Origin of the sequence: Lentzea sp. HUAS TT2 (genome assembly GCF_051853195.1) — a bacterium.
In the GTDB taxonomy this organism is placed as follows: domain Bacteria; phylum Actinomycetota; class Actinomycetes; order Mycobacteriales; family Pseudonocardiaceae; genus Lentzea.
In genome coordinates this window covers 2,023,439-2,081,109 of record NZ_CP196667.1, presented here as the reverse complement: position 1 = coordinate 2,081,109, position 57,671 = coordinate 2,023,439, and the positions used below count along the sequence as shown (strand labels likewise).

Annotated in this window: 49 protein-coding genes and 4 tRNA genes (1 of these 53 cut by a window edge); 24 read left to right on the top strand and 29 right to left on the bottom strand. The window is 69.1% G+C overall.

Annotated elements, in window-relative coordinates:
• Nucleotides 1-530, top strand: the end of a protein-coding gene (gene guaA / locus ACSHWB_RS10220; protein WP_439661840.1) for a glutamine-hydrolyzing GMP synthase. It extends 1,030 nt beyond the left edge of the window; the window shows 530 of its 1,560 coding nt (coding positions 1,031-1,560); its start codon lies off the left edge, out of view; it ends in the stop codon at nt 528-530.
• 36 nt (nt 531-566) lie between these two features.
• On the opposite strand, the gene ACSHWB_RS10215 is transcribed toward guaA, so the two are convergent.
• Both ACSHWB_RS10215 and ACSHWB_RS10210 read right to left on the bottom strand, forming a co-directional pair.
• On the bottom strand, nt 567-761 hold the full coding sequence (locus ACSHWB_RS10215) for a hypothetical protein (protein ID WP_439661839.1): 195 nt from the start codon (nt 759-761) through the stop codon (nt 567-569).
• Complete coding sequence (locus ACSHWB_RS10210) at nt 754-1,932, bottom strand: PspC domain-containing protein (RefSeq protein WP_439661838.1); 1,179 nt, start codon at nt 1,930-1,932, stop codon at nt 754-756. The genes ACSHWB_RS10215 and ACSHWB_RS10210 overlap by 8 nt, the downstream gene beginning before the upstream one ends.
• A 132-nt stretch (nt 1,933-2,064) precedes the next feature.
• Here ACSHWB_RS10210 and ACSHWB_RS10205 point away from each other — a divergent pair, with 132 nt between their 5' ends.
• Genes ACSHWB_RS10205 through ACSHWB_RS10195 form a run of 3 tightly spaced genes read left to right on the top strand, consistent with a single transcriptional unit; the run spans nt 2,065 to nt 4,479 of the window.
• Nucleotides 2,065-3,234, top strand: a complete 1,170-nt coding sequence (locus ACSHWB_RS10205) for an ATP-binding protein (RefSeq protein WP_439661837.1) — start codon at nt 2,065-2,067, stop codon at nt 3,232-3,234.
• A complete protein-coding gene (locus tag ACSHWB_RS10200) occupies nt 3,231-3,881 on the top strand; it encodes a response regulator (RefSeq protein ID WP_439661836.1) in 651 nt (216 codons plus the stop codon). Before ACSHWB_RS10205 ends, ACSHWB_RS10200 begins: the two co-directional genes overlap by 4 nt.
• 7 nt (nt 3,882-3,888) lie before the next feature.
• On the top strand, nt 3,889-4,479 hold the full coding sequence (locus ACSHWB_RS10195) for a hypothetical protein (RefSeq protein ID WP_439661835.1): 591 nt from the start codon (nt 3,889-3,891) through the stop codon (nt 4,477-4,479).
• Here the strand turns inward: ACSHWB_RS10195 and ACSHWB_RS10190 are convergent.
• From ACSHWB_RS10190 to ACSHWB_RS10180, 3 genes are all read right to left on the bottom strand, one after another.
• Complete coding sequence (locus ACSHWB_RS10190) at nt 4,463-5,755, bottom strand: serine/threonine-protein kinase (RefSeq protein ID WP_439661834.1); 1,293 nt, start codon at nt 5,753-5,755, stop codon at nt 4,463-4,465. The two genes, ACSHWB_RS10195 and ACSHWB_RS10190, sit on opposite strands and share 17 nt — an antisense overlap.
• A gap of 307 nt (nt 5,756-6,062) precedes the next feature.
• A complete protein-coding gene (locus tag ACSHWB_RS10185; protein WP_093591358.1) occupies nt 6,063-6,482 on the bottom strand; it encodes an SsgA family sporulation/cell division regulator in 420 nt (139 codons plus the stop codon).
• Between the two features lie 121 nt (nt 6,483-6,603).
• The gene (locus tag ACSHWB_RS10180; protein WP_439661833.1) at nt 6,604-7,530 is read right to left on the bottom strand and encodes a DMT family transporter; all 927 of its coding nucleotides are present in this window, start codon (nt 7,528-7,530) and stop codon (nt 6,604-6,606) included.
• Between the two features lie 81 nt (nt 7,531-7,611).
• Between ACSHWB_RS10180 and ACSHWB_RS10175 the strand changes: the two genes are divergently transcribed.
• Nucleotides 7,612-8,514 carry a LysR family transcriptional regulator gene (locus ACSHWB_RS10175; RefSeq protein ID WP_439661832.1) on the top strand — a complete coding sequence of 301 codons (903 nt, stop codon included), beginning with the start codon at nt 7,612-7,614 and terminating at the stop codon, nt 8,512-8,514.
• Between the two features lie 18 nt (nt 8,515-8,532).
• Here the strand turns inward: ACSHWB_RS10175 and ACSHWB_RS10170 are convergent, their stop codons facing one another.
• From ACSHWB_RS10170 to ACSHWB_RS10140, 7 genes are all read right to left on the bottom strand, one after another.
• Nucleotides 8,533-8,874, bottom strand: coding sequence for a hypothetical protein (locus tag ACSHWB_RS10170; RefSeq protein ID WP_439661831.1), 342 nt, complete (start codon nt 8,872-8,874; stop codon nt 8,533-8,535).
• Between the two features lie 158 nt (nt 8,875-9,032).
• Complete coding sequence (locus tag ACSHWB_RS10165; protein WP_439661830.1) at nt 9,033-10,667, bottom strand: protein kinase domain-containing protein; 1,635 nt, start codon at nt 10,665-10,667, stop codon at nt 9,033-9,035.
• Between the two features lie 124 nt (nt 10,668-10,791).
• The gene (locus ACSHWB_RS10160) at nt 10,792-12,111 is read right to left on the bottom strand and encodes a serine/threonine-protein kinase (RefSeq protein ID WP_439661829.1); all 1,320 of its coding nucleotides are present in this window, start codon (nt 12,109-12,111) and stop codon (nt 10,792-10,794) included.
• A 147-nt stretch (nt 12,112-12,258) separates the two neighbouring features.
• The gene (locus ACSHWB_RS10155) at nt 12,259-13,128 is read right to left on the bottom strand and encodes a hypothetical protein (RefSeq protein WP_439661828.1); all 870 of its coding nucleotides are present in this window, start codon (nt 13,126-13,128) and stop codon (nt 12,259-12,261) included.
• A gap of 178 nt (nt 13,129-13,306) precedes the next feature.
• A complete protein-coding gene (locus ACSHWB_RS10150; RefSeq protein ID WP_439661827.1) occupies nt 13,307-14,140 on the bottom strand; it encodes a hypothetical protein in 834 nt (277 codons plus the stop codon).
• A 172-nt stretch (nt 14,141-14,312) separates the two neighbouring features.
• On the bottom strand, nt 14,313-15,173 hold the full coding sequence (locus tag ACSHWB_RS10145; protein WP_439661826.1) for a hypothetical protein: 861 nt from the start codon (nt 15,171-15,173) through the stop codon (nt 14,313-14,315).
• Between the two features lie 104 nt (nt 15,174-15,277).
• Nucleotides 15,278-15,604, bottom strand: a complete 327-nt coding sequence (locus ACSHWB_RS10140; RefSeq protein ID WP_439661825.1) for a hypothetical protein — start codon at nt 15,602-15,604, stop codon at nt 15,278-15,280.
• Nucleotides 15,605-15,674: 70 nt separating this feature from the next.
• On the opposite strand from ACSHWB_RS10140, the gene ACSHWB_RS10135 reads away from it, so the two are divergent.
• Nucleotides 15,675-16,727: a histone deacetylase gene (locus ACSHWB_RS10135; protein WP_439664562.1), complete on the top strand. Its 1,053-nt coding sequence runs from the start codon at nt 15,675-15,677 to the stop codon at nt 16,725-16,727.
• Between the two features lie 21 nt (nt 16,728-16,748).
• Here ACSHWB_RS10135 and ACSHWB_RS10130 read toward each other — a convergent pair whose 3' ends face one another.
• Nucleotides 16,749-17,096 carry a chorismate mutase gene (locus ACSHWB_RS10130; RefSeq protein ID WP_439664561.1) on the bottom strand — a complete coding sequence of 116 codons (348 nt, stop codon included), beginning with the start codon at nt 17,094-17,096 and terminating at the stop codon, nt 16,749-16,751.
• 248 nt (nt 17,097-17,344) lie between these two features.
• Here ACSHWB_RS10130 and ACSHWB_RS10125 point away from each other — a divergent pair, with 248 nt between their 5' ends.
• A complete protein-coding gene (locus ACSHWB_RS10125; RefSeq protein WP_439661824.1) occupies nt 17,345-17,821 on the top strand; it encodes a hypothetical protein in 477 nt (158 codons plus the stop codon).
• Nucleotides 17,822-17,894: 73 nt separating this feature from the next.
• Nucleotides 17,895-20,207 carry a DNA helicase PcrA gene (pcrA, locus tag ACSHWB_RS10120; RefSeq protein ID WP_439661823.1) on the top strand — a complete coding sequence of 771 codons (2,313 nt, stop codon included), beginning with the start codon at nt 17,895-17,897 and terminating at the stop codon, nt 20,205-20,207.
• A gap of 1,626 nt (nt 20,208-21,833) precedes the next feature.
• Here pcrA and ACSHWB_RS10115 read toward each other — a convergent pair.
• Complete coding sequence (locus ACSHWB_RS10115) at nt 21,834-22,622, bottom strand: M23 family metallopeptidase (RefSeq protein ID WP_439661822.1); 789 nt, start codon at nt 22,620-22,622, stop codon at nt 21,834-21,836.
• Between the two features lie 209 nt (nt 22,623-22,831).
• A complete protein-coding gene (locus tag ACSHWB_RS10110) occupies nt 22,832-23,812 on the bottom strand; it encodes an esterase/lipase family protein (RefSeq protein ID WP_439661821.1) in 981 nt (326 codons plus the stop codon).
• Between the two features lie 134 nt (nt 23,813-23,946).
• Between ACSHWB_RS10110 and ACSHWB_RS10105 the strand changes: the two genes are divergently transcribed.
• From ACSHWB_RS10105 to purH, 7 genes are all read left to right on the top strand, one after another.
• Nucleotides 23,947-25,629 carry a hypothetical protein gene (locus ACSHWB_RS10105; RefSeq protein ID WP_439661820.1) on the top strand — a complete coding sequence of 561 codons (1,683 nt, stop codon included), beginning with the start codon at nt 23,947-23,949 and terminating at the stop codon, nt 25,627-25,629.
• A 239-nt stretch (nt 25,630-25,868) separates the two neighbouring features.
• Nucleotides 25,869-27,035 (top strand): ADP-forming succinate--CoA ligase subunit beta, encoded by a 1,167-nt coding sequence (sucC, locus tag ACSHWB_RS10100; protein ID WP_439661819.1) that lies wholly within the window; start codon nt 25,869-25,871, stop codon nt 27,033-27,035.
• Nucleotides 27,036-27,040: 5 nt separating this feature from the next.
• Nucleotides 27,041-27,928 (top strand): succinate--CoA ligase subunit alpha, encoded by an 888-nt coding sequence (sucD, locus tag ACSHWB_RS10095; protein WP_439661818.1) that lies wholly within the window; start codon nt 27,041-27,043, stop codon nt 27,926-27,928.
• A gap of 256 nt (nt 27,929-28,184) precedes the next feature.
• Nucleotides 28,185-28,901, top strand: coding sequence for a DUF5336 domain-containing protein (locus ACSHWB_RS10090; protein WP_439661817.1), 717 nt, complete (start codon nt 28,185-28,187; stop codon nt 28,899-28,901).
• A gap of 119 nt (nt 28,902-29,020) precedes the next feature.
• Complete coding sequence (locus ACSHWB_RS10085) at nt 29,021-30,520, top strand: cell division protein PerM (protein WP_439661816.1); 1,500 nt, start codon at nt 29,021-29,023, stop codon at nt 30,518-30,520.
• Nucleotides 30,521-30,565: 45 nt separating this feature from the next.
• Complete coding sequence (purN, locus tag ACSHWB_RS10080) at nt 30,566-31,183, top strand: phosphoribosylglycinamide formyltransferase (protein ID WP_439664560.1); 618 nt, start codon at nt 30,566-30,568, stop codon at nt 31,181-31,183.
• The gene (gene purH / locus ACSHWB_RS10075) at nt 31,180-32,751 is read left to right on the top strand and encodes a bifunctional phosphoribosylaminoimidazolecarboxamide formyltransferase/IMP cyclohydrolase (RefSeq protein WP_439661815.1); all 1,572 of its coding nucleotides are present in this window, start codon (nt 31,180-31,182) and stop codon (nt 32,749-32,751) included. Before purN ends, purH begins: the two co-directional genes overlap by 4 nt.
• 52 nt (nt 32,752-32,803) lie before the next feature.
• Here the strand turns inward: purH and ACSHWB_RS10070 are convergent, their stop codons facing one another.
• A complete protein-coding gene (locus ACSHWB_RS10070) occupies nt 32,804-33,520 on the bottom strand; it encodes a hypothetical protein (protein ID WP_439661814.1) in 717 nt (238 codons plus the stop codon).
• 224 nt (nt 33,521-33,744) lie between these two features.
• Between ACSHWB_RS10070 and ACSHWB_RS10065 the strand changes: the two genes are divergently transcribed.
• From ACSHWB_RS10065 to ACSHWB_RS10055, 3 genes are read left to right on the top strand one after another with little or no spacing between them, the layout of a single operon-like run.
• Nucleotides 33,745-34,515: a hypothetical protein gene (locus ACSHWB_RS10065; RefSeq protein WP_439661813.1), complete on the top strand. Its 771-nt coding sequence runs from the start codon at nt 33,745-33,747 to the stop codon at nt 34,513-34,515.
• Nucleotides 34,512-36,014 (top strand): DNA polymerase Y family protein, encoded by a 1,503-nt coding sequence (locus ACSHWB_RS10060; RefSeq protein ID WP_439661812.1) that lies wholly within the window; start codon nt 34,512-34,514, stop codon nt 36,012-36,014. Before ACSHWB_RS10065 ends, ACSHWB_RS10060 begins: the two co-directional genes overlap by 4 nt.
• Before the next feature lie 60 nt (nt 36,015-36,074).
• Nucleotides 36,075-39,362 carry an error-prone DNA polymerase gene (locus ACSHWB_RS10055; RefSeq protein WP_439661811.1) on the top strand — a complete coding sequence of 1,096 codons (3,288 nt, stop codon included), beginning with the start codon at nt 36,075-36,077 and terminating at the stop codon, nt 39,360-39,362.
• On the opposite strand, the gene ACSHWB_RS10050 is transcribed toward ACSHWB_RS10055, so the two are convergent.
• The 3 genes from ACSHWB_RS10050 to ACSHWB_RS10040 form a co-directional block, all read right to left on the bottom strand.
• Nucleotides 39,363-39,875, bottom strand: coding sequence for a hypothetical protein (locus ACSHWB_RS10050; protein WP_439661810.1), 513 nt, complete (start codon nt 39,873-39,875; stop codon nt 39,363-39,365).
• Nucleotides 39,876-39,944: 69 nt separating this feature from the next.
• Nucleotides 39,945-44,279 carry a hypothetical protein gene (locus ACSHWB_RS10045; protein WP_439661809.1) on the bottom strand — a complete coding sequence of 1,445 codons (4,335 nt, stop codon included), beginning with the start codon at nt 44,277-44,279 and terminating at the stop codon, nt 39,945-39,947.
• Between the two features lie 4 nt (nt 44,280-44,283).
• Entirely contained in the window at nt 44,284-45,345 is a 1,062-nt protein-coding gene (locus tag ACSHWB_RS10040) for a hypothetical protein (RefSeq protein WP_439661808.1), read from the bottom strand.
• Between the two features lie 283 nt (nt 45,346-45,628).
• Here ACSHWB_RS10040 and ACSHWB_RS10035 point away from each other — a divergent pair, with 283 nt between their 5' ends.
• A complete protein-coding gene (locus ACSHWB_RS10035; protein WP_439661807.1) occupies nt 45,629-47,629 on the top strand; it encodes an RICIN domain-containing protein in 2,001 nt (666 codons plus the stop codon).
• Between the two features lie 56 nt (nt 47,630-47,685).
• Here ACSHWB_RS10035 and ACSHWB_RS10030 read toward each other — a convergent pair.
• The 5 genes from ACSHWB_RS10030 to ACSHWB_RS10010 form a co-directional block, all read right to left on the bottom strand.
• A tRNA-Asn gene (locus ACSHWB_RS10030) sits at nt 47,686-47,757 on the bottom strand.
• Nucleotides 47,758-47,767: 10 nt separating this feature from the next.
• Nucleotides 47,768-47,856 (bottom strand) — tRNA-Ser (locus tag ACSHWB_RS10025).
• 12 nt (nt 47,857-47,868) lie between these two features.
• A tRNA-Phe gene (locus tag ACSHWB_RS10020) sits at nt 47,869-47,940 on the bottom strand.
• Between the two features lie 103 nt (nt 47,941-48,043).
• Nucleotides 48,044-48,115 (bottom strand) — tRNA-Arg (locus ACSHWB_RS10015).
• Nucleotides 48,116-48,382: 267 nt separating this feature from the next.
• Nucleotides 48,383-48,946, bottom strand: a complete 564-nt coding sequence (locus ACSHWB_RS10010; protein WP_439661806.1) for a dihydrofolate reductase family protein — start codon at nt 48,944-48,946, stop codon at nt 48,383-48,385.
• A 76-nt stretch (nt 48,947-49,022) separates the two neighbouring features.
• Here ACSHWB_RS10010 and ACSHWB_RS10005 point away from each other — a divergent pair, with 76 nt between their 5' ends.
• A complete protein-coding gene (locus ACSHWB_RS10005; protein WP_439661805.1) occupies nt 49,023-49,592 on the top strand; it encodes a TetR/AcrR family transcriptional regulator in 570 nt (189 codons plus the stop codon).
• Here the strand turns inward: ACSHWB_RS10005 and ACSHWB_RS10000 are convergent.
• From ACSHWB_RS10000 to ACSHWB_RS09990, 3 genes are read right to left on the bottom strand one after another with little or no spacing between them, the layout of a single operon-like run.
• A complete protein-coding gene (locus ACSHWB_RS10000) occupies nt 49,582-49,875 on the bottom strand; it encodes a DUF3017 domain-containing protein (protein WP_439664559.1) in 294 nt (97 codons plus the stop codon). The two genes, ACSHWB_RS10005 and ACSHWB_RS10000, sit on opposite strands and share 11 nt — an antisense overlap.
• Before the next feature lie 13 nt (nt 49,876-49,888).
• Nucleotides 49,889-50,737, bottom strand: coding sequence for a bifunctional methylenetetrahydrofolate dehydrogenase/methenyltetrahydrofolate cyclohydrolase (locus ACSHWB_RS09995; RefSeq protein ID WP_439661804.1), 849 nt, complete (start codon nt 50,735-50,737; stop codon nt 49,889-49,891).
• Complete coding sequence (locus tag ACSHWB_RS09990; protein WP_439661803.1) at nt 50,734-51,654, bottom strand: DMT family transporter; 921 nt, start codon at nt 51,652-51,654, stop codon at nt 50,734-50,736. The genes ACSHWB_RS09995 and ACSHWB_RS09990 overlap by 4 nt, the downstream gene beginning before the upstream one ends.
• A gap of 138 nt (nt 51,655-51,792) precedes the next feature.
• Here ACSHWB_RS09990 and ACSHWB_RS09985 point away from each other — a divergent pair, with 138 nt between their 5' ends.
• Both ACSHWB_RS09985 and ACSHWB_RS09980 read left to right on the top strand, forming a co-directional pair.
• The gene (locus tag ACSHWB_RS09985; protein ID WP_439661802.1) at nt 51,793-54,504 is read left to right on the top strand and encodes a TNT domain-containing protein; all 2,712 of its coding nucleotides are present in this window, start codon (nt 51,793-51,795) and stop codon (nt 54,502-54,504) included.
• A gap of 81 nt (nt 54,505-54,585) precedes the next feature.
• A complete protein-coding gene (locus ACSHWB_RS09980) occupies nt 54,586-54,891 on the top strand; it encodes a hypothetical protein (RefSeq protein ID WP_439661801.1) in 306 nt (101 codons plus the stop codon).
• Here the strand turns inward: ACSHWB_RS09980 and ACSHWB_RS09975 are convergent.
• On the bottom strand, nt 54,877-55,428 hold the full coding sequence (locus tag ACSHWB_RS09975) for a pentapeptide repeat-containing protein (protein ID WP_439664558.1): 552 nt from the start codon (nt 55,426-55,428) through the stop codon (nt 54,877-54,879). The genes ACSHWB_RS09980 and ACSHWB_RS09975 overlap by 15 nt on opposite strands.
• Before the next feature lie 141 nt (nt 55,429-55,569).
• Here ACSHWB_RS09975 and ACSHWB_RS09970 point away from each other — a divergent pair, with 141 nt between their 5' ends.
• Both ACSHWB_RS09970 and ACSHWB_RS09965 read left to right on the top strand, forming a co-directional pair.
• A complete protein-coding gene (locus ACSHWB_RS09970; protein ID WP_189154450.1) occupies nt 55,570-56,550 on the top strand; it encodes a malate dehydrogenase in 981 nt (326 codons plus the stop codon).
• Between the two features lie 24 nt (nt 56,551-56,574).
• A complete protein-coding gene (locus tag ACSHWB_RS09965) occupies nt 56,575-57,387 on the top strand; it encodes an inositol monophosphatase family protein (protein WP_439661800.1) in 813 nt (270 codons plus the stop codon).
• Here ACSHWB_RS09965 and ACSHWB_RS09960 read toward each other — a convergent pair.
• Complete coding sequence (locus tag ACSHWB_RS09960; RefSeq protein ID WP_439661799.1) at nt 57,384-57,575, bottom strand: DUF1918 domain-containing protein; 192 nt, start codon at nt 57,573-57,575, stop codon at nt 57,384-57,386. The genes ACSHWB_RS09965 and ACSHWB_RS09960 overlap by 4 nt on opposite strands.
• Nucleotides 57,576-57,671: the final 96 nt, after the last annotated feature.

Sequence of the window (57,671 nt, the reverse complement as noted above, 5' to 3'; positions counted from 1 at the left end):
GCACCGCGAACATCAAGTCGCACCACAACGTCGGCGGCCTGCCGGACGACCTGCAGTTCGAGCTGGTCGAACCGCTGCGCGCGCTGTTCAAGGACGAGGTCCGCCGCGTCGGCACCGAGCTCGGCCTGCCCGAGACGATCGTGCAGCGCCAGCCGTTCCCCGGCCCCGGCCTCGGCATCCGGATCATCGGCGAGGTCACCCAGGACCGCCTCGACACGCTGCGCCAGGCCGACGCCATCGCGCGCGAGGAGCTGACGCTGGCCGGTCTCGACCGGCAGATCTGGCAGTGCCCGGTCGTGCTGCTCGCGGACGTCCGCAGCGTCGGCGTGCAGGGCGACGGCCGCACCTACGGGCACCCGATCGTGCTGCGGCCGGTGTCGTCCGAGGACGCGATGACCGCGGACTGGACGCGGCTGCCGTACGAGGTGCTGGAGCGGATCTCGACCCGGATCACCAACGAGGTGGCCGAGGTCAACCGGGTGGTGCTGGACGTGACGTCCAAGCCGCCGGGCACCATCGAGTGGGAATGACATGAAGAAAGGGCCCCCGGAATCGGGGGCCCTTTCTCATTCGCGGGTCTTGCGCCTGATCGAGTTGGTCAGCAGCACCAGCCCGACCACGATGGCCGTTCCTCCCAACGCCCACCGGAAGTCGAACCAGAAAGACCCGTTGCTCAGCACGTAGGCCGCCATCAACCCGCCGCCGATCCCGAAGACCAGCGTCACCGGGTCGATCCGCCTGCGCATTCCCTGCTCAGTCACGGAGCACCTTCACCTCTCCGACGCTGGCCTGCACGTCGAGCTCGATCTTGAGGCCGCCCTCGCCGTTCTCGCCGAGGTCGCGGCCGCTGACGTCCACGCCGGTGCCCTCCGCCCGCTTGCCCAGGCATTCGAGCTCGCCGATGGACGACGCCTCGCACCTGTACGTCACGTCCGCGTTCTTGGGCACGTGCACCCGCACCTCGCCGAGCTCGACCTCGATCGCGGTCTTCACCGAACCGGAGTCGGGCAGGTCGCGCAGATCGAGCTGCACGCTGCCGACGCTCGTCTCGTACCGGTCCCGCACGTCGGACACGGACTTCGGCTTCTCGTTGTAGCTGCTCAGGCTGCTCGGGCTGCCGTCGAAGTCGATCGCCGTCATGCCGAAGCCCACCACGGACAGCGGGATCAGCAGCCAGATCAGGCCGCGGCCACCTCCGGCGAACGACCCGACCAGCAGGCCCGCCGCCAGCACCGCGAGCACCAGGCCGATGACGTGCGGCACGGTGAACCACGACACCCAGGCCCCGGCGATCGCGGAGGCGGCGACGACCAGCGTCGCGACGCCCAGCGTCATCAGGCCGATGCGCGGCCCACGAGGCGGCCTGGGGGCCGGCGGCTGCGGTGCCGCGGCCGGTTCCGGCAGGTCCCACGCGAACGGCGCGGCACCCAGCGGGTCCCAGGCCGGTGCCCCCTGCACCGGGGGCGGCGCCGGGACGGTGTCCGCGAGCGTCGCCGGCTGCAGGTGCCCACGGTTCTTCTGCAGCAGGTAGATGCACGCGACCGCCGCGGCCAGCGTCACCACTACCTGGAACCCGCCGCTCCCGAACGTGAAGGCGAGCGCGGGGAACATCAGGAAGCCCAGCAGGACCGTCTGGGCCTGGGGCATCGAGCTGTGGCCCTTGTTGATCAACGACTCCAGCGGCGAGACCGCGTCGCCCTCCTCCGGCAGCAGCAGCCAGCCCGCCAGGTACAGCGGGATGCCCACACCACCCGACAGGGCGAGTGCCACGAACGCGATCCGGACGATCACCGGGTCGATCTGGTAGCGCAGGGCGATCCCGGTGGCCACACCGCCGGCCTTGCGCCCTGCACGGGGCCGCACCGGACGGTGCGCCCAGAACTCTCTGAGCGTGTCCGCCACGCCCTGCATTGCCTTCTCAGTCCCGCTCACGATGACAAGGTTGCTACGGCAAGCTCCCAGCCACATCAGGGACCAGCCCTGAACAACGGAACCGGGGTCATCCCTGATGAACAACTCGCGAGGACGTGTGACGATCGGATGGTGAGTGCACGCATTGAGCCGATGCGCCGTCGACGCACCGGCCGGGTGGTCGCGGGCGTCGCGAGCGGACTGGCCGACCATCTCGGCGCACCTGTCTTCTGGGTGCGCGCGATCTTCGCCGTGTTCGCCGCGTTCAGCGGGGTCGGGATCATCGCCTACGCGTTGCTCTGGATGTTCGTGCCGCAGTCCGCGGTGGCGGAACCGGAGACCGACAAGGACCGCAAGGAGTGGCAGCAGGCCGTCGGCCTCGCCGCCCTGGGCGTCGGCGTCGCGGTCTTCACCGGCCTGATCGGCGGGACGTGGAGCGGCTGGATCACCGGGCCGATCGCGGTGGCACTCGTGGGCGCCGCGGTCGTGTGGCGCGAGGCGGACGAGGCACAGCGGCGCCGCTGGCGGGACGGGGCGTTCGCGCAGGGGAAGTCGGGGATCGTGCGGACGGTCGCGGGAGGCGCGCTGGTCGTGGCGGGCGTCGCCGCGTTCCTCGTGGTGAACGACACCGTCGCGAACCTCTCGACCGTGATCCTCTCCGTGCTGGCGACGCTGATCGGTGTCGCGGTGCTGACCGTGCCGCTGTGGATGCGGCTGGTGCGCGACCTGGACTCGGAACGCCGTGCGCGCATCCGCACCGAGGAACGCGCCGAGATCGCCGCCCACCTGCACGACTCGGTGCTGCAGACGCTCGCCCTGATCCAGAAGCAGTCCGAGTCGCCGCGCGAGGTCAAGCGCCTGGCCCGCGGCCAGGAACGCGAGCTGCGCAGCTGGCTCTACGGCCGTGAGGTGGGCGAGCAGCCGCACTCGATCAGCATCGCGATCGCCCAGGTGTGCGCGGAGGTGGAGGACGACTTCGCCATCGCCGTCTCCCAGGTCGTGGTCGGGGACTGCGAGCTGGAGGACGGGATGTTCGCGCTGGTCCAGGCGTCGAAGGAGGCGGTGGTCAACGCGGCCAAGCACGCGGGGGTGGCCGAGGTCAGCGTCTACGCCGAGGTCGAGCCGGAGAAGGTGACCGTGTTCGTGCGCGATCGGGGCAAGGGTTTCGACCCCGACGCGGTTCCCGACGACCGGCATGGCCTCGCGGGCAGCATCAGGGGGAGAATGACCAGGCACGGCGGGGAGGTGCGACTGCGCACGGCTCCGGGAGAGGGGACCGAGGTGCAGCTCGAGATGCCGAGGAAGACGGAGGCCAGGACATGAGCGTCAGGGTGTTCCTGGTGGACGACCACGCGTTGTTCCGCGCCGGGGTGCGTGCGGAGCTCGACACCATCACCGAGGAGATCGAGGTCGTCGGCGAGGCCGGCAGCGTCGGCGAGGCGGTGGCGGGGATCGCGCACCACAAGCCGGACGTCGTGCTGCTGGACGTGCACATGCCCGACGGCGGCGGCGCCGAGGTGCTGCGGCAGACCCGCACCAAGATCCCCGAGGTCACGTTCCTCGCCCTGTCGGTCTCCGACGCGGCAGAGGACGTCATCAACGTCATCCGCGCCGGCGCGCGCGGGTACGTCACGAAGACGATCTCCAGCCAGGAGCTGGTCAAGGCCGTCGTGCGGGTGTCGGAGGGCGACGCGGTGTTCTCGCCGCGCCTGGCGGGGTTCGTGCTGGACGCGTTCGCTGACCGGCCCGGTGCCGCGCCGATCAGCGACCCCGAGCTCGACCTGCTGACGCCGCGCGAACGCGACGTTCTGAGGCTGCTGGCCCGCGGTTACGCTTACAAGGAGATCGCGTCCGAGCTGTTCATCAGCGTGAAAACGGTGGAGACGCACGTGTCGAGCGTCCTGCGGAAGACCCAGCTCTCCAACCGGTACGAGCTCTCCCGCTGGGCCACTGATCGCAGACTGGTCTGAGGGGACTTTGATCAAAAAGGTCGCCCGCGGTGCCACCGAGGTGCTGGCGCCGTGGGTCTGGGTGATTCTGCTGCCGTTCGGGGTTGCGGCCGCGACGGAGAGCTTCTGGAAGACGCTGCTGTGGGGGTTCGTGGTCGCCTTGACGGCGTCCGTCATCCCGATGGCCGTCATCGTGCGTGGCGCGCGCAAGGGCAAGTGGGACGGTCACCACGTCACGAACCGCGAGGGCAGGCTCGTTCCGCTGGTCACGGCGGGCGCGTCGCTGGCGGCCGGCACGGTGATCATGGTCCTGGGCGACGCGCCGCGGAACATGCTCGCGCTGGCGGGCAGCATGTTCGCCTCGCTGGTGGTCAGCATGGCCATCACGTTCGGACTGAAGTGGAAGATCTCGCTGCACGCCGCCGTGGCGTGGGCTGCCGTGGTGACGCTGGCGATCGTCTACGGGCCGTGGTGGCTGCTGCTCGCACTGCCCGCCGCACTGGTGGCGTGGTCGCGCGTCGAGCTCGGTGACCACACGACGGCCCAGGTGCTGGCCGGGTCCGTGATGGGCGTGGTCGTCGGTGGCGGCAGCTTCTGGCTGCTCAGCCAATCTCTCTGAGACCGGAGATCTTCATCTGGTTGTCGACCGCGGCGACCGCGACCTCGACGACGATGTTGCGTTGCTTGCCCAGGTCGGTGACGAGGGCGAGGTTCACCGTGACGATCCAGTCGGGCCCGTTCGAGCGGACGGGGATCTGCGAGAAGGTGCACTGAACCGAGGTGTAGCCCTTCCACCGCTGCACGAAATCCGCTTTCGGCTCCCTGATGTTCTCCCGCAGGTCCAGCCAGGCCGCCTCTACGTCGGCGCGCGGCAGCCGGTCGTAGTGCTCCTTGGCGAACGCCATGGCCTGCTCGGCCGTGAAGTAGACCGGTTGCTGCTGGGTGAAGTCCGCCTGGTTGACCGGGGTGTTGCCCTCGCCGGTGCCGTTCCAGTACGCGGCCGCGGCGCCACCGCCGATCGCCAGCACCGCGATGACGGCGAGGATCGTGAGGATCCTGCGGTTCGGCGGCTTGAGCCGGGGTTGCTGCTGCTGGGGGATCTGCAACGGCTGCGACGGCTGCTGCTCGGCGGCCAGCAGATCGGCGGCCTCCTGCGCGGTGGGCCGGTCCTTCTGGTCCTGCGAGAGCAGCCGCATGAGCAACGGCGTGAGCTCGCCCGCGTTCTTGGGATCGCGGAACTGGCCGCTCGCGGCGCGGTAGATGAGGCCGAAGCTGTTGTCGCTGGGCCCGAAGACCGACTCGCCCTCGATGGCCGTGTAGATCGTGGCGCCGAGCGAGAACACGTCGGACGCCGCACCGGGCTGCTCGCCGCGCGCCACCTCGGGTGCGAGGTAGGCGGGGGTGCCCGCGATCATGCCGGTGTCGGTCATCGTGCCGTCGCCGGTCGCCTTGGAGATGCCGAAGTCGGTGATCTTGACCGTGCCGTCGTGGCCGATCAGGACGTTGCCGGGCTTGATGTCGCGGTGGACCAGACCCGCCGCGTGCGCCGCGGCCAGAGCCGAGGCGACCTTGGCCCCGATGCTCGCCGCCTGGGCCGGCTTGAGCGGCCCGCGTTCGGCGATCAGCGCCGACAGACTGTGCGAGGCCAGGTACTCCATGACGATCCACGGCTCTTCGTCGTCGCTGCCCACGACGTCGAACACCGCGATCGCGTGCTGGTGGTGCAACCTCGCGGCGTTGCGCGCCTCCCGCATCGCCCGCTGGTGGTCACCTGTGATGAGCTGCTTGACCGCGACCTCACGGGCCAGCACCTCGTCGCGTGCCCGCCAGACCACCCCCATCGCACCGCTGCCGATGCGCTCGAGCAGCGTGTAGCGGCCCCCGATGGTTGTCACACCCTGAGACTAATCAATCGCGGAGACGAGCATTCGCCGTTCCCCGCCCACGGGGTGGTGCGGATCGCGCCGAACGAGACGGCTGCCGCGCTCGCTGGAGGCTGTCTTCGTGGTGCCGAGCCGGAAGTCACCGGTGGGGACTTGCCTCTGTGACCCGCTCGTCCTGCCCGGACATGCGTTCGCCGCTGCCCACGACGCCGCACATCGCCCTGCGGTGGTCTCCGGTGACGAGCTGGTCGGCCACGCTGCCCCGCGTGCCGGCACCTCGTCCCGCGCCCGTTCGACCACCCGGTGCACCGCCACGGGACTAGTCGATCGTCGAGACCAGCTTCTGCAGCTCACGGTCGAAGTCGATCCACAGGTCCTCCTCGCCCGGCTGCACGACGTCGTAGGAGCTGTCCAGGAACTCCGCCACGTCCTCGGCGACGGCGCTGAGGATGGCGAACCCGGTCGGCGCGTTCAGCTCGACCAGGACGCGCTCCGGGTCGTCGGACGCGGGCCGGACGAGGATGTCGCCCTCACCGGACGGCGTCAGCAGGCCGTCGGCCAGCAGGTCGCGGGCGAACATCCACTCGACGCGGCCGGAGCCCGTGAAGAAGATGACGGCGACCGCGTAGGGGTCCTCGGGGTCGTACACGAGTTCTGCCTCGACCGGCGCCGGCGCGGCTCCGGGTGCGAGGAGCTGAAAAGTCGTCCGGGTGGTGACCTTCAGGTTCTCGTTGTTCATGTCGATGTCCTTCCCAGGCTGGTCTCCATGTCCGCTCACAAAGAGGAGACGGCCAAGCAGCCCGTTAAGGACGCGATTCGTCTCGGAACCATCCTATTGGGGGAGACGTGCGTCTCACCCTTCAGCGTTTGACCAGGTCGCGTGTCTCGTTTGGTGAGACGGTCTGACCTGCCGCGACGGGCTTCCTCCGGGTCAGTGCGACGCCCAGGAGCACCACCAGCATGCCGACGACGACCCTTGCGTTGAGTTGCTCTCCGAGGAAGATCGCTCCAAGGAGTACGGAGACGACGGGCAGAAGGTAACCGACGGTAGTTGCCGTCGTGGCGCCCTCGTCGGCGATGACGCGGTAGTTGAGGATGAACGCGACGCCGGTGCCGAAGACGCCGAGGATCATCACGGCCGCGACGCCGACCCAGTGCAGGTGCAGCGGCTGCAGTCCGCCGAACGGCGTCGCCAGGATCAGCATCCCCATCGCGGTGGTCAGCTGCATGGCGGCGAGCTGCGTCGAGGTGGCGCCCGTGTTGACCAAGTAGCGCCCGGCGTAGGAGTAGCCGATGGCGTAGCTCGCGGCGCCGATCAGGCACAGCACCGCACCCCAGCTCGCGATGCTGTTGGCCGACTGCCACGGCGCGAAGATCACCAGCACGCCCGCGAAACCGAGTCCGAGGCCGAGCATGCGGACGAAGTTGCTGATCTTCTCCGAACCCAGCACGAGGCCGATGGCCAGCGCGAACAGCGGCGTCGTGGAGTTGAGCACCCCGGAGACGCCCGAGTCGACGGTCTGGCCGCCGAACGCGAACAGCGTGAACGGGATGGCGCTGCCGAACAGCGCCACGAAGAGCATGTGACCCCAGATCCGGCGGTCGCGCGGCAGGCTCATCTTCGCCAGCGCGAGCACGACGAACAGCACGGCGGCGCCGAAGAACGTCCGCACGAGCGAGATCTGCAGGGGCGCGAGACTCCCGAGCGCCAGCTTCATCCACAGGAAGCTGGATCCCCACAGCAGGGCGAGCACGCCCATCCTGATCAACGTTCCGCGTTGGTTCACGTGTCAACCATGCGCGCGTGGACACGTAAAAACAATTTAATTGTTGTGCTGAACCTTTAAGCTCCGCTGTAAGGTCGAGGCATGCTGGACGTGCGACGAATGCAGGTGCTCAGGGCCGTCGTGAGCACGGGTTCCATCACCGCGGCCGCGACGAACCTCGGCTACACCCCGTCCGCCATCTCGCAGCAGGTCGCGGGCCTCGAGAAGCAGGCGGGCCTGCCGCTGCTGGAACGCGTCGGCAGGGGCATCCGGCCGACCGCGGCGGGACGTCTGCTCACCGAGCACGCCGCCCGGCTCGCCGAGCAGCTGGCCGAGGCCGAGAGCGCCCTGACGGCGTTGCGCAACGGCTGCGCGGGCACCCTGCGCGTCCGCTACTTCGCCACGGCCGGAGCGGCGCTCGTGCCGCCCGCGGTGGCGACCTTCCGGGCCGAGCGCTCGGGTGTCGAGCTGGACCTGAAGCTCACCGAGCCGACCGACCCGTTCGTCGAACTGGCTGCCGGGCGGGCGGACGTGGCGATCACCGTGCTGGAGGCCGATGCGCCGGCCCCGGAGGGCATGATCGCGCGGCACCTGCTCGCCGACCCGTTCTACGCCGTGCTGCCGCGGGGTCACGCCCTGGCCCGCAAGCGCGTGCTCGACCTCGGCGAGCTCGCCGACGAGCCGTGGATCGACGCGGACTGCGGCGCCGCCGGGCCGTGCGCGGACCTGGTGAGGAACGCGTGCGCGGGCGCGGGATTCGCGCCGAAGGTGGTCGTGGAAAGCGACGACTACGCGACCGCTCAAGGATTTGTGGCGGCCGGACTGGGCGTCACGATCATTCCGCGGCTCGGTCTGGGATATGCGCACCCCGGCGTGGTGCTGCGCAAGGTGCGCAATCCCGAACCGGTGCGGCACATTCACGTCGTCTACCGCGAGGACGCCGCGTGGAATCCGGCCGTGCTGACCTTGGCCGAAGCCCTGGAGAAGGCCGCACGGGCCTCCTGACCAGGGCTTCGAATCAGGTCAATGCCAATTGGTGCATGAGATCGGTTGTCCACTGCCGTTCGAGCCGCATGCTCGATAGGACTTGTTTCGCATGTTCCACGTGTCGGTGCTGCCGTAGCCGCTGCTGTTGGTGTTCCGAACGCCACCCACCATGCCCTGGTAGGGCTCGCGCCGGTCGAGCCAGACCTGGGCGTAGTTCGGCACACCCTCCAGGGTGGCCCAGGCGCACTGGGCGTTCGGGTCGTACCAGAGGGTGATCTTGCTGGCGTTGCTGCTGGTGAACACCTCGTCGATCTTGAAGGAGCCGGCGCCAACGGCGCAGCCCTCCGCTGCCTGCGTAGTGCCGGCCACGATGGGCATGGTGGCGAGCGTTGCCGCGACGGCGGCGATGAGACCCGCAGAACGGCGGGCACGATTGTTCGGCATGCTCGAATTCCCCCAGAGCTAATGTCAGTTGACATCCATAAAAGGGGAACTGGCCGAGCGTGTCAAGAAGTAGGCGGTTATTCCTTTGTGTGCTACGCGCTGCCAAAAGGCTTGTCGTAGCTCAACAGGAAGTTGGGGCTCCGCCATTCGAGTGAGATCTGACGTTGCACCGTGGACTTCGTGCCGTCCTTCTTGGTGAGCTCCACTGAGATCACGAAGTAGAAGTCGTCACGTTCCTCGGCGCTGACGATCTTCGCCTGCTTGTAGCCGCCCCAGAAGCTCTTGAAGCCGCTGAGCCCGCCCGCGTAGGTGCCCTGGAAGTTGCCGTTCCCCATCTGCCAGGCGTCGTCCGGTGCGCTCACGGCCGAGTTGAGGTAGTCCTCGAGCATGGCGCGGCGATCGCTTTCGGACGGGACGTCCGTCCACTTGCCCGCCTTGTCGGCGAGCTTGGGTTTGTTGGAAGCGGGAGGGCCGCCGTCCTGGGTCTGCTGGGTCGACGTGCTGGGCCCCGCGTTGTTGTCCGTGTTCCCGCCGTCGCCGCTGTTCGACAGCATGCTGGCGAACATGATGCCGACGACCGCCGCCGCCACGATGGCGAGCGCGGTGTAGATCGTCGACTTCTTGCTCTTCGCCGACGAGGCGAACGCCGTCTGCTTCGGGCGCTGCGAGTACTGCGGTGCGGCGGCGGGGCGGTGGTTCGACCGCGGCTGCTGCTGCGCGGGCATGGCTCGCGGAGGCGTGCCCATGCCCATGTCGACCCGCGTCGCGTTGGGCGGCGGTGCCTGCTGGTGCCCCTGCTGGGGCGTCAGGGCCCGCGTGGCCGCCTGCTGCTGCGGCACCGGCGCACCGCGCCACGACGGCGGGTGGGTCGGCGCGACGACGGCGGGCGTGAAGGCGGGGGCGGCCTGGCCGTTCGCGACGGCGGCGAGCGCGTCACGGGCCTCGGCCATGGTCGGGCGGTCTTCCGGCTCCGCGCGCAGCAGGCGCATCAGCAGCGCGGTCAGCGGGCCGGCGTTGCGCGGCGGGTTGACCTTGCCGGACGCGACCTTGTGCAGCAGCGCGATGGTGTTCTCGCTCAGACCGAACGGCGGTTCGCCCTCGATCGCGGCGTAGAGCGTGGAGCCCAGGGAGAACACGTCGGACGGCGAGCCGGGGTCGTACCCCTTGGCCACCTCGGGCGCGAGGTAGGCGGGGGTGCCGGCGAGCATGCCCGTCGCGGTGACGGTGACGTCACCGGTCGCGCGGGAGATGCCGAAGTCGGTGATCTTCACCGTGCCGTCGTCGCCGAGCAGGATGTTGCCGGGCTTGATGTCGCGGTGCACGATGCCGGCGTTGTGCGCGGCGGCCAGCGCGGAGGCGACCTGCATGCCGATCGACGCCACGTCGCGCGGCGGCAGCGTGCCTCGTTCGGAGAGCACTCCGGAGAGGCTCTTCGACGGCAGGTACTCCATGATCAGCCAGGGCTGGCTGTCGTCCTCGGCCACGTCGTAGACGGCGACCGCGTGAGGGTGCTGCAGGCGCGCGGCGATGCGGCCCTCGCGCATGGCACGTCTCTTGGCCTCGTCCGTGTCAGCTTCGGCTAGTCCAGGCTGCAGGAGGAGCTGCTTGACCGCGACTGTGCGGTGCAGGCGTTCATCATGTGCCGTCCAGACGACGCCCATGGCGCCGCTGCCGATCCGCTGGCTCAATCGGTAGCGACCAGCGACCAATCGGCCATCGTCGGTCACAGTTGCTCCCCGCTGTGCGGTCACTTGCTCTCTGTTCAACGGCTGATCACACCTTCGGGTTCAGATCACCCATAGGTGCGGGTACCCACCTTACGAGATTTCTACGACGTAATGATGCTTAGCCCTACTGGCCGGGCGGCGGCACCGTTGTCGTTGTCACGACAGGAACCGAGGACGACGGCTTCGGAGTTGTCGTCGTCGTGGTGGTCGTGGTCGTAGTAGTCGTCGTAGTGGTCGTGGTTGTCGTCGTCGTTGTTGTAGACGTCGTTTGCTGCGTCGTCGTTGCCTCGGGCGTGGTTGTGGTCACCTCGGGCAACGAACTCGTCGGCTCCACCGTCTGTGAACTGCTCGCCGGCGGCGCAGACGGGGTCTGCGGCTCCTTGTTGAACACCCCGAGCGCGACCATCAGACCACCGATGACCAGCAACAACGCCAACACGACGGCAGCGATCACCAGCGGCCGGTTGTCCTGCTGACCCCTGGCGGGGGCCATCGGCGGCGCGGTCCGCGGTGGCGAGGTCCGGGGCACCGGCCGGACCACTCGGGTCCGGTCGGGTTCGACGATTGTCGTCGGGTCCGGTCCGGCAGTCACCGCCAGGCCGCTGAACGACGGCGAACGACCGTGCGCTACGGCGTTGAGCACCTCGCGCGCCTGGGCCATGGTCGGCCTGTCGTCCGGCTCGAAGTTCAGCAGGTACAGCAGCGTGTCGGAGAGCGGGTGGTCGACGGTCGGCGGGTTGATCCGCCCGGCCGCGACGGCGTGCAGAACACCGAGAGTGTTCTCGCTCACTCCATAGGGCGGCTCGCCCTCCATCGCGGCGAACAGCGTCGAGCCGAGCGAGTAGACGTCCGAGGCCGGCGTCGGGTCCTGACCCCGCGCGATCTCCGGCGCGAGGTAGGCGGGTGTGCCGGCGATCAGGCCGGTCTTGGTGACCGTGATGTCGTCGGACGCGCGCGAGATGCCGAAGTCGGTGATCTTGACGACGCCGTTCTCGGCGATCAGCACGTTGCCCGGCTTCACGTCGCGGTGCACGATCCCCGCCGCGTGGGCCGCGGCCAGCGCCGCCGCGCACTGGGCGCCGATGCTGGCGACCTCGACCGGGTCCATCGGCCCGCCCTCTGCCAGCGCGTCCGCGAGGCTGTAGGACGGCAGGTACTCCATGACCAGGCACGGGACGCCGTCCTCCTCGACGACGTCGTACACGGCGATGGCGTTCGGGTGGTGCAGCTTGGCGGCGATGCGGCCCTCGCGCATGGCGCGCTGGATGGCCTCGTCCTGCTCGGTCTCGTCGAGGCCGGGAGCCAGGAGCAGCTGCTTGATCGCGACCTCGCGGCCGAGGCGTTCGTCGTGGGCACGCCAGACGATGCCCATCGCGCCGGAGCCGATGCGGTCGAGGAAGCGGTAGCGGTCGGCGATCAGACGGCCGTCCGAGGACGTCGTCACAAGCCCACCTCAGCGGCGCTCGAAGGCGTGACTGCGGCTGTGGCAGCAGATCCCACGCTCGTGCTCCTCGTGCGGTAGTCGGCGGGTCGTCCGGAATGCCCGCACAGGGTACCTGCCGAGGGCCGCCGCTGAGCTACCTGTCGTGCGTCAGTTCACCGGGGCGAAGAAGTCGAATCCGCCGACGACGTCGCCCACGGTGTTCAGCACGGGGTCGAGGAGGCCGAGGTCCACGCTCACGTCGACCGGGTTGGACGGCGGCGGCAGCGGGTTCTCCGAGCTGGGCGGCGGCGTGCTGTTGCTCGGCGGGGTGGTCGTGGACGAGCTCGGCGGCGGAGGCGTCGTCTCGCTCGACGGCGGCGTGCTCGGCGTGCTGGTCTCCGTGGACGTCGACGGCGTGGTCGAGGTCTCGGAGGTGGGCTGCTGCGTCGGCTGCTGGGTCTGGGTCTGCTGCGTCGGACGCTGCGCCTGGGTCTGGACGTACGGGGCGACGCGGGTGGTCGGGTCCGTCTTCGTCGGGTCGGCCTGCTGCGTCTCGCTCGCGTCGGACTGCTGGGTCTTGTTCGACGGCAGCTTCACGACGCCTTCGGTGCCCGCGCTCGCGCCGCGGGCCTGGGCGCGCTCGTCGAACCGCACCTCGGCGAGCGGGCGCTCGTCGGGGGAGGACAGCCAGGAGGAGGCGGCGAACGCCACGGAACCGCAGATGATCACGCCACCGCTGGCGGCCGCGGCCAGCTTGCCGACGGTGAACCCGCCGCGCTGGGTGTCGTCGGCCCTGCCCTCACGGCGCAGCAGCTCCGTGATGTGCAGCTCCTTCATGGGCTGCTTCTTCTTGCTGCCAGGAGCCTTGACCGGCTTGAACTTGATCGTCGGCTCGAACGACTCGGGGGTGATGTCGTCGGTGATCACCGGGATCTCCACGGTTTCCGCCTCGCGGCGGGCGATCAGCTCGGCGACGGACAGCTGGCCTGTTGACTCGGCCGAGCCGTTCAGCCGCCGACGATGGTCCTCAATCGACACCGCTCGTTCACCCTTCCAAGTTCGCGTTCGCGCACTGGCGGGGATATGGATACCGAATCGTGACCGGAGATGTAACCCCTATGGGGGAATTTTCACGACCGAAACCCGGTTTTCGCGACGAACGGTCACCGTTCGACTGCGAACGGCGAATCGGTTGGGTGCGACCTAAGTTCGCGGCCTAGCTGCGCTGCGCCGAAAGGACCTCGGTGCCGATGATGCGCGGCTGGGTCGTGCTGGTGAGCCAGAAGAGCTGCTCGATGCGCAGCCAGCCGCCGTCGGTCTCCTGCATCGAGACGACCGCGAGCACCGATCCGTCCGGCCGCACCGACGTCTGGTCGAGGTTCACCGTCTTGATCTTTCCCCAGGACTGGGCGAACTCCGCCGGGTTCGCGCCGACCAGCTCCGGCGAGAGCAGCTTGGCCGCGGAGCTCGGCTTGGTCGTGAGCAGCTCGTAGAACTTCTTCACCACGTCCACCTGCGGCACGGGGCCGATCGAGACCTCGGGCGTGGACGGTTCCGCGGCCTCGCTGGTGGCCAGCAGGAGCGCGGACGGCTGCGGCATGGGTACGACGGCGGTGGTCTGCGGCTGCGGCTGCGGGCGGTCGTGCGGCAACTGCGCCGACAGGACGTCGGGACGCAGCGCGCTCGACCCGGACAGCGCGACGGGGCGTTCGCTGACGGGGACGCCGACGTTCGCCGGGCGCTTGCCCGCGAGGATCGCCGCGCCCGCGATGGACGAGACGAGCACGATCGCGCCGGTCAGCAGGCCCGCGACCCTGGCGACGCGGCTGGACTTGGTGCGACGGCGGCGGCCGGGGACGACGGGGATCACGGCCGTCGTCGCGGTCATGTTCTCGGTGGGGCCGAGCAGGGAGGTGACGAGAGCGTCGGTGGCGGCTTCCTCGTTCGACAGGATGCGCATCGGGGTCGGCTGCTGCTTGATCAGCTCGGCCACGCTGATCGAGCCGGCGCGGTTGTGCCGCCGTCCGGTCGTCGCCGCGGGACGCTGCACTGCTCTGGTCCTCCGTACTGTCCGTGTTCAGCTGAAGACGTACCGTGGCCGCGCGTGCCGAAGCCAGTGTCCTGGTGAACTTCACTCGTTCGTGGCGGCCAGCGGTACGTGGGATTCGCTCAAAGGTGCCCCCTACTACGTTCGGTAGCTCCGGCCGTGACCTTTAGCCACTTCAGCCACCGAGCTTCAACCGTTCACCGTTGATCAGCGGCAGATCGCCGAGGGTGAAGCTGAGCTCGCGCTTCTCGGTGCTCGTGGAGCCGTCCTTCTTCGTCACCTGCAGCAGGCTGACGGTGAGGCCCTTGCCGGGGTCGACCACGATCTCCTTCACCTCGATCAGCGAGATGTCGGCGAGCCTGCCCTCCAGCAACGCGTCGGCGTTCGAGCGCACCGTGTCCGTGGTCATGGCGAGCGCCGTGTCCGCGTTCGTGGTCATCGCGCGGTAGAAGTGCTCGGTCTGCTCGGCGATCTTGCCGCCGTCGACCACGGGGGCCTGGGTGACCGGCACGGTCGTGATGACAGGCGGGGCCGTCCCTGACGGCTTGGGGCTCGCGGGGGCGGAGGCCTGGCCGCTCGTGCCCGGCACGCCGCTGCGGGAGCCCGTGCCCGGCACGGGGGCGCCCCTGTCGGTGTTCGCGGCGGACGGCGTGGTGCCCGTGGCGGAGGGGGTCGCGCCACCCGTGGGCAGCGCGGAGATCATCGGCACGTCCGATGGGTAACCGGGCAGCCCGACCGTCTCGACCTCGCCACCGCCGCCGACCAGCTTGGCCGCGGCGACGCTCAGCCCGACCAGCACGAGCACCGACGAGACGACGGCGAACCAGGCCGCGCGCTTCCAGGTGCGCGGCGGCGTGACCGAGGCGGGCACCAGCCCGATGTTGAACTTGCGCAGGCCGTCGGTGTCCTGCAGCGGATCGATCTGGCGGCGGCGGGGCAGCGGGATGCGGTCGCCCCCGACGACGGGCCGCGGCTGCGTCTCCGGCGGCAGCGCGACCCCGTCGTCGAGACGATGCTTGCCCGGCAGTTCGTCCATCCCGACACCCCTCTGCGACTTAGTCAGAGTAGGGCCGTACGGAGGTACCGAAACAACCAAAAGGGGGTGTTCAGGACGAGTGACACTCTTTTGTGTGAAGTTTGTCAGCGGGGCGGGAGTTGAGCTTGACCGCTGTTGAGCTGCTTGCGCGTGTTCTGCACCCCGTTCAGCGCGGCCAGGCCGCTGCCACCCGCGATCAGCGCGCCGACCACGTCGGCGCCCAGCGAGTCGCCGTTGGTGATCAGCAGGCCGATCACCGCTCCGGCGGTCGTGATGATCGCGGTCTTCCAGCGGCTGCGGACGAACTGCGAGACCGGCGCGCCGGACAGGCCCTTCTTGTTCGCGGCCGATCCGAGCATGCCCAGGTAAGCGTCGTGCGCCAAGGCGGCGAGCAGGCCGGCGATGGCGATCAGTGCGGCGATGAGGCCCATGTCTCCAGTGTGCCTCCAGTTTTTTTCGATGGACCATCCGTGATCGCCCTGATATCCGATTCGGGTGGACATGTTCTGGCACGACGACTGCCTCGAGCACGACGCCGGTGAGGGCCTGTGGGAGCTGCCGGGCTCCTGGCCGTGGCTGGACGTCGCCGAGCCGCACCCGGAGACGGCGGCACGGCTGCGCACGTTCCGGCACGCGCTGATGCACGGCCCTGTGGCGCCGCACCTGAAGTGGCACGAGGGGCGCCACGCGTCCGTTGAGGAGCTTCTGCGCGTGCACACGGCGGGGTACTTGGACTCGTTGCGCGTGTCGGAGCGTGTGGCGCTGGAGGTGAACACGGTCGTTGGGCCGGAGACGTGGCGTGCGGCCTCCGCGGCGGCGGGGACCGCGTTGGCGGCACTGGAGTCCGGCGCACCCGTGGCGTACGCGCTCGTGCGGCCGCCAGGGCACCACGCGCAGCCGGACATGGCGGACGGCTACTGCTTCGTGAACAACGCCGCTCTGGTGGCGGAGACCGCGCGGCGCCAAGGGTTGCGGGTCGCCGTGCTGGACTGGGACGTGCACCACGGCAACGGCACGCAGGAGGTGTTCTACGACCGCCCGGACGTGCTGACCATCTCGGTGCACATGCGGCACGGCTCGTGGGGCACGAACCACCCGCAGACAGGCGCGCCATCAGAAGTGGGCGCCAACGGCAGGAACGTGAACATCGAGCTGTCACTCGGTGCGGGCGACACGACGTACATGCGCGCGCTCGACGAGATCGCCTTCCCGCTGCTGCGCGACTTCGAACCGGACCTGCTGGTGTGCGCGTCCGGGTTCGACGGCTCGGCGTTCGACCCCAACGGGCGGCACAACCTCACGGCGGACGGGTACCGCGAGATCGGGCGGCGGGTGGCGTCGTTCGGGCCGCGGGTGGTGCTCACCCAGGAGGGCGGCTACCTGCGCGGCTACTCGGCGCTGTGCCTGCACGCGCTGGTGGAGGGCCTGCTGCGGCTGCCGGAGCCGTTGCTCGAGGACCCGCTGGCCTACGTGCCGGACGACTCCCGGCTCGCGGACGCGGACCTCGGGCGCGTGCGTGCCGCCCTGAAGCCTTTTTGGCCCGGCGTGCTGTGACGCCGGGCCCGTGGGGTCCTGCTACCTGCCGAGCGGGCCGCGGCCCATCTTGAGCAGGATCATCGCGAGGTCCTTGCCCTCAGGGCCGAGCGGCCGGTAGCGGTTGAGGACGTCGATCTCGCGGTTGTGCACGATCTTCGTGCCGCCGGCCGCCATGCGGGCCGCGCCGATGATCTTGGATACCTCGACGCGCCGTTGCACGAGGCGGAGGATCTCCGCGTCGAGGTGGTCGATCTCCTCGCGCAGTTCGTTGATGTCGGGCTCGGTGGTGGTGTCCATCGTGGTGACCTCTCGACTCTTCGAGTCCTGGCCCGGAAGCGACGAAGCCCCGGTGTCCGAGGACTCCGGGGCTTCGTGGTGGCTTTTCAGCGCTAGACGACCACGGGAGCCGGAGTCCGGGTCCCGTAGAAAAACTCGAAGTACGTCGCGCGCATGGATTCAGTGTTGCACAGAAGGCCCCGGACCTGCCAAGTCCGCGCGGTGAGAGGGCTCATCAGGTGGGACGTCCGGGCCGCGAGGCTCGTGCAACTGTTCCGGTTCCAGGACCGAGGGCGAGACATAGAGTCGCCGGCGTACCCGTTCCAAGACCTGGGGGTCATGTGAAACACGTACTCGGGATGACGGCTGCCGTGGCGCTGTCGCTCGCGGTCGTCCCGGCCGCTTCCGCGGAGCCGGACTTCGCCACCGTCGCACTCACGAAGGTCTCCGGCTGGTCCGGTCCCGCAGGGGGTACCTGGACCACCAGGGGCGGAACGACCGCGAGGCAGAAGTTCGACCTCGGCGTCACGAACGTCGCGGGCCACGACGAGCAGGGCCTGTCCGTCTTCCTCTCGTTCCCGACCGACCGCCTCGACGTCACGGGCTACACCGGCGACGGCTGGGACTGCTGGGACGTCAACGACGGCCCCGGCGCCGAGGGTCTCAGGTGCACGCAGGACCACCTGATCGTGCACGAGGAGGCGTGGCCGACGCTCACCGTCGAGACCAGGGCCTTCTCGATCTGGACCCAGGACACCCTCGACGTGTACGCCGAGGCAGGCGGCCACGACGAGGTGCACGCCGCGCAGCCGTTCTTGATCGACACCAGCACCTGATAGTCCCTTCTCGTCGAACACATGGTCGGGCGGTACGGGATTTGTCGGTGCCGCCCGGTACCGTGGATGAACGATGAGCGCCTTGTTCGACTTGCCTTCAAGTCCCCCCGTTTCCCGCGCGGGCCACCTGCTCGACGACCTGAACCCCGCGCAGCGCCGTGCCGTCGAGCACGCCGGTTCACCCCTGCTCGTGGTGGCCGGCGCCGGCTCCGGCAAGACGCGTGTCCTCACCAGGCGGATCGCGTACCTGCTCGCGGAACGTGACGTGCATCCGGGCCAGATCATGGCCATCACGTTCACGAACAAGGCCGCCGCCGAGATGAAGGAACGCGTGGCCGACATGGTGGGCGCCCGCGCCCGCTCGATGTGGGTGTCGACGTTCCACTCGATGTGCGTCCGCGTGATGCGCAGGGACGCGAAGACCCTCGGCATGTCGTCGAACTTCTCGATCTACGACAGCGACGACACGCGCCGCCTCATCACCCTCGTCGCCAGAGACCTCGATCTGGACCCGAAGAAGTACGCGGCCCGCACCCTCGCCGTGCACATCTCGAACCTCAAGAACGAGCTCGTCGACCCGGAGACCGCGGAAGCCCAGGCCACGAACGACCTGGAACGCCGCGTGGCCGAGGTCTACACCGTCTACCAGCGCCGCCTGGCCGAGTCGAACTCGCTCGACTTCGACGACCTCATCATGAGGACCGTCGAGCTCCTCCAGCGCTTCCCGGACGTGGCAGAGCACTACCGCCGCCGCTTCCGCCACGTCCTGGTCGACGAGTACCAGGACACGAACCACGCGCAGTACACCCTGGTGCGCGAACTGGTCGGCAAGGCGGGCGGCGAGATCCCCCCGGCGGAGCTCTGCGTGGTGGGCGACGCGGACCAGTCCATCTACGCCTTCCGAGGCGCCACGATCCGCAACATCGTGGAGTTCGAGCGCGACTACCCGGACGCCACCACGATCCTGCTGGAGCAGAACTACCGCTCCACCCAGAACATCCTGACCGCGGCCAACGCGGTGATCTCCCGCAACCCCAACCGCCGCGACAAGTCGCTCTGGTCCGACCTCGGCGAGGGCGAGAAGATCGTCGGCTACGTCGCGGACAACGAACACGACGAAGCGGCCTTCGTGGCCAACGAGATCGACAGCCTGGTCGACAGCGGCGAGGTCAACAACTCCGAGATCGCCGTCTTCTACCGCACCAACAACCAGTCGCGGGTCTTCGAGGAGATCTTCATCCGCCTCGGCCTCCCGTACCGAGTGGTCGGCGGCGTCCGCTTCTACGAGCGCCGAGAAGTCCGAGACGCCCTCGCCTACCTCCGCACTCTCGCGAACCCGGAAGACACGGTCTCGCTCCGCAGGATCCTGAACGTCCCGAAACGAGGCATCGGCGAGCGAGCGGAAGCCTGCGTCTCGGCCTACGCGGAACGCGAACGAATCAGCTTCGCCACAGCCCTCCGCGAAGCGGTGAACGACCGCGTCCCGATGCTGAACCCGCGCTCCCGCAACGCGATCGCCGGTTTCGTCGAAATGATGGACCAGCTCGGCGAGATGGTCGCCCGCGAGGACGACGTGGCCGACATCCTCGAAGCAGTCCTGGACAAGACCGGCTACCGCACCGAGCTGGAAGCCAGCGAGGACCCCCAGGACCACACGAGGATCGAGAACCTCAACGAGCTCGTCACCGTGGCAAGGGAGTTCACCGAGCTAGAGCTCCCAGAGGGCGCGGACCCGGTCCCGTCCCTCCCGGCGTTCCTGGAACGCGTCTCCCTGGTGGCAGACGCGGACTCGATCCCGGACGCGGACTCGGACGGCGTGGTCACCCTGATGACCATCCACACGGCCAAGGGCCTCGAATACCCGGTCGTCTTCAGCACGGGCTGGGAAGACGGCGTCTTCCCGCACATGCGAGCACTGGGCGACCCAGCAGAGCTGGCAGAAGAACGCCGCCTCGCCTACGTGGGCATCACCAGGGCCCAGCGCCGCCTCTACCTCTCCAGGGCCCTGGTCCGCTCAGCCTGGGGCCAGCCCTCGGCAAACCCGGCCTCCCGCTTCCTGGGCGAGATCCCCCAGGACCTCCTGGACTGGCGCCGAGTGGAACCGTCCCGCTCAGGCCCGGCAGCAGCAACGACCTGGAGCCGCTCAGCCTCAGGCGGCATAGCCTCCCGAGGCCTGTCCCGCCCAGCCCCGGGCAAAGCGGGCTGGAAGGACGCCCCAGCGATGAAGCTGGACGTAGGCGACCGGGTAACCCACGACAAGTACGGCCTGGGCCGAGTGGTGGCAGTGGACGGCGCTGGCCTGCGTGCCACGGCGACGATCGACTTCGGCGGCTCAGGCACAGTCCGCCTGATGCTGATCGGCAGCGTCCCCATGACAAAACTCTAGGGACAACAAGCCAAGTCCAAGCGCACCCAGCCCCACCGCAGCCCACCCGCGACGCCGCAGGCGAGCCGTCTCTACCAATGCGGTCTGGGTGGGGTGGCTTCGTCACGAGTCGTGCCGTAGCTCGTGCTGCATGAGGGAAGGGGTGTCAACTCGACACGCTTTTCATCGAGTTGACACCCCTTCCCTCCATGTGGCCCGCTCTTGGCTCGGCTCGTGACGAAACCACCCCACTACCGCGCCCCACTAAGCAACGCCACTGCGCCCAAAGCAACAGGCGTGCCATCTACCTGCGCATGGCGTGAACCCCGGCTTTTGATCAGATTGGCGGGGTCTGGGGCGGAGCTCCAGGAATCAGCCGCCACGGCAGCACGCAAGGCGACCACCTGCGAACTCTCGACCACAGGCCGCCGATGCAACAGGGGGACGAACCACCCAACCGGCGCGCCTCAACCCCCACCCCCGAACCCCACCCCCGTGACCAGCAGCTTCCCCACCCCCGGATGAATTGCACAAAAATCCAAAAATCCGCGCAACGGCAAGCCCCTACGTGCGTCTATGTGGGTGTCGCAAGCAGCACAGCCAGGGAACGTTCGGGGCGGTCCAAGGCACACGAGCAGCCTGCAGACACAAGGGGAGCGAAGGGATGGCGGGGGCCGAACTTCGCGGCGAGGTGCGGCCGGACCGAACGGGAGAGCGGTCCGGCCGCACTGTCTTCCAAGGACAGTCTTCGCCGCTTCGATGGACAGTCTTCAACGGACTCGGCAGGAGTGTCTTCTAGGGACTCTCACTGCCTGCACGGCCCGGGCTAGGTCTCTGCTGGGTCTCTGTTAGATCCAGCCAATGCCTGGCCCAGATCCGGCTCAGACACGGCCAAAGGCCCGACACAGTCTCGGTTTTCTCCCAGGCAGGCCCAGGGACTTCTCCGCGGCGCGGCCCCAGAAACAGCCCTCACGTGCCCACGCAGGTCCACCGGCACGCAGCCCGGCACGCCCCAGGCAAAGCCCAAAACCACCCAGGTCATCGCCCCCGCCAACACCATCGACGCAGCTCACCCCCACCGCGTCCAAAAATTGTCAGACCCCCGGAGCATCATCAACCGCATGAGGCCACAACCCCAGCGGGAGAGCTCGAATTGGATCACGTACTGGCCGGCGCCCTGCACGAACGTGTGTTCGCAATCCTCAACCAGCTGGAATCCCCAGAAACCCTCAGGCTGGTCGAAGCCTGGCGCACTCTGCTGCACCACCACGAACCAACGGAGAGCGGGGCCTGCAAGGCCTGCGGCCCACGCTGGCGCAAACACATGTGCTCGGTCTGGCGCGTAGCGGCGACCTACTTCGCCCGCCCAGACCTGCAACTGAGGCAGCAGCCCGCGTTGTAACGCCCGGCGCCACAACTCCGAAACCCGTGACACGGCCTCGGGGAGCGGCCCGTCCGGCGGGAGGCACAACCACAGAAGTGCGTCACCGCCACAGCGCGACTACAGCGACGCTAGAGGCTCCCGGCCCACAACAGCCCCTGAGTCGTCTCAGACACCCTGACCCACACCACGAGGTGGGCCAGCCGCCGAACACCCGTCAGAAAGCTACTGAGCCGTAGTTCAGCAATCCACGAACCAGCGGTGGATCAGACAGTCACACCGCGAGCGTTCAACCACGTCAGCGGGTTGATCTTCTGACCGTCGGGGTTCCACACCTCGAAGTGCAGGTGGGGTCCGGTGGAAAAGCCGCGGTTGCCCATCCGGGCGATCTGCTGTCCGGCCTTGACCTGCTGGCCTTCGCGGACACCGATCGTGTCCATGTGGCCGTAGACGGTGATGGTGCCGTCGGAGTGCTGCACGCGAACCCAGAGCCCGAACCCGGAAGCGGGCCCTGCCTCGAGGATCACGCCGTCCGCGGCGGAGACGATCGGGGTGCCGATGGGGCCGGCGATGTCGATGCCGAGGTGCATGGTGCCCCAGCGGCCGCCGTAACCGGAGGTGAACTCACCGGCGGCGGGGCGGACGAACTTCGGGCGCTTCTTCTCGGCTTCCGCGACCTCGCGCTCGGTGGTGAGCTGCTGGCTGCGGAGAAGCTTGGCTGCCTCGGCGGAACCTTCCGCGGTGGTCTTGGAGACCGCGAGGATCTGCGGTGCGGAGGCGGTGTCGCCACCCACGCCGGTGAAGGAGGCCGCGCCGTCGGCGTGGTTCGCGAGCTGGACGTCCTTGCTGTCGTCCGCTGCGGCCTGGCCGATCTGACCGGCGCCTGCCGCTGCGAACGCGCCTACTGCGACGGCGGCGACGACGATGCGTCCGCGAAGCGCCGACGGTGGCGGGGGGAGCCTGTGCGAGCTGACCGTGCGCGTGTTGGCGCGGTCGACTGCCTCTTCAAGCGCAGCACTGCGTTCATGGCCGCCGGGGGAGCGGTGGTGACTCAAAGCTTGCCCTTCCGCCTTCGGGGAGCCTGATCGACGGGACTGCCGGGCGGGGGATTCCCGGTGAGTCAGGATTCGGGGTTCTGACTCGGTGTCCTTCTGTGATCAGACCGTGACAACGGACCGGGGGACGATAACGGCGGGAAGCCTCGGAGGGCAAACCCCAGTTCGTTATGTCCTCCCAATGGGCGGCAACCAGCGGGTTTCAACTGTCAACTGTGACTATCGGTCATGCCGGGCGCGCGACACGCCTCTCCGCCAGCGGCGATGGGGTGAGTTGACAAGTCATCCGATCGGGTGATGGCCGTCACAACTACGTGAAGAGTCCTCGTGTCAACCGGCAAAGAAAGGTGACCTGAATCACGTATCTGGTGCTCTTCGACGAGTAACGACGAGTGCTCCAGCCGGGCGTTGCGCTGGGGCACGATGATCTGATCCATCTCCGACCAGACCACGACGAAACGCGTGCGGCACGGCCGGCACGGCTCGGCGAGCTCCTCCAGCAACTCGGAGCCCGGTCGCAGCTGCTTGGTCAGCGGCGTCGGCAGCACGTAGGCGGCGAGCGTGCCGCTGTGCGGGGTTCCGAGTGTCACGAGTGTGCGAACGCGTGAGTCGCCATGTAGCCGTTGTACGTAGTACCTGGCTATGAGCCCACCGAGCGAATGGCCGACCACGTGCACCTGATCGGAACCGGTCTGCTCGCAGATGCGCTCGACGTGGGCGCCCAGCAGGGCGGCCGAACGGCGGACGTCTCCGGTCAACGCCGTCAGCACGCTGTAGTTGATGGCGTGCACTACGCCGAAGCCCCGCCTTCGCAGCGCCCCCGACAGCACCGCGAAGGCGGAACGGTTGTCCCCGATGCCATGCACCAACACGATCGGGGTGCCCGCCGCGTCCATCGCCGAAACCATCAGCCCGCGCTGACGCGGGGGCAGGCCGTCGGTGCGGTAGTGCCGGTACTGGCCGTCCGGGCGCAGCTGTTCGGTGACCGCGCCCCACGGGTAGAGCACCGCGTGGGCCGTCAGCCAGGCCGCTTCCATCGCGACGCCGCGCATCCCGCCGGGCGTGGCCATCGCCCGCAGCGCGACCTTCACCTCTTCCGCGACGTCGCGGGCCGTGTGCACGCCCCAGCCGGCACGGTCGAGCACCGCGTCCGTCAGGCGCGTGATCCACGACCGGCCGCTCTCGCTCATATGAGCGACGGTAAGTGATGAAGTCACGGCCTAGGAGTACCCGGCGGACGTTTTCCACATGCGAACGAATTTCGTCTTAATAGGCACAACGGGCCACACACGGGCACACACCGCTCTTGCTAGGTTCGCCCGCGATGACTCGCACCGAGCTCGAGAACCAGACCCCGGCGGCCGCGAGGCTGCGCACGTCGTGGGCACTCGCCGCGGCAGGCTCCCTCCTACTGGCCGCCGGCCCGCTGCTCGGCGTGGTCGACGGCGCGGAACCCGCCTTCACCTCGTGGCCGCTGCTTGCCCTGCTGGCGCTGTTGCCGCCGGTCGTCGCGGGTGTGCTGCTGATGCGCGGCCGCCCGTTCGTGGCGGCGGGACTGCTCGCCGCGGCCGGTGTCTTCGCGGTCGGACGGTTGCTGAGCGACCTGCAGATCGTCTTCGACGCGATGGAGGTGGCGCGCCCGGAGCTGTTCCGGCCGGCGACGCTCGTCGCGGTCGTCCCGTCGGCGGGCGTCTGGCTGCTGATCGCCGGGCACCTGCTGGTGATCGCGGGTGGCGCGCTCGCGTCCGGACGGGCGGGCATGCCCGCGGACGAGTCGGAGCCCCCGACCCTGGTCGCCCTGCCGGTGTTCATCGCCTCGTGGGCGGCGATCGGGCTGCTGGGCAAGCCGTTCATCTCGACGGACCCGTTCCAGCTCGACCGCGGGCCGTGGGACCTGCCGGTGCTCGGCCTGACCGGCGGTCTGCTGATCGCACTGGCCGCACCGCTCGCGATCGCGCTCGCGGCCAGCTCACCCGACCCGGACACCCGGCAGGGCGGGACGATCGGCGTGACGCTCGCGCTGCTGGCCGTCGTGGTGCCGCCGCTGGTGGCGGGCACCGTCGTGACCGGTCTGAGCATCAGCGCGGGAGCGATGATCACGCTGGTCGCCGCTCTCGTCCTGCCCATCACACCTCTCTACGGCCGGACCGTGCGGCTGCTGCGCGGCAAGCGCGACGAGACGCGCGACCCGGCGTTGCCTTCTATCAAGCGCATGCACCTGGCAGCGGGTGTCTTCGCCGTTCTCTCCGCCGCCGCGATGCTCATCGGTGCCCTGCTGCCGCAGCTCGTCCTCACGACGGGCGGGGTGGCTCCCGACCTGGCGTCCGTGAACCTGCTCTGGGCGGCCGGACTCGCGTTCGCCGGGCTGGGACTCCTCTTGTTGCTGCCGTCCACGGCCGCTGTGGTCCGCCCGGCACTGGTGGGCGGTTATTTCGCCATGCAGCTCGCCGCGGCGGGCGCGACCGAACCGGTGCTGGCGGCGAGCCAGCTGGGCGTCGCGCAGCCGGGTGCGGGCTTCTGGCTCATGACCGTCGAACTGCCGCTCGGCCTGCTGGCACTGACCTGTGCCGGCCTCGCGGGCGCGATCGAGCGGGAGAACACCGAGGACGGCAAGAAGAAGGAACAGGTTCCGGTCACCGAGCTGGGCGCCGTGCTGCTGGCAGGGCTCTTCGCGGCGGGCGCCTTCGCGTTGCCGGTCCTGCGCGGTGACAGGTACACCTCACCGACCCTGGTCCCGGACAACGACCCGACGGTCTCGTGGGCCCTGCTGATCTCCCTCATCGTGCTGATCATGACCCTCGTCCTCGCGCTGCGGTCGAAGCCCGCTCGCGGCGCGGCCACGCTCGTGGGCGGTGCGCTGCTGCTCGGCGTGCGGGCGCTCGAGCTGCCGCTGACGGGCGGTCGCGTCGAAGGTGCGGTGGCGGCGCCCGGTCTGTGGCTGGCGCTGGCGTCGCTTGCGGCGCTGGTGATCGCGGCCGGCTTGATGGCGGCTCGCGCGAACCGCTGAAACGTGTCGTAAAAGACTCGCGGACGACTCGCACGCCTGCTTTCTCCTATATCGCGCGCACGCGCGTGATCGACCTCACCGCTGTCGAGACCGGTTGAGACCGACCTCACCAGTGGTGGCGTGCGAGCGGTACCTGCAGCTCGATAGTGTCTGGGCCCAGCCGCGTCAAGTGGGTTCGCTTGGCCCCTTGAGGACCACCCAGGCGCGGTGTTCCGACACCGACGTCGCAGGAGACCCGAGTGGACCTGTACGAGTACCAGGCGAAGGACCTCTTCGCCGCCCACGGCGTCCCGGTACTGCCGGGCGATGTGGCTACCAACCCCGAGGACGCCAAGGCCATCGCCGCGAAGTTCGGCCAGGCCGTTGTCGTCAAGGCCCAGGTCAAGACCGGCGGCCGCGGCAAGGCCGGTGGTGTGAAGCTCGCTTCCACCCCCGAGGAGACCGAGGAGAAGGCGACCGCCATTCTCGGCCTCGACATCAAGGGGCACATCGTTCACCGCGTGCTGGTGACGCCCGCCTCCGACATCGCGGAGGAGTACTACTTCTCCTTCCTGCTCGACCGTGCCAACCGCACCTTCCTCGCCATGGCGAGCGTCGAGGGCGGCATGGACATCGAGGAGGTCGCCGCGACCAAGCCCGAGGCCCTCGCGAAGATCGCCATCGACGCCATCAAGGGCGTCGACGTGGCCAAGGCGACGGAGATCGCCGACGCCGCGAACTTCCCGGCCGAGGTCAAGGACCAGGTCGTCGACACCATCGTGAAGCTCTGGGAGACCTTCGTCTCGGAGGACGCCACGCTGGTCGAGGTCAACCCGCTGGTCCGCGACCCGCAGGGCAAGATCGTCGCGCTCGACGGCAAGGTCACGCTCGACGAGAACGCCGGCTTCCGCCACCCGGCCCACGCCGCGCTGGTCGACAAGGCGGCCGAGAACCCTCTCGAGGCGAAGGCCAAGGAGAAGGGCCTCAACTACGTCAAGCTCGACGGCGAGGTCGGCATCATCGGCAACGGTGCCGGTCTGGTCATGTCGACGCTGGACGTCGTCGCGTACGCCGGTGAGCAGTACGGCGTGAAGCCCGCGAACTTCCTCGACATCGGTGGCGGCGCGTCCGCCGAGGTCATGGCCAACGGCCTGGACGTCATCCTCGGCGACGAGGCCGTCCGCTCGGTGTTCGTCAACGTCTTCGGTGGCATCACCGCGTGCGACGCCGTCGCCAACGGCATCGTGAAGGCGCTGGAGATCCTCGGCGACTCGGCCACCAAGCCGCTCGTCGTCCGCCTCGACGGCAACAACGTGGAGGAGGGCCGCGCGATTCTCGCCGAGGCCAACCACCCGCTGGTGACCGTTGTCGACACGATGGACAACGCGGCCGCCAAGGCCGCCGAGCTCGCGGCTGCGGGGGTCTGAGTCAGATGGCTATCTTCCTCAACGAGAACAGCAAGGTCATCGTCCAGGGCATGACCGGTGCCGAAGGCACCAAGCACACCAAGCGCATGCTCGCGTCCGGCACGAACATCGTCGGTGGCGTGAACCCGCGCAAGGCGGGCGAGAAGGTCGACTTCGACGGCACCGTCCTCCCGGTCTTCGGCACCGTCAAGGAGGCCATGGAGGCCACCGGCGCGAACGTGACCGTGATCTTCGTCCCGCCGGCCTTCTCGAAGGCCGCCGTGGTCGAGGCGATCGACGCCGAGATCGAGCTGGCCGTCGTCATCACCGAGGGCATCCCGGTGCACGACACCGCCTACTTCTGGGCGCACGCCGTCGCGACGGGCCACAAGACCCGCATCATCGGCCCGAACTGCCCCGGCATCATCAGCCCCGGCAAGTCGAACGCCGGCATCATCCCCGCGAACATCGCGGGCAGCGGCAAGATCGGCCTCGTGTCGAAGTCGGGCACGCTGACCTACCAGATGATGCACGAGCTGCGGGACTTCGGTTTCTCCACCGCGATCGGCATCGGTGGCGACCCGATCATCGGCACCACGCACATCGACGCCCTCGAGGCGTTCGAGGCGGACCCCGAGACCACCGCGATCGTGATGATCGGTGAGATCGGTGGCGACGCCGAGGAGCGCGCCGCGGCGTACATCAAGGAGAACGTGACCAAGCCGGTCGTCGGCTACGTCGCGGGCTTCACCGCTCCCGAGGGCAAGACCATGGGCCACGCCGGCGCCATCGTCTCGGGCTCGGCGGGCACCGCGCAGGCGAAGAAGGAGGCCCTCGAGGCCGCCGGCGTCAAGGTCGGCAAGACGCCGTCCGAGACCGCCGCTCTGATGCGCGAGATCATGCAGGGTCTCTGACCCTCGGCCCGGTGACCGAAACCGGCGAAGCCCGTTTCGGTCACCGAACGAACTCTGCTTCCAGGAGTTTCACCGCACGCGGGGACCTTTCGTACCGACTATGAGTACGAAAGGTCCCCGCGTGCGTTCGTGGGCAGAGTACTTTTGGAGGCTGGACGTCGCTCGGATGGCGGAACCGGCATGAGCCGGTCATCGTCTGAGCAACGCATCAGTTAGCGTCACGCGACGCACCCTGGTTTGAGGAGGAGACCTCGACATGTCCGTGCCTTACGGCGCACCCCAACAGCAGCCGCCGGGTCCGGCACAGCACCAGGCTCCGCCGCCGGCCCCTGGGGCCGCCGGCGCCAACAACATCAACCTGGCCCTGATCCTCCCGCTGGTGGCGGCAGGCCTCGGTCTCGTGGCGTACCTCGTCGCGTTCGCGGACGACGTCAGCAGCAGCAACGTGGTCTACCTGCTCGCCGCGGGCGCGCTCGCGGGCCTCTCGGTGCTCCCGAGCACCCCGAAGGGCTTCGTGCCGGTCGCCGCGGTCCTGGCTGGTGTGCAGACGCTGCTGCAGCTGCAGGGCATCATCAAGTCGCCGGCCGTGCAGGGCCTCGACATCGTGCTGCTCATCGTCGCGCTGCTCGAGACGGCCGCGGTCGTGCTCGCGTTCCTGCTCGCCGAGGGCATCGTGAAGTTCGAGCCGAAGCCGGCGAACCCGTACGCGGGCCAGCAGCACGGCCAGCCCGGTGGCTGGAACCCGCAGTCCGGCGCGTTCCCTCAGCAGGGTCAGCACCCGCAGCAGGGCGCTCCCCAGCAGCAGGCTCCGCAGGGCCAGCAGCAGTTCGGCCAGCAGCAGCAGTTCGGTCAGCAGCCGCAGCAGCCCGCACAGCCGGGTCAGCCGCCGCAGCAGACCAGCTTCATGCCGCAGCCCGGCCAGTTCGGCTCGCCGGGCACGCCGCCCGGTGGCTTCGGCGGACCGCAGCAGTAAGGTCCGCACACCGTTCGACCTCAGGGGTGGTGCCGGTTCTTCCGGCACCACCCCTGTCGTATGACCCGGCGTGCCTGCCCCGAATGGCTCAGGCGGCCTGACACAGTGGAGAAGTGCCCGTGCTGCAACGCGATGTGACCCGCGAGGTCAACACCGTGCGCCCACCGGAGTTCTCGCGGTCCGAACGCATGCGGGTGCTCGTCGCCGCCGCGGTCGGTTCGGTCGTCGTCGGATACGCCGCGGTCGCCGCGGTCCTCGCGCTGGTCTCCGCGACCGCCACGTACGCCGAGTTCTCCACGTCAGGCGTGCTCAGCGCCGCCGCACCGGCCTGGCTGGCGGCGCACCACGTGCCGTTGCGCTTCGAGTCGGGGCAGCTCGGTGTGCTGCCGCTGCTGCCGACGGCGTTGCTGATGCTGCTGATCAGCCGCACCGCCGCGGGCACCGCCGACCGCCTGGGCCTGTACGAACCGTTGCAGGCCCGCGGTGTCGTGCTCAGCATCGCCGGGTCGCACGCGGTCGTCGGCGGCGCCATTGCGCTGATCATGGGCGAAGGTGTCGTGCGTGCCACACCGGCCGTCGCGTTCTTCGGCTGCGCGGCGGTGTCCGGTCTCGCCGCGACGATCGGCGTCGCCAACCGCTGCGGCCTGGTCGAGATCGTGTTCGACAAGCTCGACCCGGTGGCGCTGCACGGTCTGCGTTCCGGTTTCATGGCGTTGTTCGCGCTGGTCAGCGTGGGTGCGCTGGCCGTGGCGGCAGGGCTTTCGGCGTCGTGGTCGCGCACCGGCGAGCTGTTCGCGGGGGCCGGTCCGTCGTTCGGTGTCGGCCTCGGCGTGTTCCTGCTGTGCCTCGGTTACCTGCCGAACGCGATCATCGCCGGGTTCTCGTACGTCGTGGGCGCCGGGTTCTCGCTGGGCGGGGTCGAGGTCTCGCCGGTGGAGTTCGTCGGCGGTCAGGTGCCCCCGGTGCCGCTGCTGGCGGCCATGCCGGAGAACGAGTTCGTGTGGAGTCCCGGCGTGCTCGTCGGTGGCGCGGTGATCGGCGTGTTCGTCGGCTGGACCTGCCGCAAGGTGTCGGACCGGCCGACCTCGCGGGTGCGGGCGGTGCTGGTGGCTGCGATCACGGCGGGCGTGGGCAGCCTGGTGCTCGCCGCCACGGCCGGTGGACGGCTGGCCGGTGGCGCGTTCGACCCCGTCACGGTGCCCGCGGGCCTGCTCGCGCTGCTGGTGGCGCTGTGGGTGCTGGTGCCGGGTGCGCTGGTGGCCTGGCTCGCCGGCAGCCGCAGGAAGGTCGCGGTCGTGGACGACGGCGCCGAGTTCGTGGAACCCGACTTCGACGAGGAGGCCGCCGACCCGGACGTCGTGTTCGAGGACGACGAGCTCACCGACGAGTTCGAACAGCTCGAAGTGGTGGACTCGGACGAGTTCGAGGTCGACGAGGACCTCGAGGACGACGACTACTACGACGAGGACGAGTACGAAGAAGAGCCAGAAGACGTTGAGGACGAACAGGTTGCCGACGCCGACGAGGACCCCGCGGACGAGGAGGACCTTGATGCGGAGTTCGACGAAATGCTCGGCATGCCCTCCGAGGAGGACCTGGACGGCAAGCCGGGACGGTGACGTCATAGGCTGCTCCTGAGCTGCTGCAACGACCAGGAGTAGACGCTGAGCACCGAACTTCGGCTTCCCACACCGGCGCGCGTCGTCGTACTCGTCTCCGGTTCCGGAACCCTCATGCAGGCGTTGCTGGACGCCGACCTCCCGATCGAGGTGGTCGCCGTCGGCGCCGACCGCGAGAACATCGAGGGCCTCAAGCGCGCCGAACGCGCGGGGGTGCCCCACTTCGCCGTGAAGCTGCGCGACCACGCCGACCGCACGGCCTGGGACGCGGCGCTGACCGAGGCGGTCGCCTCCTACGAGCCCGACCTGGTCGTGTCCGCCGGCTTCATGAAGATCATCGGCGAGCAGTTTTTCGCCCGCTTCGGCGGCCGCATGATCAACACCCACCCCGCGCTGCTGCCGGCCTTCCCCGGCGCGCACGGCGTGCGGGACGCCCTGGCCTACGGCGTGCACGTCACCGGGTCGACGGTGCACCTGGTCGACGCGGGCGTCGACACCGGGCCGATCCTCGCGCAGGAGGCCGTGGTCGTCGAACCCGGCGACACCGAGGAGACCCTGCACGAACGCATCAAGGTCGTCGAACGCCGGCTGCTCGTCGAGACAGTCGGCCGGCTCGCCCGCGAGGGCTGCACCGTGAACGGACGAAAGGTGAGCATTCCGTGAGCACTCCTGCCGAGAGGCGACCGGTCCGCCGGGCCCTGATCGGGGTCTCCGACAAGGCCGGCCTGCTGGAACTGGCCACCGGCCTGCACGCGGCCGGAGTCGAGATCGTGTCCACCGGCGGCACCGCGAAGGTGCTGGCCGACGCGGGCGTCCCCGTGACGCCGGTCGAGCAGGTCACCGGGTTCCCCGAGTGCCTCGACGGCCGCGTGAAGACGCTGCACCCGCGCGTGCACGCCGGTCTGCTCGCGGACCTGCGCAAGGACTCGCACGTCCAGCAGCTGCGCGAGATGGACATCGCGCCGTTCGACCTGCTGGTCGTGAACCTGTACCCGTTCACGCAGACCGTCGCGTCGGGTGCCTCCGCGGACGACTGCGTCGAGCAGATCGACATCGGCGGCCCCGCGATGGTCCGCGCGTCGGCGAAGAACCACGCCAACGTCGCGGTCGTCGTCGACCCCGCCCGCTACGACTGGGTGCTGGAGAACGTCCGCGAGGGCGGCTTTACCCTGGCCGACCGTCAGCGCCTGGCAGCGGACGCGTTCCGGCACACCGCTTCCTACGACGTGGCCGTGGCCTCGTGGATGGGCAACGCGCTGGCTCCCGACGACGAGGGCAGCGGCTTCCCCGGCTGGGTCGGCGCGACCTGGAACCGGTCGAACGTGCTGCGCTACGGCGAGAACCCGCACCAGAGCGCCGCGATCTACACGCAGGGCGACGGCCGCACTGGCCTGGCCTCGGCGAAGCAGTTGCACGGCAAGGAGATGTCGTACAACAACTACCTCGACGGTGACGCCGCGTGGCGTGCCGCGTGGGACCACGAGCTGCCGTGCGTCGCGATCATCAAGCACGCCAACCCGTGCGGCATCGCGGTGTCCGAGCTGAGCATCGCGGACGCGCACCGCAAGGCGCACGAGTGCGACCCGCTCAGCGCGTTCGGCGGCGTCATCGCGTCGAACCGCGAGGTCACCGTGGAGATGGCCGAGTTCGTCTCGGAGATCTTCACCGAGGTCGTCATCGCCCCGTCCTACGAGGACGGTGCGGTCGAGGTGTTGCAGCGCAAGAAGAACGTGCGCATCCTCGTGGCCGAGCCGCCCGCCCGCGGTGGCGCCGAGATGCGCCCGGTGTCCGGTGGCCTGCTCCTGCAGCAGCGCGACGCCGTCGACGCCGACGGTGACTCGCCCGCGAACTGGACGCTCGCGTGCGGCAAGCCCGCGGACGAGAAGACGCTGGCGGACCTCGAGTTCGCGTGGCGCGCGATCCGCGCGGTGAAGTCGAACGCGATCCTGCTGGCGAACGACGGCGCGACCGTCGGCGTCGGCATGGGCCAGGTCAACCGGGTCGACTCGTCGCACCTCGCGGTGAAGCGCGCCGGTGAGCGGGCCAAGGGCGCGGTCGGCGCGTCCGACGCGTTCTTCCCGTTCCCGGACGGCCTGGAGGTGCTGCTGGAGGCCGGCGTGCGCGCGGTCGTGCAGCCCGGTGGTTCGGTGCGCGACCCCGAGGTCATCGCGAAGGCCGAGCAGGCGGGCGTCACGCTGTACCTGACCGGTACGCGCCACTTCGCTCACTAGTTCTGCTGCGAGAAGGGCCGCTTCCCGTTGGGGGAGCGGCCCTTCTCGCTTTTCAGATCTTCGCGACCATCTCTTCGGCGACGCCCTTCGCGGCCGCTTCCAGCTCCGCCAGGTCGGGCTTCGTGTTGGCGAACAGCCCCGCGTCCCAGCCGGAGTGGTCGACCTTGACGATCAGCTCGCCCTTGCGCACGATGACCGCCATCTCGGTGAACGCCGACTTCGTCTCCACCAGGACCACCACGGCCTCGTCGCCGAGACCCTTGAGCGGCTTCTGCAGCGGCCTGCCCTGGGTGGTGCCCATGTACATCGAGATGGACCGGCTGAAAGCGGACTCCGCCTCCTCGCCCTCGTCGGTGACGGAGACGTCGGTGGTGCGGTGGCCCTCGCCGTCGACACCCTTGGTCTGGTTCCAGGAACAGGTCGTGCGCACGCCCTTCGACAGCGTCGTCTCGCGGGACATGAGCCCGTTCGGGTTCGTCGTGTGCGCCTTGGCCAGCGCTGCCTCGGAGACGTTGCCGCACAACGCGGGCAGCTTGTCGGCGCGCTTGTCGCTGCCGCCGTCCTTGTGCACGTTGAGGTAGATGACGAGCCCGGTGACGACGCCCGCGAGCACCAGCACTCCGACGAGGATGCCGACGACCAGCGGGGCCTTGCTCTTCCCGGGTGACTGCGGAGGGCTCCAGCCTGGTTGCGTTCGGTAGCCCTGCTGCGGCAGGCCCTGTGGCGGTCCTGGCTGCCGATGCCGGCCGTGCGGAGGTGGTTGGTTCACGATTTCCCCAGTTCCCAGTAGTGCTCTGGGCACCGTAGAGGACCTCCCGCACCCGTGTGGCCGTGTCCACCAAAAGGGTGACGCTCTGGCATTGACACAAGGGTGCGTCCACGCGCTACGATCATCCCGTTCGTTCGAACAAGAGTTCGAATAAGCAAGTCGCCGAACTTCCCGCGGTGGCCGTGCACAGGGGTGCGCGCGGTCCGTGACGGGAGGTGGGTGGAGTGCTGAGGTCGGCAACGGCGTCGTTGGCCGCGCTCGGGGTGAACCCGGCCAGCGAGTTGACCAGCACCACCACCGACCACGCCACGGGGCGGGTCCTGCCGGTTCGCGGGGAACTGGCGGGCCTGCTCCCGTGGGGCGGCTTGCGGCGTGGCAGCACGGTGTCGGTGGGCGGATCGACATCGTTGCTGCTCGCCCTGCTGGCTGGTGCGACCGCGGACGGCTGCTGGGCCGCCGTGGTCGGCCTGCCCCAGGTGGGAGTGCTGGCCGCGGCGGAGTTGGGCGTCGCGGTGCAACGCCTCGCACTGATCCCACGTCCGGGCTCCGACCCAGGCCCGGTCATCGCGGCCCTGCTGGACGGCATGGACCTGGTGGCCGTCGCCTGCCCACTTCCCCCTTCCCTCGCGCGTCGCCTGACGGCCCGCGCTCGTCAACGTCGCGCGGTGCTCATCGCCTTCGGTTCCTGGCCCTCGGCCGACGTGGAGCTGACGGCGGAGTCCGTGCGCTGGAACCCGTTGAGCGACGGCGCGGAGACGTTGCGGCGTCAGCAGATCAGCGTGCGCAGCGGCGGCCGCGGTTCGGCCGGGCGCGCCAAGCAGGTGCTGCTGACGTTCGGCGAGGAAGAGATCGAGCTCCCGCTGGTGGCCGGTGGACCGGCCCGTTCCGACGAGCCGGCTGATGCCGGTCCGGAGCGGTCCGACGAACTGGCCACCAGGCGGGCAGAAGCAATCGAACGCCTGGTCAGGCTCGCGCAGAAGAGTCCGTCGACGTGAGGGAGACACGTCTGCTCGCGGTCTGGTGTCCTGACTGGCCCGTCGTCGCCGCCTGCACCGCCACCGGCACCGCCCTGCACGTGCCGGTGGCGGTGGTCGACGGCAACGAGATCGTGTCCACCTCGGCCGTGGCGCGGTCCGAGGGGATTCGCCGGGCCATGCGCAGGCGCGCGGCCGAGGCGATGTGCCCGGAGCTCATCACCTTCGAGCACGACCCGCAGCGCGACGCCCGGTTCTTCGAGCCGGTCGCGGAGGCCGTCGAGGAGCTGGCGCCCGGCATCGAGGTCGTGCAGCCGGGACTGGTCGCGGTGCCGGCGCAGGGACCGGTCGGCTACTTCAAGTCGGCGGAGCAGGCGGCCGAACGGATCGTCGACCACGTCGCCACCCGCACCGGCACGGAGGCCCAGGTGGGCGTGGCCGACAGCCTGTTCGCGGCCACGAAAGCCGCGCACCGCAACGTGATCGTGCCGCCGGAGCGGACCGCGGAGTTCCTGAAACCGTTGGGCGTGCACGAACTCGACGCTCCCGAGCTGGTCGACCTGCTCAGAAGGCTCGGCCTCAAGACGCTCGGCGCGTTCGCGGAGGTGCCGGAGAACGCGGTGGCGTCGAGGTTCGGCGGCCCCGCCACGAGGCAGCACCGGCTGGCCCGCGGGTTGCCGGAACGCCCGCTCGACAAGCGCAGGCCCGCGCCGGAGCTGGCCGTCACCGAGACCTTCGACGAACCGGTCGAGCGCATCGACGCGGCCGCGTTCGCCGCGAAGATCCTCTCGGAACGGCTGCACGAGAACCTCGCGGCCAGAAGTCTCGCGTGCACACGGCTCGGCATCCACGCCCGCACCGAGAACGACGAGGAGCTGCACCGGGTGTGGCGGGCCGCGGAACCGTTGACACCACGGGGGATCGCGGACCGGGTGCGCTGGCAGCTCGACGGCTGGCTCACCCGCGAACGCCTCACCTCCGGCATCCGCACGCTCACCCTCGAACCTGTCGAGGTCGTCAACGGCACCGCGCTGCAGCTCGGGTTGTGGGGCCACGACGACGAACGCGCGGTGCGGGCGTTGCTGCACGTGCAGGGGCTGCTCGGCCCGGACGGCGTGCTCACCGGGGTCATCGACGGAGGCAGGGGGCCGAAGGAACAGGTCAGGCTCGTGCCGTGGGGCGACGAACGGGTGCCGGCCCGCAACCCTGACCACCCGTGGCCCGGCCGGCTCACCAGGGCGCCCGCGACGCTCGCCGACGACCCCGCGGAGCTCAGCGACGAGAACGGCGCCGAGGTCGGCGTGACCGGCAGGCTCGAGCTCACCGCGCAGCCGAAGAAGCTGACCGTCAAAGGGAAAGCGCGCGAGATCACCGCGTGGGCCGGTCCGTGGCCGGTCGACGAGCGGTGGTGGGCGCCGGACCCGCACCGGGCCGCGCGCATCCAGGTGCAGACGAACGACCAGGCGTTCCTGCTGATCCGCAGGAACAAGAAGTGGTTTCTGGAAGGGGTGTACGACTGATGCAGGACGAGTACTGGGATCTGCTGGAGACTTTGATCCCGTTGCCGCGCAAGGAAGTCGATGGGCTGGAATAACCCGCCGGTCCGCTGGCGGGAGCTGGAACGGGCTCTCTCCGGCAAGCCCTACGAGCAGAAACCCGACGGCGGTGACGGTCCGGGGTGGGGAAGACACCGCGACCGCTACACCGCCCCGCCGGGTTTCGAGCTGCGCGCGGACGAGCTCGCGACCACTCGCAAGCGCGTGCCGTACGCGGAACTGCACTGCCACTCCAACTTCAGCTGGCTCGACGGCGCGAGTCATCCAGAGGAACTGGTCGAGGAGGCACAACGGCTCAAGCTCGACGCCATCGCGATCACCGACCACGACGGCATGTACGGCGTCGTGCGGTTCGCCGAGGCCGCCAAGGAACTCGGCATGCACACGGTGTTCGGCGCCGAGCTGAGCATCGGACTGAGCAGACCCGCCAACGGCGAACCGGATCCCGAGGGCGACCACCTGCTTCTCCTCGCCCGCCAACAGCCCGGCTACCACGGGCTGTGCCGCACGCTCACCACCGGCCATCTCGAAGAGGGGGCGGAGAAGGGCAAACCCGTCTACGACATCGACCAGATCGTCGCCGACACCAAGGGCGACGTCGTGGTGCTCACGGGCTGCCGCAAGGGAACCGTCCGCAGGGCGTTGGTGAGAGAAGGTCCGGAGGCGGCGTTCGAGGAGATCGTCAGGCTCACCGACCTGTTCGGCAAGGGACGCGTCTACGTCGAGCTGACCGACCACGGCCTGCCGGAGGACAGCAGGCGCAACGACATCCTCAACGCGATGGCGCAGAAGCTGCAACTTCCCGTCGTGGCAACGAATGCGGTGCACTACGCGACCCCGAACCGCGGCAGGCTCGCCGCCGCGATGGCCGCCGTGCGCGCGCGGAGCAGCCTCGACGACATGGCCGGCTGGCTGCCGCCGTCCCCCGCCGCGTTCCTGCGCAGCGGTGAGGAGATGTTCCACCGGTTCCGCCGTTTCCCCGGAGCCGTGCACAACGCCGCGTTGCTCGGCATGCAACTGGCGTTCGACCTGCGGCTGGTCGCGCCGAAGCTGCCACCGTTCGACGTGCCGGACGGCCACACCGAGATCAGCTGGCTGCGCCACCTCACCTACGAAGGCGCGCGCCGGCGGTACGACGAGAGCGACGAGAAGGCGTTCGGGCAGATCGAGCACGAACTGCGGATCATCGAACAGCTCGGGTTCCCCGGCTACTTCCTCGTCGTGCACGACATCGTGGACTTCTGCAAGCGCAACGACATCCTCTGCCAGGGCAGGGGCAGCGCGGCGAACTCCGCGGTGTGCTTCGCGCTCGGCATCACCAACGTCGACGCGGTCCGCTTCGACCTGCTCTTCGAACGGTTCCTCGCCCCCGCCCGCGACGGCCCTCCCGACATCGACGTCGACATCGAGTCCGACCGGCGCGAGGAGGTCATCCAGCACGTTTATGAGAAGTACGACCGCAGGCACGCGGCGCAGGTCGCGAACGTCATCACCTACCGCGCCCGTTCCGCGGTGCGCGACATGGCCCGCGCGCTCGGCCACTCGCCGGGCCAGCAGGACGCGTGGAGCAAGCAGATAGACAGGTGGGGCCCGCTCGACACCACCACCGACGACTGCGACATCCCGCGAGACGTGCTGGAACTCTCCGCGCAGCTGGAGAACTTCCCGCGCCACCTGGGCATCCACTCCGGCGGCATGGTGATCTGCGACCGCGCCGTCAGCGAGGTGTGCCCGGTGGAGAAGGCGCGCATGGACAAGCGCACGGTGCTGCAGTGGGACAAGGACGACTGCGCGTCCATCGGCCTGGTGAAGTTCGACCTGCTCGGCCTCGGCATGCTCTCCGCACTGCACTACGCCATCGACCTCGTCCGCGACCACGAAGGCGTCGACGTGGACATGGGCAAGATCGACCTCGCCGACGCCGCCGTCTACGAGATGCTCCAGAAAGCCGACTCGGTCGGTGTCTTCCAGGTGGAGAGCCGCGCGCAGATGGCGACGCTGCCGCGCCTGAAGCCGCGCAAGTTCTACGACCTGGTCGTCGAGGTGGCGCTGATCAGGCCGGGCCCGATCCAGGGCGGCTCGGTGCACCCGTACATCCGCCGCCGCAACGAGGTCGAGAAGTGGGACTACGACCACCCGTTGCTGGAGAACGCGCTGAAGAAGACCTACGGCGTGCCGTTGTTCCAGGAACAGCTCATGCAGATCGCGGTCGACGTGGCCGGCTTCGCCGCCGCCGAGGCCGACGAACTGCGCCGCGCGATGGGCGCCAAACGCTCGACGGCTCGCATGGAACGCCTGCGCGACCGCTTCTACGAGGGCTGCGCCGCCCAGGGCATCGACGCCGAACTCGCCGGCCGCATCTACGCGAAGCTCCTGGCGTTCGCGAACTTCGGCTTCCCGGAGTCGCACGCGCTGTCGTTCGCGCACCTGGTGTTCGTGAGCGCGTGGTTCAAGCTCTACCACCCGGCGGCGTTCTGCGCGGCCCTGCTCAGGGCTCAGCCGATGGGCTTCTACTCGCCGCAGTCGCTGGTGATCGACGCCCGGCGCCACGGCGTGACGGTGCACGGCCCGTGCGTGAACCGCTCGCTGCCCTGGGCGGGCCTGGAACCGTTCGAGGGCAAGAACGCCGTTCGCATCGGTCTGTCCGCCGTCCGCGGCATCGGCGACGCGGACGCCGACCGAATCGTTGCCGCACAACCGTTCCGCGACATGGAGGACTTCGGCACCCGAGTGCAGCTCACCGCGGCCCAGGTGGAGGCCCTCGCCACCGCGGGTGCCTTCTCCTGCTTCGGCCTGGAACGCCGCGAAGCGCTCTGGGCGGCCGGCGCGGTGGCAGCCATCCGGCCGGACCGCCTGCCCGGCACCGTGGTCGGCGTCGACGCACCCGCGTTGCCCGGCATGGACGACGTGGAACTGGCGGTGGCGGACGTCTGGGCCACGGGCCTGTCGCCGGACAGCTTCCCGACCCAGTTCGTCCGGTCCACTTTGGACTCGATGGGCGCACTGCCGGTGGACTCGCTCGCCTCGGTCGAACCCGGCACCCGAGTGCTGATCGGTGGCGCGGTGACACACCGGCAACGGCCGGCGACGGCGGGCGGGGTCACGTTCCTCAACATCGAGGACGAGACGGGCATGGTGAACGTCGTGTGCTCGCCGGGGTTGTGGGCGCGGTACCGGCGGGTGGCGCGGGGCAGCGGCGCGATGCTCGTGCGAGGCGTGGTCGAGTCCGCCGAGGGGGTGGTCAGCCTGCTGGCGGACCGGTTGCAGCACCTGGACCTGCGGATCCCGTCGAAGTCACGGGACTTCCGCTGATCAGCCCTGTTCGGCGCGACGCTGTTCCCAGCGCTGGACGATCTGCTCGGCGGTGGCCTGGTCGATCTGGACGAACCTGCCGTTGTGGCGGCCGCGCTGCCAGTCCTCGCGGACGTAGCTGCGTTCCCAGCCCGATCCCGCGACGTAACGCTCCTCCCGCTCGAAGGCCTGCGCCGTCGTCCACGTCCTGAGCAGCCCGGTCGGATCGTCCGGCACGGATCCCTGGTCGACCCACGCGAGGTACGAGTACTGCTCGTCAGAGGACACGACCTGGAGCGCTCGCTCGCGCACCGCCTTCTGGAACCGTGCCGCCGTCTCCACGTCGACCTGGTGCACCTCGCCGGAACCGGTCTCCGCACTGCTCAACGCGGTGCTGGGTGACCACATGAGGTCGCTCGTGAACACCTCGTCGTGCACCTGCCCGCCGTCGTCCACCCAGCGGCGGCACATCACCGCGGGTTCTTCCGGCCGCGGATGGGCGTCGGTGACGATGGCGAAGTATGCGTACCGCACCTGTACCTCTTCTCATGGAGAGAGGTGCCCCTCGCGGGTACGAGGGGCACCTCGGTCATCGTCAGGTCACTACGACGGCCACTTCACCGGGAACTCCGGGATCCTGATCGCGCCTTCGGGAGGCTTGATCGGGCTGAAGAGCTTCTTCGTCTCCAGCTTGATCGCTTCACTCTGGCCCTCGAGAATCGAGATCTTCGTCTTCTCGAAGTGCGTGAGCGGGCGACCTTCGGTCCTGGCCTGAGCCTCGATCGCCGTGATGGCCGCACGGAGCGTACGGCGGTCTTCGTAGAACGGGGTCTCCGTGACCTTCGCGGCGTACCCGTCAGGAGTGTGGAGCTGCAGCTCGAACAGCTGTCCCTCCGGCGACTCCCAGGTCATGTTGATACCGGGATAACCGCCGGTGGGCTCTGCCCCTTCCGGGAGGTCCTTCTGGTTGCGGAACCAGAAGTTCTTGAGCTCGATCCGCGTGTACCCCTTCTTCGCGAACTCCTTGATCAGGTTCTCGTAGCCCGGCGTGTACTTGTTCGGTTCGAAGATGTAGGTGTACCGGACCGAGTCGTTCATCTTCGACTTGATCGACTCCGGTGACTTCTTGCCGCCGTCCGTCTCCTCGAACTGCTTGCGCATGAAGGACGACTCGCTCTTGAGCTCCTTTCCGAAGCCCTCGCGCCGCGCACCCACGGTCCTCGCGATCTCGTCGATGTCCGGGGTGATCGCCTTCTCCGCGATTCCGGCCTTCCTCAGCTGCTCCTTGCCCCAGACGTAGTCGTCCGCGTCGATCCGGATCTTGAGCTCGTCGAGGTCGTGGCGGTACTGACCGTTCACCACCCGAGGCTTGTAGTACGTCTCCTCGGCGTTCGGGTCCGGGTCCGGGCATCCCGCTGCCGAAGCCGACATCAGGCCCAGCGCACAGGTCGAGGGCTGCTCGACCTTGAGCTTCGCGTCGTCAAGCTTGGCCAGGCCGTTCTCGATCCTGATCGAGCCGCCGTCGACGCGCAGGGTCGAGCCGTCGAGCTTGTCGAGGTCGCCCTCCAGCCGGCTGGAGTACGAATCCAGGCGGTAGAGCCGGCCGTCGATCGCGACGACGGCGTTGTCGATCTTGCCGACGCCGTTCTCGATGCGGACCTTGGCGTTGAGGATCTCGCCGACCGAACTGGGAAGCCTGTCCGGCACGCTGTCGTGCAGTCTCACCACGAAGGTGCGGAGATCGGCGACGTTGTCGAGAACCCTGCCGACGCCCTTGCCGAGGGAGTTCTTCAGCATGGCGAGCGTCTTGGTCAACGCCCCGGCGCCGCCGCTGAACGCCGCGCTCGTCGCACCGAACGACACGTCCCAGATCGTCAGGCCGAGTGCCTTGGCCGGGTTGTCGTGCCACTCCTCCAGGTGGATCAGCGTGTACGGGTTCTGGACCGTGTAGACCAGTCCGTCCCAGATCTGCTTGCACGACGAGTAGTCGCCGGCGACTACCGTGCCGCCGATGCAGTCCAGGGTCGTGAGCAAGCCGTCCAGCGCACCCGTGGCGCCTTCGACGATGCCCTGGCCGATCTGCTTGTAGAGCAGCGTGAGCTGGTCCTTGCCGTCGCGCAGCAACTGGCAGGCGGCCTGGTCACCGGCGGCACACCGTGCACCCGCCTTCATCGACTCGAGCGCGGCCTCGCCATAGGCCCTGAGACCGTTCTTGGTGGTCTCCTCCACCTTGCCGACCGCGCGTTTGCAGGCTTCGAAGTTGCCCTGCTTGAGGCACTGGTCGATCGTGATGATGCCCCTGGCCAGCTCGCTGTTGAGAGCCGCGGCCTTCTGCGCGGCTTCCTCCCGCGCGATCTGCTCGGCCCTGTCGAGCCGGATGCGGTACTCGTGGACGTCCTGGATCCGGTCGGCGACCGACTGGACGAACTCCTGCACCTTGTCGGCGCTGGCCCGTGCCATCGTGTAGATCTGCTCGGTCGCCGCTGCCGCCCGGTCCGCACTCGCGGCCGAGGCGCTGGCTGCCGCGGCGGCGTTGCCGGCGGCAACGGCGTCCTGCTGGGCGTTGTTCGCCCACCGGCCCGCGGTGCCGGCCGCGCTGTGTGCTCCCTGGGCGTGCTGCACGGCCTGGTTCGCCGCGTCGTTCGCCGTCTGGGCGTACTGCGCCGCCTCGTTCGCGGAGTTGGCGGCACGGGCCGCCGCCTCGTACGCGGGCTTCACGTCCGCGACGGCGTCGTCGGCCGCCTTGGACGCCCTGACCGCTGCCTGGGCCGCCTCGTCCGCCTTCTCGCGGGCCTGCCGGGACTGCTCCTCGCTGATGAGCAGTGCGTCGGCGACGGTCTGCAGCGCCCTGCGGGCGTCGGCGTTGATCGCCGCGAACGGCTTGAGGATCACCTCGACCGCTCGCGCCGAGTCGATGACCAGTGAGGCGGACGCTGCCGCCGCCGACGCCGCCCGGTCCGCGATCACGGACTGGAAGACGGCCTGGTTCGCCTCGCGGACCGAGGCTTCCGCCTCCTGCTGGGTCATCTCGGCGGACGCGTTGGCGCCCAGCGCCACGTTCACCGCTTCCAGCGTGATCCGGTGTGCCTCGTCGGCGGCCCGGCGTGCGGTCACCGCCTCCCTGGTCGCCGTGTTCGCCGCGTTGCGCGCGGCCTGTGCGGCCGCCGCGGCGCGCTGTGCCGCTGCCTGTGCCGCCGATGCCGACGCCGCCGCGGCCGAGGCCCAGCCCGCCGACTCGTTCGCGGCACCGCGGGCGACGCCGACCTGGCCGCGTATCTCCCTGGTGACCTCCTCGACGTTCTCGCCGCGTTCCCTGGCGAGCGCCTCACGATCACGGAGCGCGAGCTCCATGCGGTCGAGGCTCATCAGGTTGGCGGAGTGCAGCTTGCCGATCACGTCGACCTGGGTCTGGATCGAGCGGACCTTGTCCACCGCGGCGTCGTGCTCGCCGGCCAGCCGTGAGGCTTCGGCGTTCGCGGCGAAGGCCGTGTTCGCCGTGGAGGCCGCGTTGCGTGCGGCGTTCTGGGCGGCGACGCGGTGGTTGCGTGCCGCCGCGGCGTTGCGCTGGGCGTCCGCGGCCTTGGCGATCGCGATGTTCTTCTGCTGTTCCGCGCGGTTGCGCGCGGCGATCGCGATGTCGCGCTGCTTCTTCGCCGCTTCGGCGAGCTCGGCCGCCTTGGTCGCCTGGCGTTCGGCCTCCGCGCGGTACTTGTGCGCGTTGTTGGCGTGTTCCTGGGCGTTGCGGTCGGCGTCGAGCGCGCGGCTGTCGGCCAGCGTGGCCGTGGCCGCGTGCATCGACGTCTCGGCGGCCAGCGCGGCGGCGTCGACGGCGTTGCCGATGCCGATGGTGACCTTGGCCCAGTCCAGGCCGTCGGTCATGCCGGTCTCGACCAGTCGTTGCGCCGCGTTGCGCGCACGCGTGTTCGTCTCGACGGACGCCAGCGCGATGCGGTCGGCGGCTTCGGCCTCCCGCGCGGCGTTGGCGCGCTCGACGTCGAGCAGCTCGTTGCGCCCGAGCTGACCATGAGCGCGGCCCGGCTTGTCGTCGCGGAAGATCTGGTCCGCCTTGTGAGCCGCTTCCACGGCCCGCTTCATGGCGTACGTGACGTCTTCCAGGTGCTTGACCGCGTCGATGTTGGCCCGCATGATCTCGGCCCGCGCGTTCGCCGCCGTCTCCGCGCGGCGAGCGATCTGGTCGAGCTCGGTGATCGACCTGTTGCGATCCTCCAGCGCCTTCTGGATGACGATCTGGAAGTCGTGGTCCCGCTTGTTCGCCTCGTGGTAGTCGACGAGGTAGAACTGGCGGATCCGCGCGTAGTCGTTGCTCGCGAGGGCGGCCTCGCCCTCGATCTTCACCTGCTGGCCGCCGATGGCGACCATGTCCCGGACGCGGGCGATGATGCGGTCCTGCTCGGCCTTGTCGTCCTCGGCCTGCTGCTTGTCCTGCTTCAGCGCGATCTCGTAGCCGTAGGCCACGAAGTCCCTGATCGCCCGGTCACCGGCGTCCAACGCGCGCTGTGCGCCGGCCTTGACGTTCGGGCCACCGGTGCGCGCCCACTCCGTGACCTTGGCGCGGTTCTGCGCGTTCTCGGCGGCCTTGCGCTGGTCGGCACGCGCCTGCGCCTCCGCCTGACCGTGGTCGAGGAACCAGATCAGCTTCTCTTTGGTGTTGACCGCCAACGCGGCTTTGGCCGCGTCGCGCACCTCGACGTCTTCCGCGTGTTCGGAGATGTCGGTGACGAACATCTTGTAGAACTCGTACTCCTCGTCCACTTCCTGTGGAGGAGGGTCGTTGTTCGCGGCCTGCTGCAGCACCGGAACCGGTTGCGGGGCAGCGGTCGCCTGCACCGTCCCACCGAAGAGGGTGAGGACGAGAGCGGCGGAAACGGGCACGACTGATCTGCGCCACAACGAGGTGGCGCCTGAGGTTCTTCTCATGGTGTCAGCGATCCCCCAGATCGCGGTCGGCGGCGTCCTTCGCCGCCTTACGAGCTTGTTCGGCGACGACCTGCCACTTGGCCGCGGAGTCGCGGGTCTGGCGAGCCGCCTCCTCCCACGTCATGCGACCGTTGTTCGCCTCTTCCAGAATCGCGAGCCAGTCCTGTTCGGACTGCGCGGCGCGGGCGTACTCGGCGACCCGGACCCACATGGCCGCCTGCGTGTCCGCCTTCGCCTTCTCCGCCAACCAGTCCACAGAGGACTGACCGGCTTCGCGGTCGATCTGTTCCCAGGTCTGCTTGGCTTCCAGCCGGTGTTTGCGCGCCAGCTCACCGGAGGCCTCGCGCTCGGCCTTCTCCGCGGCGAGTGCCGAGGCGGTCAACCGCTCGATCTGGTCGTGCCAGATCTGGTTCTGCTCGGTGGTGGTGCGGACGAACCGCTCGGTGTCGAGCATCGCCCCGATCTTCCACTCGTACTTGAAGAACAGGCCGATCGACCGGTCGTCGCCACCGTCGAGTGCGCGCCGTGCCGCCGCACGCACCTGAACGCCGGGGTCGTCGGCGGCCAGGTGGATCACGTAGGCGCGGTCCTCGTCGGCCAGCCTGGCGAGGTTCTCCTGCCGCCTGTTCTGGTAGAGGCGGTCCAGCTCCTTGGCCCGCTCGTATCCACTGTGGACGTACGCTTGCCGGCTGGTGGCCGAGGAACGCAGTGCTTCCCCTGACGAGCCCTGGACTTCACTGCCGGGGACGGCTGTCCGGTTGATCTCCCGGATCACGGCCTCGTCGAGCTCTTCGCGCGCAGTGGCGCGCTCTTTCGCCTTGCGATAGCCGACGAGGACGAACTCGCGGATCTTCGCCTCGTTGTTCGCCGCTACCGCAACGTATGCGGCGTCACGGATCTCGGACGGAAGGTCGTAGTTGTACGACATCTGGAACACGGACTCGCGCATGGACGCGGCCAGGGCGGCAGTCGTCGTGCTGGTGACCACCGTGTCCGCGAACGCGGGAGTTGCGTGGACGGTTCCGACAAGGCCGGCCGCGAGAACCGCGGCCAGTAACGCAGGCATGAGCGTATGACGCCCCATGTGTTTCCCCCAGAAACTCACGTGGTGGGCTGGATCGCCCTAGGGAGTTACTAGCACCTGGAGCCCCGCAAGGACACAAACGATTGAGTGACCCAGGTCACAGCGCATTGCGGATGTGGCAGGCGGCGTGCGAAGTTTCCCCGGCATCCGACGACTGGGGAGTCGAGCAGCCGGGCCTGGGGGCCGTGCCGCGCTTGAAGCAGATGCCTATTCAACGAATCTTGGGGGATTCACCTTGTCCAGACGTAGTCTGGGTGGCCGTGGTGTGCGCGCATTCGCCGCGCTCGCGGTCACCATCACGTTGGTGGGTGGCCTGTTCGCCACTCCGGCGCTCGGAGCTCCGCCCGGTGTCGACGCCGGGGCACCACCTGGGGTGTCCACCGTCAGCATGAACGCCGCGCTGGTCACGGACTTCGACCAGAAACTGGCGGCAGCCAGCACGATCAGCGAGGCGGTCGAGTCCAAGCAGGCGCGGATGACCGACCTCAACTTCACCATCTGGATCTACAACAGGGCCCCGCTCAACAGTGCCATCAAGCGGGAAGCGTTGAAGGCGCTGACCAACGAGGTCGACGAGAACGCCTGTTACAACTTCATCGTCACGGGCATCCACATCGCCTACCGCGAGGACGTGCGGGCGATCCCGGTCACGGACGAGCGTCACCGGCAGCGGCTTCGGGCCGCGGCACTCGTCGGCTGGACCTCCGTGGAGTCGCACTACCTGGACTCCAGCCTCAGCGAGTTCGTCACCAAGCTGTTCATCAACACCAACGGCACGGAGAACCCCGAGGTCAAGGCGCAGGCTTCTGCCGTGCTGTCCAGCACCTCGACGGACGAGCAGCGTCAGAGGTTCGTGACCGAGGGCGTCTTCACCGCCTACAACCTCGACGTGCAGCGCCGGATCGACGCGGCCCAGCGCGAACGGCTCGAGAACGAGGCGAAGGAGGCGATGCTCAGGGCACGCGCCGACGCGTGGCGGGTCGCGGCCAGGGCGGAGCTGACCACCGCGCTCAAGATCATGAGCGACAGCGAGTTCACCTGGGAGGTCTATCGCGCTCCGCTGGCGCGCAAGTTCGTCAAGGCCGCAGCCCAGAGCGCGCTGGACACCCATGACGCGGCACTGGTCAAGGCGTTCATCTTCACCGGCGTGCACACAGCGCACCAGCAGGACGTCGCCGAGGAGAACGCCGCCCTGGCGGCGGAGACCGAGAGGCGCATCAAGGAGATCCTCGATCTCGCCAGGCAGGACGGCTACATGCCGAACCTGGTCGAGGCCGCGACCACCGCACTCGCGGGTGATCTGAAGGCGCGCAACGAGTTCATCAACCTCGGCCGCTACGACGCCGCCAAGAGGGACCAGATCAAGCCCGCGAACAACCTGGTGGTCGAGCTGCAGGGCAAGGCGTCCGGGCGATGCACCCAGATCGCCGGCGTCGACGCGCAGGCGATCGAGTACGGCCAGTACAACGAGCTGTGGGACTGCATCCGCACCGCTTACAAGCAGCTCTGGACGTTGCAGGAGGTCGGCGCCGGCGAGTACGTCCTCGTCAACGCGAACTCCCGCCAGTGCATGGACGGCCACAGCGACACGGTGCGCCAGTACCCCTGCGACACCGCCAACGGCTACCACCGCTGGACCTTCGTCGAGCGCCCCGACGGTTCCTTCCAGATCAAGAACGTCGGCACGGGCAAGTTCGTGACGGTCAAGGACAGTCTGACCCCGAACGCCAGCGTCGTCATCAACTACGGCAACACCGACGACGGTCACCAGCGCTGGCGTCTGATCAACCCGGTGCACCGTTCCGACGTCAGCTCGGTCAGCCTCGGGCGCTACCAGCTCAAGGGCGTCCAGTCCGGCCGCTGCATGCAGACCGCCGGCTACTGGGACACGCCGAACGAGGGCGCGCTCGCGAACCTCGCGGGCCAGGAGCTGTGGGAGTGCGTCGGCGGCGGCAAGATGGCGTGGGACCTCGTGGACCTGGGCGGCAAGCGGTACGCGCTCAAGAACGTGATGTCCGGCAAGTGCCTCGACGTCAAGTTCGGCAACCACATCAACGGCACTGAGCTCATCCAGTTCGACTGCCACTACGGGGGCGGTCAGCAGTTCGTGTTCAGCGCCGCGCCCGACGGCAGCTTCGTCCTGGAGAACGCGCTGATCGGCAAGGCGGCGGACGCGATCGGCAACGCCGTGCAGAACGGCGCCTGGATCGGAATGTGGGACATCAACCGCACCTCGAACCAGCGGTGGTTCCTGCAGGCCGCCTGATTCCGGCCGCAGGAGAAGGGCTCCCTCCGGGTTTCGCCGGAGGGAGCCCTTCGTCGTTCCCCTGCCAGGACTCGAACCTGGTCCTCCCGCGTAACAGTCGGGCGTGCTGCCGTCAGCACCTCAGAGGACATGGTGGAGCGGAGGATGCAGGATTCGAACCTGCGCAGCGCTCTCACGCTGACCACTGTTTTCGAGACAGCTGCCTTACCGGGCTCGGCCAATCCTCCTCAGGTCCTGCGTGGCTCCCCAGGGAGTCGAACCCTGACCACCGGGTCTTCACCCCGGTGCTCTGCCGCTTGAGCTAAAGAGCCTTGCGCGTCCCGGAGGACGCCTTTCCGTCGGATGCCCGCGAGTCGAACGCGGTGTGTCCTCATCCCAAATGAGGTGGGTTGCCGTCTCCCTCGCACCCGGAAGTACCCCTGCCAGGAGTCGAACCTGAATCTCGGCGTTCGTAGCGCCGCACTCTTTCCATTGAGCTACAAGGGTAGGAATTAAATGCACAACAAAGAAAGAGAGCCGCCCTGATCGGTTTCCCGATGGGCGGCTCCCTGAGTGGCCTTGATGCTCATGCCACTACAAGGAGCTCACCTGCGTAAACGGTCGCGAGGAGCCGGGGAACGATGACGGTCGCACGCAGGCGACAGCGCTCGTAAATCGCCGCTCCTGACTCTGCATGCTCGCCATGACGTTCCCCTTGGGCTCGGTGTGTGGCACAAGTATTGCGGCGGGCGGCGCCCGCCGTCAATCACTTTCTTAAACGCGTTCGCAAGTCATGAACGAAACTCCGCTCTCGAACAGTTGTGCATCGGTGCGCGCGAACTTCGTGATGTCGGCCTTCCCGTCGAACAACGGGATGCCGCGGCCGAACACCACCGGGTGGATCTTCAGCAGCAGCGAGTCGATCTCGGGCAGCAGTTCGCCCGCCAGCTTGCCGCCGCCGCACAGCCAGATGTCGAGGCCGTCCTCCGCCTTCAGTGCGCGGACGCGGCCGACGACGTCCGAGTTGATCACCTCGACGTCGGGCGGGGTGTCGAGCGCCTGGGACGTCACGACGAACTGGCGCAGGTGCGCGTACGGCGAGGCCAGGCCGCCGGGGGCCTGGTAGGTGTTGCGGCCCATCAGCACCGTGTCGAAGTGCTGGTTCGGCGTGTTCTCCAGGCCGGCCTCCGCGCGGAAGCTGGTGGGCACCGTCTCCGGGTAGTGGGCGTTGATGCCGGCCATGTGGTCGCCCTCGAAGACGAACCCGTCGAAGGTCCCGTCCTCGGCGGCGATGAACCCGTCCAGTGTGACGGCCACGTAGTAAACGAGCTTTCGCATAACAAGACCCCCTGAGCCTGTCGTTCAACCACGACAACTGTAGTACTATGTCTGTAGTGGTTGTCAAGGAGGCGGCGTGGTCCGGAACGAGGCACGGCGAACTGCTCTGTTGGACGCGGCGATCGACGTCCTGGCGCAGGAGGGCGCGCGGGGGCTGACCTACCGCGCGATCGACGCGAAGGCGGAGGTGCCGGCGGGCACGGCGTCGAACTACTTCGCGAACCGCGACGAGCTGATGTCCGCGGTCATGACGCGGGTGCACGACCGGCTCATGCCGTCGGACGAGTCGGTGGCGGAGTCACTGGCGATGCCGCGCGACAAGCAGCTCACGCTCAAGTTCATGCACGACATCATCAAGCGCGCGGACGCCGACAAGGCCTGCTACCTCGCGATGATGGAGCTGCGGCTGGAGGCCACGCGCAGGCCGGAGATCCGCACAGCGCTCACGAGGACGATCGCCGACAACATCGAGGCCAACGTCGCGTTCAACGAGGAGTCGGGGCTGCCGGGCGACCGGATGACCGTCGTCTCGCTCTACTTCGCGATGACAGGGTTGATCTACGAACGGCTGACGCTGCCGGACGTGGTGGCCACCATGGACCTCGACGAGCTGGTCGAGGTCCTGGTGGACCGCGCTATCGGCTGAGCGGGCCGCCGGCGATCGTCAGGGCGACGGCGATCACCACGATGCCCAGCGTCGAGTACAGGAACGCGTCCATGCCACGGCCGCGGATCTTGATCAGGCCCGCCTGCTCGTCGGTCACGAGGATCCGCAGCACGGCCGCGACCAGCAGCGACACGCCGAGCAGCACCGCGCCCTGCCGCCAGTGGTACTGGAAGATCCGCACCAGCCCGAGCACGCTGACACCCAGCACCAGCGCGAACGGCAGGTGCTTCGCGGGTCCCGATCGCCAGCGCTGTTCCGGCATGAGCGCCTCTGCGTCAGACCGCTGCATTGGCGCGCTCGGCGGCTTCGACGGTGTTGGTCAGCAGCATCGCGACGGTCATCGGGCCGGCGCCACCGGGGATCGGGGCGAGCCAGCCGGCGACCTCGCGGACCTCGGGGGCCACGTCGCCGACGAGACCGGCCTCGGTGCGGGTGATGCCGACGTCGACCACGGCCGCGCCGGGCTTGACCATGTCCGCGGTGATCAGGCCGGGGCTGCCGGCACCGGCGATCACGATGTCCGCGCGGCGCACCTCCGCCGCCAGGTCCTTCGTGCCGGTGTGGCACAGCGTCACGGTGGCGTTCTCGCTGCGGCGGGTCAGCAGCAGGCCGATCGGGCGGCCCACGGTGACGCCGCGCCCGACGACGGTGACGTTCGCGCCCGAGATCGGCACGTCGTAGCGGCGCAGCAGCTCCACGATGCCTCGCGGCGTCGCGGGCAGCGCGGCCTCCTCGCCGAGGACGAGCTTGCCGAGGTTGACCGGGTGCAGGCCGTCGCCGTCCTTGGCGGGGTCGATGCGCTCCAGGATCGCGTTCGCGTTGAGGTGCTTGGGCAGCGGCAGCTGGACGATGTACGCGGTGACCTCGGGGTTCGCGTTCAGCTCGTCGATGACGGCCTCGAGCTCCGCCTGCGTGGTCGACTCGGGCAGGTCGCGCCGGATCGACTTGATGCCGACCTTCTCGCACGCGCGGTGCTTGCCCTTGACGTACGAGTGCGAGCCGGGGTCGTCGCCGACCAGCACGGTGGCCAGGCCCACGGAGCCGGGCAGCGCGGCTACCCGCGCCTTCAGGTCCTCGAACAGCGCGTTCCGGGTTTCGTTGCCGTTGAGCAGCGTCGCAGTCACGTCCTCATCCTCCCATTGGGCAGGGCCGCGACGCCCACCGACACCAGCGTCAGCACCACGCCGATCACCGTCGGCAACACCAGGTGCCCGCTCACCGCGTCGAGCAGCACGGCCCCGATGAGCTGCCCGGACACACCGCACAGCCCCACCATCAGCACGCCGATGAACCGCACCGACGCGATCGCGCCACCCACGCCCACGATGCCCAGCAACCCGCCGAGGTAGAGCCACCACTCGGAGGGGAACGCGCCGGGCACTCCGCTCCACGTCACGGCGTTGACCAGCGACAACGCCGCTGTGCCCACGCTGAAGTTCACCAGGATCGTCGCCAGGGAGTTGGCCGCGGCCTCGCGCACCAGCCCGTTCACCGCCTGCTGCCAGCCCATCATCAGGCCTGCGATCAGCGGCAGCACCGCGAGCCACAACGCGCCGGGCGACGTGAACTGGTGCGACACCGCGATCGTGACGGCGATAACACCGACGGCCGCTCCGACGACACGTGTTCTTGTAAACGGCTTCGACTCGCCGGGACCGACCCCGAGGTTGTCCATGACCATGCTGCTCACGACCTGTCCGATCACGACCGCGACCGTGAACACCGCCACACCGATGGTCGCGACCGCGAGCCCCTGCGAGCCCACGAGCACCGCGCCGCTGACGCCGCCGACGCACTCCCACCAGCGGATGCGGCGGTTCCGCAGCGCGTCGCGCAGCCGCAGCAGCCCGTCCCGCCCGGACTGTCGCGACAGGACCACGACGAGCATCACGAGCCACCCGCCGGCGAACGAGATCAACGCCGCGAGCAGTCCGTTGCCCAGCGACTGGGCCAGCGAACCGTTGACGCGCGCCTGGACCGCGATGGCCACTCCACCCGCTGCCGCCAGCAGACCGCCGGTCACCTGCGCGGACCGCGTCACATGGCCTCCAGACCCGACGAACGTGTTCTTGATCAGCTTTAACCATGCACGTCCAGCGCGTTATGGTCGGGCCTCCACCGTTCGGCGCAGTAGCGGGGGACGTGTGCGATCCGGCGAGTTGCGGGGGAAGATGTTGGCGTGTCCGAGCCGAAGCCGTTGAACCCTACCGAGCAGGACGCTCTGGTTAAGCAGATCGGCCTGACTCTGATGCGGGCCGCACCAGAGGACTGGCGCAGTGTGATCGCGCAGTACCGCGCCACCGGCCGGTACTTCGAGCTGGAGGCCGAGCTCAAGCTGCAGGACGGCTCCAAGCGCGCCTGGCAGGTGCCGCAGGACGCGGCCTCCCTGTTCGCGCGCCTGCGGGCCGGCATGCACCGCGAGGGCCGGGGGAGCTGGACCAACGCGCGGTACCAGCTCGACCACCCCTCCAGCTACAACCTCGACTTCGACCGCGCGGAGCCGAGCTGGCAGACGCCTCCGCCGCACCAGGCGTACGTCGACGAGATGCGGTTCTTCCCGCGTGCCGAGGAGAACATCCCCGACTGGCTGCGCCGCAGGCTGAACCCGCCGACGCCGGTGTTCCGCACCGTCCGAGTGTTCGACGGCGCCGGACCGAACGGTCGTCCGTCGGTCAATCGGCCGCCGGTGCCGGAGCCCGAGGTCGCGCCGCTGCTCGCGTACCTGTCGAACGCGCCGGTCGCCGTGGCCGGTCGTGGCTTCGACAACGACGTGCTGCACCCGGACGCGCCGCCGGTCGTGCCGTCCGGGTTCCAGACGGACGGTGCGTGGATCTGGCCCGCCGGAGTCGCGTACTACCTGCGCAAGTACGGCGTCCCGCCCGAGCCGGAGCTGGTCGAACGCGCGCGTGCCGCCGGGTTCGCCCTGCCGGAGGTCAGCGAGGAGTCGAGGCTCGCCGCCGCGGCGAACCTGGGCGCACCCGCAGCCCCTCCCGGCACCGTGGTGCCGACGCCGACCGAGCCTGATCCGGCGCCCGCGCCCGCCGCGGACGCGACGCAGTTCGTCGCGGCCCCGAAGTTCGACGGCCCGAAGTTCGAGGCACCGAAGGCCGAGGCCCCGAAGCCCGAGATGCCGAAGTTCGAGGCGACGAAGTTCGAGGACGACGAGCCGGAGGAGTACGACTTCGAGCCGATGTACCCCGAGCCGCCCGCGGTCGAGGTCGCCGAGCAGCCGGAACCCGTGCGGGACGAGCTCGGCGAGACCCTCGCCGTGGCCTCGCCCCCGCTGGGTGGCGACGGCCCTCCGTACCGGGTGGTCTTCGACTCGGACGGCGTGCCCGGCACCGTCGTGGACGACAGGACCCTGCGCGACACGTACGGCGCGGGCATGGACCTCTTCGCCCCGCACCCGAGCGACTTCGCGGAGCAGGAGGAACCGGTCGCGGAGATCGTTCCCGAGCCGAGCGCGGAGTTCGTCCCCGAGAAGCCGAACGAAACGGCCGCCGCCGACGAACACGAAGACGTGGACGCCGACGACGAACCCGAGATCCCCACCGCAGGACCGGACGAGCCGGAACTCCTCACGCACCACCGGGAATCCGAGCTCACCGACCACCTGGACGCCGAGACCGAGGAACGCTCGCGCGACGCCATGCAGGACACGATGGCGTGGAGCCCTGTCCTCGACGAGCCGCTGGAGAGCCCGTCCGAGGTCACCGAGGAGCACCCGGTCGTTCCCGTGGCCGAGGACGGGCCCGACCTCGCCGAGGAGGAGATCGAGTCCACGACGTCGTTCGAGGCGACGTCGTTCGAGCCGGAGTTCGACGACCGGTTCGAGTCGCAGCTCGACTCGCACTTCGAACCGGAGCCCGACGCCGAGGTCGTGCCCGTGGCTCCGCTCCCGGCGCCGACGCGCTCCGAGGAGACCACCCAGTTCGACGCGGCGCTGTTCACCGAGCCGGAACCCGAGCCGGCGCCGGTGCCTGTCCCCGAGCCCGAGCCGGAGCCGGTCAAGCCGCCGCGGCAGGTCACGCAGGAGGAGGACCGCGAGCTGGCGGGCACCCGCCGCGCGCTCGACGACCTCAACGTGCCGCACGGCGTGTTCCGCATCGGCGGCGAGCCGGCCGACCGCACCTGGACGCTGCGCCTCGACGGCGACAGCTGGGAGGTGAGCTGGTTCGACCACGGCCCGAAGAGCCCTGTGCGGTTCGACAAGGTCGAGGACGCGTCGGCGTACCTGGTGGGCAAGCTCGTGCTGGGCAACTTCCGCACACCACCGCGGGCGCCCCAGCCGCCACCGCCGCCGCCGAGGCCGATGACCAACGGCTTCCGCGACGAGCCGCGCCGTCCCGTTCCGCCGCAGCGCCCGCAGATGCCTCCGCAGGCACCGTCCCCGGCGCTGGCTCCGACGCAGGTCCAGCAGGCCCCGCCGGCGCCGATGCCGGCAGCGGCACCGACGAAGGTCCAGCCGGTACCGCCTCCCGCACCGCAGCAGGCCCCGGCACCCTCGCCGGTCGCCGCGGCCGTGGCGCAGGAGGAACCGTCGAAGCGGAAGTTCCCGATCTCGCCGCTCGCGGGCGAGCCGCCGCTGACGCTGTTCCGCCACAAGCAGATGTTCGAGCTGCCGGCGGGCACCGAGGTCGACCGCTACGGCGACCAGACCGGCAACCTCGTCTACGTGGCGGGCACGCCGTTCCCGGAACGCAGCCTCGTGCCGTCGTGGATCAACCGCCCGTACCGCGTGTACCGGTTGCGCCGCCCGCTCGAGGTGCTGACCGGCGTGGCCGTGCCGTGGTTCGAGCAGCCGGGCGGCGGCACCGCCTACCTGCTGCCGAAGGCCGTCGAGGAGATGGTCGCGGAAGGCGTCTTGGTGGAGATCACGGCTGACAACTGATCGCCGCTTGGTTCTGAGGTGGCCGGGATCCGTGCGATCCCGGCCACAGCCATGTGAGCGGCGGTTTGTTCGGAGACGACGATGCAGGTGCCGTCCGACGACGAGATCGTCGACGCGTTCGGGGTGGCCCCCGAAACCGAGTGCGAGCCGTGGATCAAGGTCGTCCGGGTCGAGGACGTGCTGCTCTCGTTCGACGAGCTCGCCGCTTCCGTGCGGGTTCGGTGGTTTCAGGGCGACGAGATCGTGGTCGACCTCTACCGCGAGGGCGCGAGCCGGCTGCTCGTGTGGTCCGGTGACGGCGAGTCGCACGCCGTCGTGGAGTTCGCGGACGGGGGACTGGCTGTGCGCATCCACCCGTCCGTGCGCATCACGTCACGACACAACTAGGCCGTAGGCGGCCGCGAAGGCGATCGCCTGGTCGATGTCGATCAGGGCTCCGGCGAGCTTGGCTTGCCGGAGCCCGTTCGCGTCCACCACCGCCCCGCGCAGGTCCGCGCCCTCCAGCTTGGCGTCGAGCAGCCGCGCCCCCAGCAGGTCCGCCTTGCTCAGGTCGGTGTTGCGCAGGTCGGCCTCGCTCAGGTTCGTCTCGCGGAACCGCTGACCGCCGAGTTTCAGGTCGTACAGCGGCGCCTTCACGAACGACGCCAGCGTGAAGTCGACCTCGGTGAAGGTGATGGGCCGCAGCACGCAGTCGACGAAGTTCGAACCCATGAGGCTGCACGAGGTGAACGCCGAGCGGGTCAGGACGGTGCGGTCGAAGGTGCACTGCCGGAACGCCGTCGCCTGGTGCTGGGACTCGCCGAGATCCGTCCGGGTGAAGTCGCAGCGGGTGAACGTGCACCCCGTCGTGACGAGGTCGCGGAGGTCGGCCTCGGTGAAGTCGCAGTCGGTGAAAGAGCGCTTCTCCCAGTGCTGACCGGGCATGACGGCGTCGGAGTAGTCCTCGCCGATCTCTTCGTCGGGGATGTCCACTCTCACACTCTGCCATCGGCGACGTGTTGGTAACGTGCGGGTCGCCGGGCAGACCCGCCCGACGTCAACGAGGACCGTCATTCGGGAAGGCTCATGACCCGCACGCCCGTGAACGTCACTGTCACCGGTGCAGCCGGCCAGATCGGCTACGCACTGCTCTTCCGCATCGCTTCCGGCCACCTGCTCGGCCCGGACACCCCGGTCAACCTGCGGCTGCTGGAGATCACCCCCGCGCTGAAGGCCGCCGAGGGCACCGCGATGGAGCTCGACGACTGCGCCTTCCCGCTGCTCAAGGGCATCACGATCACCGACGACGCGAAGACCGCGTTCGACGGCGTGAACGTGGCCCTGCTCGTCGGCGCCCGCCCCCGCACCAAGGGCATGGAGCGCGGCGACCTCCTCGAAGCCAACGGTGGCATCTTCAAGCCGCAGGGCGAGGCGATCAACGCCGGTGCCGCGGACGACGTGAAGGTGCTCGTGGTCGGCAACCCGGCCAACACCAACGCCCTCATCGCCCAGCAGCACGCGCCGGACGTCCCGCGTGAGCGCTTCACCGCGATGACGCGCCTGGACCACAACCGCGCCCTGTCGCAGCTCGCCAAGAAGCTGGGCGTCGCGGTCACGGACATCCAGAACATGACGATCTGGGGCAACCACTCGGCCACCCAGTACCCGGACCTGTTCCACGCCAAGGTGGGCGACAAGACCGCCGCCGAGGCCGTGAACGACCAGGCGTGGCTGGAGAACGACTTCATCCCGACCGTCGCCAAGCGCGGCGCGGCGATCATCGAGGCCCGTGGCGCGTCTTCCGCCGCGTCCGCCGCGAACGCCGCCATCGACCACATCTACGACTGGGTCAACGGCACCGAGTGGACCTCGATGGCCATCCCGTCGGACGGTTCGTACGGCGTACCCGAGGGCATCATCTCGTCGTTCCCCGTCCGCACCTCGGGTGGTTCCTACGAGATCATCCAGGGCCTGGAGATCGACGAGTTCTCCCGCGGCCGCATCGACGCCTCCGTGGCCGAGCTGGTCGAGGAGCGCGACGCGGTCAAGGGTCTCGGCCTGATCTGAGTTTTCCGTGGCAGTGTTGGGGACGTGCTGATTCCTTGGGACGTCCCCACGCCACAGCTCTCCGATGACGTGCACCCCGCGCTCGCCGATGCCGCTCGCGCGGCGTCGGCGGCGTACGGGCGTGCCCGATCTCTGCACACGCGCCTCGAGCTCCGCGAAGAAGTGGCGGACGGCGCCGACGGAACACCGACGATGCGCGTCGACCGCATCGTCGAGGACGCGATCCTGGAGTCCATCCACCGCAGTCGCGTGAACCTGCTGTCCGAGGAAGCCGGGTTCGTCGACAACGGTTCCTCGATCACCCTCGTCATCGACCCGGTCGACGGGTCCGCGAACGCCGCCTTCGGCGTTCCTCTCTCGTGCTTCGCCGGTGCACTCGTGGAAGACGGCACCGCAAAAGAAGCTCTCACCACGTGGTTCGACACGGGCCGTGCGTGGCATGCGCTCGCAGGAGTGCCGACGTCGTTCCGCACCACCGGGCGCACGACGTTGAAGGGCGCGTCGGTGTGCCTGATGCGCCCCAAGACGGGCACTCAGGACGCATGGCTGCGCATCGCGAACAGCGCCGACCGCATTCGTGTGCTGTGCACGACCTGCCTGGAGACCATGCTGGTCGCGGAGGGCACGGTCGACGCGTTCATCGATCCGGGAAGCGACACGCACCGGATCATGGACCTCGCGACGGCGCTGGTCACCGTGCCCGCCGCGGGTGGCGTGCTGGTCGACCTGCACGGGCGGCCGTTCACGTTCGAGCCCGACCTGACCCACCGGTGGTCAGGCGTGGCGGCAGCGACTCCTCAGCTGGCCGAGGAGCTGATCGCGACCGTGCTGGGTTAGATGGAGCCCCGCGACTCGACGACGCAGTCGGGGCCGGGGAACACCAGGCCCTCGTGACCGTCGTTGAAGCGGACGAGGTACGGCGGCTGCCCGTCGCTCCCGCGCACTTCGAGGATCTCGCCGAGGCGCTCCTCCAGTCCGACGGAACGGCTGTGGACGTGGAGCCTGTCACCCACTGTTGCTTGCATGGTGCTGCAACACCTCCGGTGTGCGGCCGAGGCTTGGCGCGTCGAACGCGTCAAAGCCTAGGCGCACACCGGAGGCGCGCAACAGGGCTCAAGTGC

Coding starts and splice junctions, on each gene's coding strand:
- ACSHWB_RS10205 (WP_439661837.1), top strand. CDS start 2,065: ATGCGCCGTCGACGCACCGGCCGGGTGGTCGCGGGCGTCGCGAGCGGA.
- ACSHWB_RS10200 (WP_439661836.1), top strand. CDS start 3,231: ATGAGCGTCAGGGTGTTCCTGGTGGACGACCACGCGTTGTTCCGCGCC.
- ACSHWB_RS10185 (WP_093591358.1), bottom strand. CDS start 6,482: ATGAACAACGAGAACCTGAAGGTCACCACCCGGACGACTTTTCAGCTC.
- ACSHWB_RS10175 (WP_439661832.1), top strand. CDS start 7,612: ATGCTGGACGTGCGACGAATGCAGGTGCTCAGGGCCGTCGTGAGCACG.
- ACSHWB_RS10170 (WP_439661831.1), bottom strand. CDS start 8,874: ATGCCCATCGTGGCCGGCACTACGCAGGCAGCGGAGGGCTGCGCCGTT.
- ACSHWB_RS10145 (WP_439661826.1), bottom strand. CDS start 15,173: ATGGACGAACTGCCGGGCAAGCATCGTCTCGACGACGGGGTCGCGCTG.
- ACSHWB_RS10140 (WP_439661825.1), bottom strand. CDS start 15,604: ATGGGCCTCATCGCCGCACTGATCGCCATCGCCGGCCTGCTCGCCGCC.
- ACSHWB_RS10135 (WP_439664562.1), top strand. CDS start 15,675: ATGTTCTGGCACGACGACTGCCTCGAGCACGACGCCGGTGAGGGCCTG.
- ACSHWB_RS10125 (WP_439661824.1), top strand. CDS start 17,345: ATGACGGCTGCCGTGGCGCTGTCGCTCGCGGTCGTCCCGGCCGCTTCC.
- pcrA (WP_439661823.1), top strand. CDS start 17,895: ATGAGCGCCTTGTTCGACTTGCCTTCAAGTCCCCCCGTTTCCCGCGCG.
- ACSHWB_RS10110 (WP_439661821.1), bottom strand. CDS start 23,812: ATGAGCGAGAGCGGCCGGTCGTGGATCACGCGCCTGACGGACGCGGTG.
- ACSHWB_RS10105 (WP_439661820.1), top strand. CDS start 23,947: ATGACTCGCACCGAGCTCGAGAACCAGACCCCGGCGGCCGCGAGGCTG.
- sucD (WP_439661818.1), top strand. CDS start 27,041: ATGGCTATCTTCCTCAACGAGAACAGCAAGGTCATCGTCCAGGGCATG.
- ACSHWB_RS10090 (WP_439661817.1), top strand. CDS start 28,185: ATGTCCGTGCCTTACGGCGCACCCCAACAGCAGCCGCCGGGTCCGGCA.
- ACSHWB_RS10055 (WP_439661811.1), top strand. CDS start 36,075: ATGGGCTGGAATAACCCGCCGGTCCGCTGGCGGGAGCTGGAACGGGCT.
- ACSHWB_RS10045 (WP_439661809.1), bottom strand. CDS start 44,279: ATGAGAAGAACCTCAGGCGCCACCTCGTTGTGGCGCAGATCAGTCGTG.
- ACSHWB_RS10040 (WP_439661808.1), bottom strand. CDS start 45,345: ATGCCTGCGTTACTGGCCGCGGTTCTCGCGGCCGGCCTTGTCGGAACC.
- ACSHWB_RS10010 (WP_439661806.1), bottom strand. CDS start 48,946: ATGCGAAAGCTCGTTTACTACGTGGCCGTCACACTGGACGGGTTCATC.
- ACSHWB_RS10000 (WP_439664559.1), bottom strand. CDS start 49,875: ATGCCGGAACAGCGCTGGCGATCGGGACCCGCGAAGCACCTGCCGTTC.
- ACSHWB_RS09980 (WP_439661801.1), top strand. CDS start 54,586: ATGCAGGTGCCGTCCGACGACGAGATCGTCGACGCGTTCGGGGTGGCC.
- ACSHWB_RS09975 (WP_439664558.1), bottom strand. CDS start 55,428: ATGCCCGGTCAGCACTGGGAGAAGCGCTCTTTCACCGACTGCGACTTC.
- ACSHWB_RS09970 (WP_189154450.1), top strand. CDS start 55,570: ATGACCCGCACGCCCGTGAACGTCACTGTCACCGGTGCAGCCGGCCAG.
- ACSHWB_RS09960 (WP_439661799.1), bottom strand. CDS start 57,575: ATGCAAGCAACAGTGGGTGACAGGCTCCACGTCCACAGCCGTTCCGTC.